A 57,671-nucleotide genomic window follows, 5' to 3' on the forward strand; every position below is an offset into this window, starting at 1 on the left:
ATACCGCCCCGGCCAATGAGTCTCTCCAGTATAAAGTCGCTGTACTTCACTGGTGTTGGGCCGCTGGTTTCGGAAGTACTTTTCCTGAGAGCTGGTTGTGTCTGCAGGCTGTACTGGGAGATTTCCTTCGTTTGCGAATTCCCTGCCAGGACGCGAATGGTGCTGGTACCGCTTTCAGCCTGCCGAATCGTGAGTTGCTCGGTTATGCCATCAAGGATGCGTCGAACCGTTCGCTCGGAGAGCTCTGTTTCTCTCGCGATCGCGTCAATGAGTTCTCCCTGCAGTCGCAATTCCACGACTCGACGAAGCCTTGCTGGCAGGGCTGCCAGCAAGGCTTCGACCTCATCAGCCATTGCGACAGCTTCTTCGGGGGATGGCGATTCACTGACGATCAAATCAACAGATTTGGTGTCGACTAATCCACCACACTCGCGGGCCATCGAACGCCGCTCTGCATTGTGATGCGCTGCCGAACGATAAAGTTTTCGCAACGTGATCGTAGCCAGAAGGGACCAAATCTGCCCGGATTCGCTGATGCAGAACTTTCCTTCTCTTGAGCGAATAAAGAAGCTGCGCCAGGCAGACATCACGACATCTTCCGGATCGATTCGCTGTTGCAGTCGTGCGGACATTCTGGTTCGTGCGAGCCGACAGAGTCGCGTCAGATAGCGCTCAAACAGTTCCGTCGTTGAATCCGCGTCTCCTTCGGTCATCTGACGAAACATCAGCGCTGAATTGTCCAGTGCATCGGTCATCAGATTGCAGGTCTCTTCAGGTGAAGGCGCAGACTCTTTGTTGTCGCCTCCGTCTATTCACGCGTGACGAATTCATCCAGGTTCATCAGGATGTTACACGTCAGGGTCCATGCTGCCAGTTGTTCAGGTGGGATATTCGCCGGTACGGGAGATTCGCCCTGCTGTATGACTTCTCTTGCGGCATTCGGTTCGTTGCTGAATCGAGTGAGATCCTCGTTCAAACCCTGCAACAGCACCGATGATTCGTGTGATGTTGGCGCACGGCCGGTGATGATGCGAAACCCGTAAGTCATTCGGTCTGAGGCTGAATCGCCACCTTCCGTAATGATACGCGTTGCAAGCGCCCGTGCTGCTTCCACGAAGGTCACTTCGTTCAAAAGGGCCAGCGCCTGAAGCGGGGTGTTGGTCCGAGATCGCTTGATGGTGCAAACTTCTCTGTTCGGGGCATCGAAAAGCAACATCGTCGGCGGTGCAGCAGTACGTTTCCAGATGGTGTAAAGCGTGCGGCGGTACAGACCTTCGCCAGTGTCATGTTTGTAGCCGCGCAGATTGCCGTATTTGCTGGTTTCGTCCCAGACACCCTCGGGCATGTAAGGACGCACGCTGGGACCACCGATCCTGTCAACCAGCAATCCGCTGACGAAGAGCGCCTGATCCCGCAATAATTCTCCGGTCAGGCGGAATCGAGATGCGCGGGACAGCCATCGGTTTTCCGGGTCCGATGCGATTTGCTTCTCTGAAACGACTGAAGACTGCCGGTAGGTGTGGCTCATCAGGATCAGTTTCTGAAGCGCCTTCATGTCCCACCCATGCGGCTTCCTGCCAGCGACTGCGGGAAGCATTGTGGGTTGCATGAATTCAACGGCGAGCCAGTCGAGCAGTTCAGGGTGGCTGGGGAATTCGGACTGCGATCCAAAGTTTTCCGTCGTCTTGACGATTCCGGTACCGAAGAACCTCTCCCATTCCCGATTGACCCAGACGCGTGCGGTCAGTGGGTTATCCTCACTGACGATCCATCTGGCGAGTCCCAGTCGATTGGCGGGTTCGCCTTCGGGAAGTGGAGGAAGGAATGACGGAAGCCTGCGTTCTACCTTTTCTGCTGGCTGATCATATTCGCCGCGTAAAAGCACAAAGGCATCTCTGGGTTGACTGCGTTCTTTCATCACCATCGTTGTGGGAAGGCTCTCCCGATAATCCGTCACTTGTTTTTCCGCCGCTTTTACTGCGGCTTCTGCTTTGCCGACAGGGCTGGCTGAACTTGACTGAAAGAACTTCAGCAACGCAGCCGTCTGTTGCGTTGTGCGCTGGGATCGGGACGTGGTAAGAATAGCGCGAATTTCCGGAGCCAGATTGCTGCCGGCGGGAGCCAACAGAGATGGGTCGACCTGACTGACGAAGATTCTGAATCGGCCAACATTGTGATCGGCATAGGGTGACTGGTGCCGCATTTGGATATGCAGAGTGGCATTGGCAGGTACGCTGACCGGCTGAGCCAGAGCGAACATGAGGCGACGATTCAGTCGTTTCGTCGGATCGTTTCCATCAACAGCCCATCCCTTCCTCGCGGGTTGCGGAGAACCCTTTGTCACGGGCCTGGTAATCACGGAAGTCGCTGCCCACGAGGGTTGTTCGTAGTCTGCCGCGGCACGGGACACATTCAGGGGAAGCGGTTTTTTGAGTGTTGGGGCGGAGAGTTCAGCAACAACATCCGTCAGAACAAAATTCCCATTCGATCCTCGGCCAAGGCTCTTGTTAGGCAGTCTCTCGTCAGGAATCACCTCCAGCATGAAACCTGTCAGCGATTGCCCTTCCGCCAATGCATCTGAAAGCGGGATATCGATTTCGTAGGTATCGCGTGGCGGGTTCTTTCCCGTCGCCAGAAACGAACCATCGTCCAGCCCCTGGAATTCTGCGCCGCCGACGGAAACCACCTTGGAAGGAGATTGAAGCTGCCAGATGTCCGGTTGATTCAATTGATCGGCCATTGATTGTTCCCAGACCTCCAGTGCTTTCGGCAACTGGGATTCTGCATCTTTCAGCATCGCTTTGGCTTTGCTGAGATTCTGATGCAGACGAGCGAGCTGTGCTTCTGATTCCGGTGTGGTCAGGGTCAGCAGGGGCGGCGTGTTTTCTCCATTTTTCCCAAGGGGAGCAAGAACGCCGCTTTCGTCATTCGAATTGAAGAATGCAAACAGCTGATAGAATTCTCGCTGAGAAATCGGGTCGTACTTGTGGTCGTGGCAACGGCAGCAGTTTAAAGTCAGGCCCATCCAGGTCAGGCCCGTCGTTTCCACGCGATCAATGACAGTTTCGACGAACCACTCTGCTTCAATTCTGCCCCCTTCGCCGTTCAGGCGATGATTGCGATTGAAACCTGTTGCGATGATTTGCTCCTGCGTGGCGTCCGGCAACATATCGCCGGCAAGCTGCTCAATGGTGAATTGGTCGAATGGCTTGTTGCTGTTGTAGGCATCAATCACCCAGTCCCGCCACGCCCAGATATCACGACTTCCGTCGCTTTGGAAACCATTGCTGTCTGCATACCTCGCGTAGTCCAGCCATGAAATGGCCATACGTTCGCCATAGGCGGGCGAGGTCAGATAGCGATCGACCATGGATTCATAGGCATTCGGTGACTTATCGCTGAGATAAGCCTCTACCTGTTCCGGGGTTGGCGGCAGACCGGTCAGATCCAGCGCGACACGACGAATCAGCTTGATACGATCTGCCTCAGGCGAATGTTTCAGGCCGACTTCCGCGAGCTTTTGCTGAACAAACCGATCGATGGGATTTGCAGAATCGTTTACCTGGAGTTCGTGGTTGGTTGATTCTACGTTTGGGATGTCCGGCCGATCAGGGCGTTGAAATGCCCAGTGTCCCCGATATTCCGCTCCGTTCTGAATCCATCGTTGCAACAGGGCAACCTGTTCGCTGCTGACCTGTTTGCCCGTGTCCGCGGGCGGCATCCGCAAATCCGGATCCGCAGAAAGGATTCTCTGCATCAACGCACTTTTCTCTGGCTTTCCGGGCACGATGGCAGCATCGCCGGATTCAGCAATGGCCGTCGCGCCCTCGAACTGATCCAGTCTCAGTCCAGCCGCCCTCTTGTTTTCGTCGGGGCCATGGCAGGTAAAGCAGTTCTCGGAGAGTATGGGCTTTATATCGCGGTTGAAGCGAATGTCCTTTTCCGCACCTGATGCAATGGCTGAGCAGATCATGGAAAGGGTGCAGAGGATGCATCCGCGTTTTGTGTTTTTCCACTTATTCATTTGTTCGTTGTCCCTGTAAGGTCATCGACAGTTCTTCGATGCTCCAGGAATCATCCTGTTCACCAATTGATTCTTCTCCGGAATCCTGCACGTTCAGGCTGCTGACTGAGATTTCAAGATACAGAACGCCACTGCGAATCGACTTTTGAATCGATTCGTCGTTGAAGTCGATATCAAAGGAGCCGACGGGGCTCTTCAGGACAGAGATTTCCTGGAAGGCACCGGGTTCGCCAGCTGAGAACTGGACTGTGCGCGAACCTGCACGAAGACGGATGTGAAGTTGACCATCCTGAAGGGCAAACGGCCTGCAAACTTTCGGGATTTCGAATTGAAGTCGCACGATTCCGTCGCGTTCACTGCCTTCCAGATTCCAGCGGCGCCGCGCAGAATCGAAGGCGGAACTGAGGTTTCCGTCGTCATTCTGGACCGCGCGATAAGACAGAAAGCCTGGCGGAATCATGAAGGTCTTCCCGATCTCTGGTTGTTCCAGGCGGATGGGCTGCACTACGAGCAACTGTTCTTCCTGACGCATATCATCCCCGCCGATTTTTACCCCGGAAGGTTCGGCGTTTGCCCAATATAAAATTGCCGGCTCTTCGGGGAAGGCCTCTGCCTGCCCTTCGGGGTTGATGATGTTTTCGTAGACGGAAGAATGCTGTCGCTGTTCATCCGTCATCAATGTGGATTCGAAAAACGTACCCGGCGCAAGGAATGCGCGGGACGTGATGGAAAAACGGCCGTCTTCGGAAACAGTTGCGGACTGGATTCCGGAAACGGTTCCGGCGAACAACGCGTCACGGGGATTCGTCAGGCCAGCCAGTTGTATCCGGCCTTCAACACCCTGTTCGGTAAAGGTTGCGACGGCATCCATCGGTTCCGGAATCAGGCGTGTGTTGCGAACCTGCAGAGTTGTCAGGCCGACGGATCGATTGAGTTGTTTCCATTCGTTGGTTCGTTTTCCATTCCAGATCAAACGACGATAACTGCGGTCAATATCGCCGGGGGGTGGCGCCAGGATGGACCCTCGTGACGCTGTCACGGCAAGATTGCCACTATCTGGCATGTAAATCGTAGCCAGGCCATCGCTCACCAGTTTTATCTGACCAGGAACGGCATTGATGATCTGTGTTTGCACTGAAGTCGGCGGAGCACTGCCGGAGATTTGCAGACCTTTTTGCATTGCGGGGATTGCCATCAGGATGGCCAGTAGCGGCGTGACCCAGATGAGTCGTTCACCGCGATGAGACTTGATCACAATCAGGCCGGCCGCCAGAAGGATTGTCGGAAATCCAAGTGTCAGCAGGATCGCAAACCATCGCGAAGGAATGGTGTAGCCAATGCGAGATGCGGCCTGTGCGGCGATGAGTTTTGCATTCAGTTGCGGGGGCTCAATAGGGCCAAAGAACGAATTCTGAATACGGCGCATGGATGGGATAAATTCCACCGGCGATTCGTTCGAGCCTTTGCGTTCGCGTTCGGTGTAAAAGACATCCGGAGAAATGGTTGTGACGACAACGGTCCCTTCTCCGAATGGAAGACGAAACGCGACCGGCCATCCATCCACGGTCCAGACCATTTCACCTCGATCGGCAACAACCCGGATGTAGGATCGGGGTTCATCGAATTCCCGAATCACTTCCCGAACGGGATATCCGTCTTTGCGGTAGTCGGGGTTAATATCCAGCTTGATGGTGTTTGCAGAGGTCTGTCCAACAACAGAAAAGGGAAAGGCATCTCCCAGCAACGCTTCAACGGATTCCGGGCCTGTTTGATCGAGACACAGCCACAGACGACCGCCACGCTGAACCCACAGGCGAATCGCTTCGCAGACTTCAGGTTGTTCGGTGAGTTCGTTACTGGAGACAATCAATTGTGACACCGCATCCAGCGATTCGGCATGGCCTGTCAATTCTCGGGGAACGAGGCTGACGACCGTCTTACTGACGGACGGTTGTCCGTGCTGCATAGCAAACATCAGTTGCTGCGCGCGTACGTTTTGTTCGTCGGGGATGCTGGTGGATGTCAGCCATGCCATCATTCCCCTGCCAGACGCTCGGACAAGTGCGTTGTAACTGGGGACGACCTCATTATCAGCGCTGCGTCGTGTTACAACACCGTCATCATCGCCGCCCGGAAAAATCAGGTAAGGGAAGTCAAGGTTTCCTTCCAGCCCGGAACTTATCCATACCGGAAAAGAAATTTCGGAAGACGTCCCTGCCGGCATCCGGATCTTTCGGCCGAACTGCAGGCCGTTGCCATTCGGCGGAGTCACCAGCAGCAGGAAGTCCTGCTCAACAGTTTCCGTATTGTGGACAGTCGCTTTGACCATTCCCCATCGATCGCTCATGTAGCGGCCGATGCCTCCGGAAGTGATTCTGGCTGGCGATTCGCCGTAACAGAAAGCCGGAAGGCAAGTAAAAACCAGCATCACTGCCGCAGGAAGCATTCGTTTTGATAGCTCAGGCCGAGAGGGCGAGGAAGGCTGGAAAGGAATGTTTGTGAAAGTCATTCTTATGCTTACTTGACGGTGAAACTGGCAGGAAATGCCTGCAGCAGGCAATGCTGGGGAGCAGGTGTCGCTGAATTACCCCTGCATTGGAAGCTGGAGTGTCTTTTTTTGTCCGTTTCGCAGAATTGTTACACGGACAGATTCGCCTGCTTTCTTTTCGGTGCAGCCATAGAGCATGAGGTCCGTTTCGGTGAGCAGGTCGTCGCGTTGATCGACCTGAATGATGACGTCGTCGACACGGAAGCCCGCCTTCTTCGCTGTTGCGTGAGCCCCGTATTGTCCAACGTGCGTCACTTTCAATGCCATCTTGCCATTCGCCAGATTCAGACGACTGCGTTCGGTGCTTTCAACCGTGGCCAGCCTCATGCCCCCTGTTGCCATCCGACGCAGTCCCCACGAACTGACTCGCCAGGAAATATCTCCCATTCGGCGCCAGTGTTGTGGCAGGCTGAGCGTGAGATTCACTGGTTTTCCACCGCGATTCACGGTTGCTGAAACCATACCACCTTCTGGTGGAACCGAATGCAGAACCCATTGAACATCGGCAATGGAAAGTATGGGCTGATTATTCAGCGAAACAATGTCGTCGTTTGCCTGAAATCCAGCGGCCTCTGCCAGTGACGAAGGCTCAACAGATTTGACTTCGGACTTGACTTCGGGATTCAGGATCAGACCAATCGACTTGGGATGTGGATAAGGAAACAGGACTGATTCGGGGATCGGTTCGCCGGTTGCTCGGTAATGATCGCGAATGGCATCACCAATCTGGTGACAGTGAATGCAGCTCTTTACCACATCGCCCTTGTAGTTCAGCGAATCGGTGAATCGATCCTTCAGCGAAGGGAACTTCTCCGGGCTTGCGAACAATGGAGCTGGTCCGGTCTTACCAGTCAGTGAGGATTTGTTTGCGGGGTAATCGGCATGGAGTGCAAGCGCGCCCTTTAATGCTTCTGCCAGGCCCGGCAGAGAGACGTCGCCAAACCATTCAGTGCGATGCGAACGCGTCCCGAAGCGACCATAGATCGTCTTGTCGGCATTCAGCATGAATACAGCGAATGACTGGTCTGTATCGTACTGGAAGACCGACAGGTCGAGCCCGTTTGTGGATACCTGACGAACACAGACAAATTTTTCCAGCAAGGGGCGAATGACGGGGTCCTGATCAACAAGTTCGTCATCCAGTTTCACGCATTCTTCGCACGGCAGGCAACGCAGAACAACCAGGATTGGTTTGCCCGTTTGCTTTGCCTGCTCAAATGCGGCTGGAAGATCGTTGTATATCCAGAAACCTTCTTCAGTGACGCGTGCTTTGTCCTCGCGCACTTTTTCTTCGCGCGACTTCTTTTGAGCTGACACTTCAGATGTCAGGCTCAGGATCAGTACGAAAGCGAGCAGAATTCGATGCATCACAGCATCCTCCAAAGCACAGAATTTTGCAGGACGACGAACAATCTTGTCGGCCAGGGATCTACATGCTGCCGACCTGAAGGTGAATTGGCAAGGCTGGCAGACTGGTTTGGACCGTCCAGCGATGTGGTTTACTGGAATCGCGTCTTCACGGTGGAATGCTCTCGGGAGTGCTCTCATCAGGCAAACCGGGGCGATTCTTCGACGGATTCTGATCCGACAGAGTCCACTGTGAGTTCCGAAGAAGTCGGCTGCAAGGCTCGCGGAAAACGGAGGATTGTTTGTGTCATCACATTGGATCGTTCCCGCTGTTCCCGGGAAAACCCGGGGAATCTCTCGCTGTCGGCTTCTCATGGGCAGACCTCATCCATCCGCCGGCAATCCTCGTTTATCATCTCGCCACTCATGGCCACGACGTGATAATCTTCGAAACTTCCGGCCAACAGGAGTTCGAGCAACTTGCCTGATTGTGCCATCGTGCAATAGTCCGTACGGCGAGTACGGACGTCCGGAGCCAATGCCCTGACGTTGTCAAACTTCTCCTGTCATTTTCTCCATGACTCTACTTCTCCATGACTCTACTCAGAGATGGAATTCTGTAATGCGATCCGACGTTCATTTCCGGTCACTTGCCCAATTTGGGTCATTTGCCGGACGCCGTGTTATGTCTGTTATGATTTTGTTCGCGTGCTTGAGTTCAGGCGGAAGCCTGTTTGCGGAAGACAATTCGTCCGTTAACAGCGCAGTCCTGGAACGAGTGCAGCATGATATTGAATTTCTGGCATCCGATGCGCTGGAAGGTCGAGGCATCGAAACGCCGGGTCTGGAAAAAGCGGCCGAACATATCATCGCTGAATACCAGCGTATGGGGCTGAAACCAGCAATGCCGGATGGTGGTTTCCGCCAAACATTTCCCGTTGCGATTGGCCCTGTGCGCGTCGATCCTTCCACGGCGGTAGTCCTTCATGGACCAGACAACCAAACGGTCTCGCTCCTTCGAGGCAAACAGTTTCAGCCAATTCGTCGGGGCAGGAATGGTAGTTCGACGGGCCGTCTTGTCTTCATTGGTTACGGAATTTCATCCGACGAAGACGGCTACGACGACTACGACGGCATGGATGTTGAAGGCTGTATTCTGGTCATGATTCGCCGTGAGCCCCGTCAGTCGAATGATGATGCCTTTAACGGGCGCTCCAATTCTCGCCATTCCTATATTGATACAAAGATGCAGCTCGCTGTCAGCAGGAAGGCTGCCGGCATCATTTTCGTAAATGATCCACACAGCAGTCCCAGCGCTGATCGTGACGATTTGACACCTCCTGCGGGCTTCGGGAACGAAGGTGACGATCTCCCGTTTGTTCATGTTCAGCAGGCCGTCATTAATCAGTTGCTGCAGAAATCGCCCCTAAAAGTCGGCGAAAGCGAATTGACGAGTCTTGCAGAAATCGAAAAGCACATCGACGCTACAATGAAACCTGTTTCGCAGCCAATGCCAGGCTGGACAGCGGATGTCACAACGCGATTCGAATCTCGCAGCATCAGTACAAGCAATCTGATCGGTGTTGTGGAAGGAGAAGGTCCGCTCGCAAATGAAACCATCATCATTGGCGCGCACTACGATCATATTGGATACGGTGGACCGCAGTCCCGGACCCGCAATCGAAACGGAGAGATCCACAATGGTGCCGATGACAACGCGACCGGAACTTCTGCCGTTCTGGAGCTCGCGCGTCGATTTGCTTCCGGCCCTTCCCCCAGACGTCGAATGATGTTTATCTGTTTTTCAGGGGAAGAACTGGGGCTGCTCGGCAGTAACTACTACGTTACTCATCCCGTTGAGCCGCTGGGCCAGACGGCGCTGATGCTGAATTTCGATATGATCGGTAATCTGCGCAATAACACGGTGGAAGTGAATGGAGTTGGGACGGCGCCTGAATTTGCGGATCTGGTGCGTGAAGCTGACGAACTGACAGATGTCGGGATCAGCGTTGTTCAGAATCCCTTCGCGGGCAGCGATCACCTTCCGTTTTACCAGAGAGACGTTCCTGTGCTGTTTTGCTGCACAGGGCTGACGGGCACCTATCATACGCCGGATGACGATTTCGAACGGCTGAACATTCCGGGTTCAGTGAAAGTGATCGACTACAGCGAGCAATTGTTGCGACTTGCCGACGCATTGCCTGAGCGCCCCGTATTTTTCAAAATGAGTGGCGATCGCAATCGATTTCGGGGAATTCCGTATCTGGGCATCGTGCCGGAACTGGGCGAATACGACGATGGCGGGGTTCTTGTTCGCGGCCTGCCGGAAACTTCACCGGCTCGGAACGCCGGGATCCAGGTGGGGGACATTCTGATGAAGATGGGCGATCGTCGGCTCGACGACTACCCGGCACTGCTGGATCAGCTGACAAATCAGAAACCGGGCGACAAAGTCATTGTCATTGTGAAGCGAGGCGAAGAAGAGGTGGAAGTTTCGGTCGAACTTGGAAAACCTCGCCGGTAACATACGGTTTCGGCGAGTCCACATCACCTGATGTTCGGCTGCGTGCGAAATGCGGGGGTAGGCCTCTCCGGCGCTCCGTTTGTTTGACCTTCCGGGTCCGCTTTCCACGTTCCGGCATTGTTTCAACGGCCTGCTAATCGGTAGTTGGCCGTCGACTGTCACTTCGAAAGCCTCTGTCCATGAATGACAATCAGCAGTCACCCCGTGAAGTGCTGGCTCTGTGCCGACAGCGCGAAATTCGCGCGATCGACCTGCGATTCACCGATTTCTGTGGCGTGCTTCGTCACTTTACAATTCCCGCCGACCAGCTGACCGAAGACAGTTTTGAACACGGGTTCGGATTTGATGGCTCGTCTATGCGAGGGTGGCAGTCGATTCACGAGAGCGACATGCTGATCGTACCGGAATCGCAAACATGCTTTGTTGACCCGTTTATGAAATCGACCGTGGCAATGCTCTGCAATGTCAAGGATCCGGTGACGCATCAGAGTTATCCACGCGATCCGCGAAACATCGCGCGTAAAGCCGAAAACTATATGTTGTCCACGGGTATCGCGGATGAAGCGTGCTTTGCCGCTGAAGCAGAGTTCTTCGTCTTCGACAGTGTGCGTTTCGATCAGCGTGAAAATGAAGGTTACTACCACATCGAATCAAGCGAAGGTCAGTGGAACCGAGGCAATAGTGCGGGGGGATATCGTGTCCGACACAGAGATGGTTATCTGATGCTGCCTCCGACCGATACGCTTCAGAACATGCGGACCGACATGATGTTGGCGCTGGATGAAAGCGGTATCCGGATGGAATCTCAACATCACGAAGTCGCGTCTGGTGGCCAGTGCGAGATTGCTTTGCAAAGCGTTTCACTGCTGAAAGCGGCCGACCAGCTCGTTCGGATGAAGTATCTGATTCGCAACGTGGCTGCATCCTACGGGAAAACGGCAACCTTCATGCCCAAGCCCATCTGGAATGACAACGGGTCAGGTCTGCATATGCAGCTGTCCCTGATGAAAGGCGGAAAGCCACTGTTTTCGGGATCCGGTTACGGTGGTCTAAGTGAGACCGCGATGTTTGCAATGGGCGGCATCCTGCAGCATGCCAATGCCCTGCTTGCGTTCTGTTGCCCAACGACTAACAGCTACAAACGCCTGATTCCCGGGTTCGAAGCGCCGGTTAATGTGTCCTACAGTTACCGCAATCGCTCGGCCGCCATACGAATTCCGGTGAATTCCGGCGATGAAGCGAAACGCCGTTTTGAGTTCCGCTGCCCTGATGCATCCTGCAATCCGTACATGGCCATGTCGGCGATCCTGATGGCCATGATCGATGGTGTCCAGAATCGAATGAGCCCCGGGCGACCTCAGGACAAGGACCTTTACGATCTTGAGCCCGAAGAACGTGACGGTCTCGTGTGCACGCCATCATCTCTGGCCGAATCGATCGACGCGCTGGAAAAAGATCACGACTTCCTGCTGCGTGGCGACGTATTTACTTCTGATGTAATCGAGCGATGGATTCGTCACAAACGCGAGGATGAAATTCAGGCTATTAACCATCGTCCGCATCCGTACGAATTCGCCCTGTATTTCGATTGCTGAGGCGACGGTCCGGAACGGTTTGTATTCGATGACGTTTACCGCTTTGCATGGGATCTCCTGCAATTAAATCCGCACTCACTGACTTCTTTAAAGACCCTTCGCTGCGAACGACTGAATCCGCAAGCGGAGTTGCCGACGCGCGGATCGCTGTAGAACGGCCTGAATTTCGAGACCCTGTTCATTACGGCAGCCTGGCGTTATGCAGTCGATACATGCTGTCGCCACTGGCTGGCTTCACAACTTTACCATTCCGACGCATCGTTCGAAGGATCGGAGGGATCGGTCTGGCTACAACCGATCTGGTGAACGCACGGGCGTTGCTTTCGCGCAATGCACGCACGATGGAGATGATTGAAACCCATCCAGAAGACCGTCCTTTCGCCGTCCAGATCTTCGGCAGCGAACCGGATGTCATGGCAGATGCTGCCCGCATGCTTCAGGATCACGGAGTCGATACCATCGACATCAATATGGGGTGCCCGGTGAATCGAATTGCGGGCGCAGGTAGTGGGGCCGGAATGATGTGCAATGTCGACGGCTCGGTAAGCCTGGTCCAGCAGGTCGTACAGGCCGTGCGCGTGCCCGTTACCGTCAAGATGCGACTTGGCTGGGATGCAGAGAATATAACCGCCCCGATGTTTGCTCATCAGTTTGAGCAGGTCGGAGTTGCTGCTGTTGCTATTCACGGTCGAACTCGCGAACAGGGTTTTAGCGGGAGCGTTTCGCTCGATGGAATCCGACAGGTCGTTGAGGCTGTTGACAGGATTCCGGTCATCGGGAACGGAGATGTTCGCAATGTCGCCGACGCAGCCCGAATGATCCGCGAAACGGGTTGCCATGCTGTTTCCATCGGTCGAGCGGCACTGGCCAATCCGTGGATCTTCAGACAACTGCAGGAATGGGAGCAAACCGGAGCTTACTCGCCGGCGGGTTCGTTCGAGGAACGGCTGAGTCTGATGATGCAGCAGTTTGAGTGTCTGGAAGAACGTAACGGCAGTGCACGGGCAATCGTGTTGTTCAGAAAAATGGCCCACTGGTATCTGAAAGGAATGCGCGTTCAGAAGAAACTTCGTGGGGACTTTCAAAAAGTACGTACCCGCGAAGAAATGGACGCTCACGTGGCGAAGATTCGTGAAGCCGGACCTGTGGACGGCAACCGGACTGGCGTGCTGTCGGATTGCCACATTCCTGTTCCTTCCGGACCCGTCGACAAATGGTAAGGGCCGCCGTATTCTGGACGTGCTGGCTGCTGATCACCGTCTTCTGTGCGCGGTGGGAGCTTGTTCGGTTGATCGACGCCGCAGAATCAGAAGTGGGCGTCTTCCAGTGGTTTGTGAACTGGGATCCGGAGACCACGCTGCCACTGATTGTGCTGCTTCTACTTCCGGTGTTCCGAGTAATGAAACTTCGAAGCACAGGATCTGTGACGCGAAGAAACAACGCTCAGCCGTCGGCTGATTCCGCTAGCGACGCGATGGTCGCCGTATCAACGCCCTGTGTCATGTCACGGACGCAGTGTCTGGCTGGGATGGCCCTGGTGTTTGTTTCGTCACTGACCGCCAGCGGCTGGATTGGGTTTCAGCCGATTGGTGTGCGACAGAGGTTCGAAGAACGACAGGTTCGATTCTGCAATCTACCGCCTGCGTATCATGACGAATTCAGCTATCAACTGCAGGCCGATACCTTTATCGCTGGTCGCCTTGCGTGGCCGCCGATGACTATTCATCCCGAACTGTTTCATCAGTTTCATGTTCTGAATCAGCCCACCACAGCCAGCCGATATTTTCCCTGGACGGGGCTGTGGATCGCACCGTTTCGGATGATGGGCCATTCGATCTTCGGGCACTGGCTGGCCGGTGGAATTGCCAGTGTTTTCTTTTTTCTGTCGCTGGCACAAATCCTTCCGTATCGCTGGGCACTATTGGGAGGACTTCTGATCGCGTGCAGCCCGGGTATCGCTGTGTTCAGTAATCTGTTGCTGGCTCACCATCCCACAATGATGGCCCTGGCCATTTTTCTCTGGAGCTTCCTGCGACTATTCCATACGGGCAGGACGCGATTTGCAGCCGTTGCGGGAGCGGCGCTGACGCTGGCGATGCTTGGCCGACCCATGACCGCTGCCGGGTTTGCTCTGCCTTTTGGCATCTGGTTAGGAGCAAAGTTATTCCAGGGGTCCGGTCGTCGGCGTTTTCGTTCGGTGACGGGAGTCGTTGCTTCCTTTGCCGTACCGCTGGCTCTTGGCTTCCTTTTGCTCGCCGTCTCAAACAACGCTACCACAGGGTCATGGACAACATCGCCGTATCAACTTTATACGGATACCTGGACGCCCCGGCATTGTTACGGCTTCAATAACGCCGTGATGGATGGAAAAGCATCGACGAGTTCCGGAATTCCTTCCCTTCAGGCGTACGATGACTGGGCACAAAATCTGACCCCGACTCGGGCGATTCAGAACGTCGAAACCCGGCTTCTTGGCAGCCTGCAGTGGTCACTTTCGATCGTGCCGCTTGTTCTGTTCATTGTGATCGCTGCACTGATGCAGCTTGTGAATCTGTGGAGCGGTCGATCTGACACGCGAGTGTTGCTTTTGCTGGGTGCCGTCTTGAGCCTGCATCTTGTCCATGTGCCCTATTGGTACGACGGAATTATGGGTTGGCACTACGTCTTCGAAACGGCTCCGCTGTTGTTGATGATTTGTGCGATCGGTGTCGCTGAAAGCGTGGATTATCTCTCCGCGCAGATGTCACCTTTTCGTGCGGGCATCTGGGCGACATCACTGATCATCGTGGGTTGGCTGCCGGGTTGGGTCAATCAGGAGGCGGGATGGGGACGGGCGAAAGTTGTTCAGGCCGTTAACCAACTGGCCTATTCCCGAAAACGCTTGCAGCAGTTTCAATGGCAGGTGGAATCGGCCGAAATCCGCAAGCCTGCGTTGATTCTGGTGGACGAAAACGGGGCAGATCCTCAGCTGAGCTACATCATCAATCCGCCTGACTTTCAGTCGGAAGCTCTTGTATGTCGACTTCCTGAAACGGCAGAGCAACTGGACGACCTGAGAAAAAAGTTTCCTGGTCGACAATGCTACCGATTTGATCCCGAAACCTTTACCCTGGCACGCCTTGACTGAAGCTTCCTCATCGCTTCAGCCCATGCATTCAGCCTCATTCTTTTACCTGAAGCTACAAGCAAACCATGCATTTTCTGGGCCTTGATATCGGTGGTGCGAACATCAAACTGGCAACACACGACGTCGCCGTTCGTTCGGTTCCGTTTGCCATGTGGAAACAGTACGAACAGCTGACGGCAACGTTGATCGATCACTGTGTGGGTGTCTTTGCAAACCCGACCATGATCGGTCTCACGATGACAGCTGAGCTTGCGGATTGCTTTCCAGACAAGACAGCCGGAGTGCAGTTTGTCGTCAATGCAACGGTCGCCGCGTTTCCGGGAAAGCCCGTTCGAGTCTGGATGACCAGTGGTGAATTTGCCGAGCCTGCGGATGCCGTCGAGTTGCCGTTGCTGGTTGCTGCGGCCAACTGGCATGCCCTGGCCACATGGGCGGCGCGGGCTGCTCCTGTCGGGCCCGCCCTTCTTATTGATATCGGTTCAACGACCACGGATATCATCCCGCTGTATCAGGGTGTACCTGTTTCTGAAGGCTCCTGCGATATCCAGCGGCTCGTGCATTCCGAACTACTCTACACCGGCGCGACACGAACACCGGTTTGTGCAGTTGCGAAATCAGTGGAGGTGGAAGGACTTTTGATTCCTCTGGCGGCAGAATTGTTTGCCACCATGAAAGATGTGCGACTGATACGAGGCGAATTGCCGGAAGACCCATCGGACTTTGACACGGCCGACGGACGTCCCGCGACAAGACCATGTGCGGCCAGTCGTCTGGCTCACATGCTTTGCTGCGACACTCAGGAACTCGATGAGCAACAAATTCGGCAAATCGCTGATCAGCTGCACCTGGAACAAATTCAACAGGTAGAAGCCGGAATCAGGAATCGACTCGAATTCCTTAAAACTCAGCAGTTTGGTGCCTCGAGCAATCCCGTTCTGCTGATCAGCGGAAGTGGCCGCGATCTGGTGCGTCAGGCCATACAGCGAATTGACGACACCGAATATTCGTCTGTGATGGATTTGTCAAAAATGTGGAAAACAGACATTACCGATTGCGCATGCGTTTGCGGTCGCTCGCCTGGTATCGGAAAGGTGCCTGGACGATCTGCTTCCGACGCAGGGATTTGTTCAAAAAGCTTTCACTTCCTTGCACCAGAGTTTTAAGTGACGGCCGCATTAGGAAAAGGGGATGAGAAATGATTCGACGACAAGACTGCCCGGTCTGCGGAAAGGGACTTCCGGATGACCCGGCTGTTCTGAAGAAATACTCTCCGTTCTGCAGTGAGCGTTGCAAACAGGTGGATCTGTTCCGCTGGGCCGAGGGACGATATGCCATCGTAGAAAACGTCGATCCCATAGAAGCGGAGCTTCTTGCACAGGACCCGGATGTCATTGTCGACAACGGGCAGGGAAGCTAACGCAACGTCCGCACCTGAAAGAATTCAGGCAGGTTCGGTATAGAACCGGTCAGAAGCCAATTGTGCGGAAGACTATTTCTGTTTGCGGCCACGGCAAGCCCGCTGCCATTGCTGGCCCGCTGTATTTCAGGGCCTGTGACAGGTTTCGAAATGAATTCCACCGACAGCCAGCGGACAACGTTGCGACTCTGGAATGCTCTTCAGATCGTAGGGATGCTGCTGGTCCTGAAGGTGACCATATCGGTGTTGTGGAACTACCGACACTACCTGCCACCTGATTTCGAATCCGAGTTTCTTCAGGGCCGCGAACACTACTTCCGGGGAAGCTATGGCTGGGCCTTCTTCCTGCATATTGCATCCGGGCCGGTTGCATTGTTGGCTGGATTGCTGCTGGTAATGGATTCTTTCCGGCAACTTCACCCCAACTGGCATCGATGGCTGGGGAAGTTTCATGTTCTGAATGTCTGCCTGATTGTCGCTCCAAGCGGCTTGCTGATGGCGGGATATGCTGAGGGTGGCAAGCCGGCCGTTTCAGGTTTTTCGGCTCTCGCATTGCTGACCGGCATCTCTGCTGCAGCCGGTTGGCGGATGGCCGTGTTGAGACAATTTGACCGGCATCGCCAATGGATGTGGCGATGCTACCTGCTGCTGTGTTCCGCTGTGACTCTTCGATTGATTGGGGGACTTTCGCTTTTACTAAAGCTGGATCCTGCGTGGACGTATCCGCTTGCCGCCTGGCTGAGTTGGCTCGGCCCGCTGGCGATTTTCGAGTTCAGGATGCGATGGAAATCCCGCAATGGAACGAGACAGGACACGACTCTCTGGGCAGTTGACCGTACCGGACAGCAGATGCCGGATTAAGATTCAGAACTCACCCACTGTTTCACCGCCATCGATTGTCATCAGAGATTTCAACGTTGCGGTGTCGATGTTGGCGGAAATGAACCGAACCATTCCATCAGCAAAACCGACCTGAAAACCGCCAGCATGCGACAGACTGTTCGAATGGCGGAGGCTCAACACATCTTCGGGCGAGACATCATCGGGTTGCATCCAGGGAATTGCCATTTCCTGCGGCACCTCTACAAAAGCAATTGTGGTGTCATCACGAATCTGATGCAAAGCACATGACTTTGGCGTATGAAAGACCGCACTGACGTCGCAGATTGCCATGTAGCTTGTCTTCGTGTTCGAGGTTCCTGCTGAAGGGCAGCGATAGACTGCGACCGGCGTTTCCAAAGCCTTTCGATTGACGGGATCGTTCCATGGCTTTGACAGGTCGATCGTCTCGTACAGGTTGGCTTGTTCGCAATACGGCAAAATCAATGTTCGCCAGCTGTGAAGTCGCTGACCGGCTTCGTCCACGGTCCACGCTGGCGGAAAAGCCCCATAGGTATCGTGGTAGTTGTGAAGAGCCAACAGAATTTGCTTGAAGTTGTTCTTGCACTGGGTTCGACGCGCGGCTTCCCCTGCCCGCCGGGGTGCCGGGATTAACAAGAGGAACAGCGCGACCACGAAGACGATAAGCAACATCCACATTTTAAAGGAAGTTCGCCAACCGGATTTGGAGGCGTTCGCCGAAACTCCGTCAGAATCCGGTCCGGCAAAGGGGTTGTGGCTCAAGTCGCTGTCCATCAAATTCTCGTCTGAAGCCATTGTTGGGGGGGAACCGGTATTGTCACTTTCCAGCAGCAACCTGTTCCAGAATATATTCGACGCCTTTTTGAATTTGCGGGTCGTTGAAAGTTCGTTCGGGAACTTCGGTCCCCTCTGCACGGATCACATCGCGTTGTTCCCGATCTCGCAGCCAGGCCTGCCACTGTTCTGCATTCAGGCTCAATTCGTACCCGAGATCAGGTTTGACACCCCAGTCGTCGTCCTTCTTTGAATCCGGGAAGCGATGAATGTTGACCCCACTTGGCCGGTGATAGCTCGCCGTTGTCAACTTCAGTGCACTTTCGCCGGATTCCATGCGAATGACGTTCTGGACACTTCCTTTACCCCAGGTTCGTTCGCCGATAACAATCGCGCGGTGGTTGTCCTGCAGGCATGCACTGAGCACCTCACTGGCAGACGCGCTGTATCTGTTGACGAGAATGGCAACCGGGATAGATGGATACTCGGGTTCATCCTTTCGCGCTTTCCAGGAACGGTCCGGGACGTTGCGGCCCCTGACACTGACGATGTCACCCGATTCCAGAAACATGTCCGCAATCTCAATCGCGGCTTCGAGCAATCCACCAGGATTTGAGCGCAGATCCAGGATCAGTCCCTGCGCATTCTCTTCGCCAAGAACTTGCAGTGCGCGTTTCATTTCGTCGGCCGTGTGTCGGCTGAAATGGGTCATTCGGATGAAGCCGATCTTGTTTTCCGAATCCATCAGATAGTCCCATTCGCCGTTTTGGTTGAAATGATCTCCAAGTACGGTTGGAACCTGAATGACTTCACGATTCATGGACATCTGCATGACTTCGTCGACGCCAGCGCGTTGAATACCAAGCGTGACGGGACGTCCGGGGGGGCCCTGCAATACTTTCACGGCATCCGTGACATTGAAGCCTTCTGTCGACTCGCCATTGACTTCAACAATAACATCACCTGAACGCACGCCGGCACGGTAGGCGGGGGTTCCCGGCAATGGGCTGATAACGGTCAAACGTCCACCCACTCCATTGACCTGAATCCCGACGCCACCAAATTCCTGTTCCATCGACTGATCGAATCTCTGAACGTCCCGTTTGGGAATGTAGCTCGAATACTGATCCAGATGTTCGAGCATGCCGCGGATTGCGGCTTCCATCAACTCTCGACGATCGACGTCACGTACATAGTTGGTATCGATCTGTTCGTATGTTTCGACGAACAGCTTCATCATTTCGTAGTCAAGCTGGGCGTTTGGTTTTTCGGATTCGTCAGCGTGGACATGGAATGCGGTGAGCATGAGCCCGGTGGTGAGCAGCGAGAGGGACATGAAAATACATGGTCGATTCATAACCATTCTCCTGCAGAACAGGTTGCTTGGCCGCCGTGCTCCGGAGCAGCGGGAAGCAGCCTGACGCTGCATGCTGGTGGGTGGGATGTTTCTTTCCGATCAACCCGCAATTGTCGGATGATGCATGGCGGGTGATCAGTGGAGTGAGTACTCTGCGAGAGTCGCAGAAGCAGGAGGATATAGAAGATGCGCCTGACAGGTCGAGTGATGTCCACAAAGTTGTGAGGGATAAAATCAGTGAACAACCCGATTGCCTGGATGAACGGTCAGTTGCTCCCGTTTGAGCAAACTTCCCTGCCGGTCTGGGATCTGGGCGTGGTTGCAGGCGCTTCCATCACCGAGATGGCCCGGACGTTCGCCCATCGGCCATTTCGTCTGGAACAACACCTTCAGCGTCTTATCCGGTCGTGCTCCGCCCTTGGTCTCCATCTTCCGTATGAAAACCAGCAATTACAGGACCTGGCTTCCCGGGTCCTGGAACACAACACTCGACTGATTCATCGGCAAAGTGATTTGGGCATCGTTGTATTCGTGACCGCCGGGACGAACGCGACCTATCTGGCCTCGGCCGGGGACTCGGTTTCAAGGCAGGGGACGGTTGCCATTCACACATTTGAACTGCCTTTTTCAATGTGGCAAAGTGCGATTCAGGAGGGTCTTCGATTACGCATCCCTTCCCGACGGCAACTACCGTCAGATTCCTTTCCCGTTGAACATAAGGTGCGGAATCGGCTTCACTGGATCCTGGCTGACCGTGACGCAGATGCAGCCGAGCCCGGTGCCAAGGCTCTGCTACTCAACCGCGATGGTTACATTACCGAGACGAGCACGGCATGTTTTTACGGAGTCATCAATGGAGTAATTGTCACCTCCGATCGTGATGTGCTGCACAGTATGAGTTGTCAGGTTGTCCAGGAGCTTGCTCGGGATCTGGACATCCCATTCGCCCGACGCCCGTTGCAACTCGACGATATTCCGAAGTTCAGCGAGGCTTTTGTATCTTCCACACCGTGCTGCCTGTTGCCCGTACATCAGATCAACGGCCGACAAGTCGGTGAGTCACCTGCGTCTGCGAGCAAAGTTTTCCGTGCGCTGATGAAGTCCTGGTCCGAAATGGCGGGCGTGGAAATAGAGCATCAGATTCTGAATGCAGGCCCGAGCCAGTGAACCCTGCTCCTCACTCTTTGCGCCCGATAAACCGGGGCCCTATAAATCCCGGGCCGAATAAATCCGGGCCCGAATAATTCCAGGTCGGCGGATGCAATCGTGGAATCAGTCGCGGTAGCATGATGCGGAGAATTGGCTGATGGGAGCGCAATAAAAAAACGGCTGAGCTCCCAAAGGAACTCAGCCGTCTTCAGTTTAGTGAGGCCAAACTGACAGATGCTGCTGCCACAGTCTGAACTGTCATTTTCACCAGCTGTACTGCGTCAGAAACGCAGACAACGTTGCCCAGTTCCCCTGAATTGCACTGGTGTAGACAGCACAGAAAAAAATCGCACGAAGGATGAAAGTGTTGAGTTCCTGAACAAAAGCCACTGAACAACCATCAGGAATCGGTTGCCCGAAAGTTGTTCGAGTGGCGTTTGTCTGGAACTCGACGCGGTCAGTTCGCCGAGTCAAATCAGCGGGCTTACGCCAGCTGTTTTCGTCGATTGACGAGTGTTCGAATTCGTTCGGCGAGCAATGCTGCGTCGAATGGCTTTCGGAACGTCTCGTTGAACACAGAACGGTCAAAACCGGAAGCGTTGTCGTCGTCGCTCAGCAGACCGATCAGAACTGTTTCCGCATATTCAGGGTTCTTGCGGAGGTTCTGAGCAATCATCAGAGCTTCTTCACGCCCCATAACAAAGTCAACAACCACGCAATCGGGGTGAATTGACTCTGCCTGGATACCGGCTTCAAATCCGCTGGCAGCTATTTCGATCTTAAAGTCATCGTTGGAAATCATCTCGTTCAGGCTTGAACGGGTGACAATATCTGAACCAACGAGGAGGATCTTGCCCATCGCTTCGTCTTCCAGCTCGCCGAGGGGCATTCCGTGTTCCTTAAGGAAGCGAATCAGATGTTCGCGCGGAATGCGTCGGTCCTGTGAGCCAGGAATTCGATAGCCTCGAAGTCGTCCGGAATCGAACCACTTTGAAACTGTACGCGGGGCAACTTTACAGATCTTTGCTACCTGACCAGTAGTGAAGATCGTCTTCATGGGCGGGCTCTCCAATCATTTCTCACTGCGCCATTTGGCTTCCCATCCCGAGAAACCAAATCGTCACCCCCATGATTTCCAGTGTGGACTGCAGTTCCAGGGAACAGCAGGTTCGTGTTTCCACAAAAGAGTTTACGGGTCTGGGTGTGACTGGGGTCAATTGCGGACTGTGTGCGATACAGTCCTTGTGCCTGTACAAGGCACTTTCGGAGTGCAAAACAGTAGTTGCCCCACGAAACGTGAGTGAACACGATTCGTACGGCTGCCTTCCTTCGTGGCCATCCCTGCCCCGAATTCAGACCTGCTGAATGCCCCCCTGGCGATTCAGCCAATTGTGCTTCCTGGCCTCCCCGTAGACTGCACTTTCGTGCTGACTACCACAACAGGATGACAATCGCCTGCACAATTGTTCGACTGTTCATGTGCGATGACTTTAACCTGTTTAACAGACCTGCACGCACTGACGGCTGGTTGGGCAGATCCTGTTGATCCAGCGGGACCGAATATAGCCCCATCCAATCGCCCCAAACTGTTTGTCCGCCAGACTTACAGGGACTTGCAATCAGTACGAGCTATCCTGGTCGCGGCCATCCCACCGACTCCCCGCAAACGTCAAAACCCGATTTACCAGGTTCGTTGCGCAAAGTCTGGCTCAGTTCTCGCCGGGATGTCGGAACGATTTTGAGAATTCCGCCAGCCGGAGCGAAAGTTTTGCCTTTAGGGATTCAACCAGTGAATCACCCTACGCATCCGGACGGAACTCGCATTGCCTGAACTTGCATCGCCTGAACTTGCATCGCCTGAACTCCAGGTCAGGCTGCGCGAGCGGAACTGCCGCCTGCTGTTTTGGGATTGAAGTTACCCCGCTCATCCACATCTTCAAAACGAAGCGACAACCGGCGGGAAACGCCGGACTCTTCCATCGTGACGCCATACAGGACGTCCGTCACGGCCATCGTCGGCTTGCGATGCGTGATCATGATGAACTGTGTCGACTGCTGGAAATCACGCAGCACATTCACGAACCGTCCTATGTTGGCGTCATCCAGAGCTGCATCGACTTCGTCCAGAATGCAGAATGGGCTCGGCCGACTCTTGAAGATCGCCAGCAGCAATCCCACCGCTGTCATCGTTTTCTCGCCACCGCTGAGCAAAGAAATACTTCGGAGTTCCTTGCCGGGAGGCCGGGCGACAACATCAATGGCGCATTCCAGGACATCTTCCGGATCTTCCAGAACCAGATCTGCTTCACCGCCTCCGAACAGCCGTCTGAAAAGCTCCCGAAAGTGGTTCCGGATGCATTCGAACGATTCAATAAACATCCGACGGCTTTCGACGTTGATCTTTCGCACAATCTCACGCAGGGTGTCGCGCGCGGCTTCAAGATCCTTTAGCTGGTAATGAAGACGATTGAATCGCGATTCCAGCTCATTCAGATTATCCAGGCTCTCGGTGCTGACGTGTCCAATCTTCTTCAATTGGCGTCGCAGTCGTTCTACGCGTCGATCGATTTCAGATCGCAGCAGCTGGTACTGCTCGGCATCGTCAATGATTTTCCTGGATTGCTCATCGAACAATTGCTGCGCCGCTGCAGCGCTGCCGGCCGCTGCAGGATTGGGATCGTCGTCCTCGGGATCCGTGTCTGATTCGATCGGATGACTGTTCTGACGGTTGAGCCAGATGGCAACTGCTGACCGTCCGCTCTTGACGGCTTCTGAAACTTCGATCTGAAATTCATCCCGAATTCGTTCCTGAGTGGTCGTCAGCTGGTGCTCAATGCCACGAATCTGCAGTTGGTATTCGTGGTGCCTGGATTCGTGCTGACGGCAGTTGTCACGAATTCTTGATTCTGCTTTGGTTGCTTCATTGCGTCTTTGCCGCAAACGATTTCGAGCATCAGCACGGTCACGCACGGCCACCAGTAAGTGGTCGTCGTTGACGTAAAGTTCGGCAGTTTCTGCGCTGGTATTCAGGCGGGCGATCAGAAGTTCTCTCTGGCGTTCAACCGCAACCTGAAGGCGTCGCTCTGCTTCCTGTTGCTGCAAACGTCGCTGCTCAAGGTCTTCACGAACACGTTCGACAGATTCCTGCAATCCCAGCAGGCGTTCTTCGGTACGTGTGAGTTCCACACTGGCGCTGTTTCGTTCACGTTCCAGCGATTCCAGTTCGGCCTGTCGAGACTGCTGTTCAGCTTCGACTTCTTCAATCTGACTCTGCAACTGCTGAAGTGCACGTTCTCCGGCTGCCTGATGAACATCGGCTTCGTCAATGCGGGTTTGCAGTGCCTGAACCATTTCACCAGTTGCATCCAGTTGTTCGGACAGCTGCGTCAGCAACTGTTTTTTCTCGGCCAGGCTGCGCAGTCGTTCGTGCAGTGTTTGTTCGGCGGTTCGACAACGCATCGTGCGTTCGTTGACCTTGCGTTGTCCGCTTTGGAGGTCTTCGTCGGCCGACTGAATGGATCCTGTCAGATGCTGCAGACGCAGCTCACGTTGCGCAATTTCGTGTTCGATGCGATGCAGCTCATTCCTTAATCGCCGCAATTCGCTCTTGCGAGACAGCACTGCCGATTCACTGCGCACAGTACCCGCGAAGAGGGTGCCATCATTTTCGACAAGCTCTCCCTGCAACGTCACAAAACGACATTGTCCGCCTGTTTCTTTCTGAAGGCGGAGTGCGTCATTCAGTGATTCGACAACCCAGGTATCAGCGAGCAATTCGCTGGCCAGGCTGGGCAGTTGACGTGGTGATCGCGCTAACCCGTCTGCTCGTCCAACCACTCCACGCTGACCAAAAAGCACAGGAGGCGAATCCGACTGACAGAAGACAGAGCGAACAATCGGGCTGTCTGTTCGCGGATCGACCCACGTGACCTGAACGTTGCCCGAAAAAGTCAGGGACGGGAACGACGTGTCGAACGGATCGCTCAGACTCATGTCCAACTGGCTGAGAATGGGGTCCGGCTTTTCAGACCGGCTCCACCAGCTGGTTGAAAAATCATCATCCGCCGGTTCAGGTTCAGCCAGAGACCGTGCCGGGACGGCCAGACCCCTGCCATCCCCCGTAGCCGACGATCCGGAGCTGCCGGAAACAGAATCGGCATCTTCCAGGGAAATCAGTCCCACACGACCGGTGATCCGGCAGCGACCGGAATTCAGATATTCTACAAATGGCTGCAGTCGGCGAACGACCAGCAACTGTGCTCGTCCGGACAGAGCGACTTCCAGCAGTGCCGCATTGTCCATATCCACATCGAGCAGGTCTGCGATACTGCCGCAAACCAGATTCCACGGTTCAGAATCCGCCTCTTCCGCTCGCCGGAGGATTTCGCGAACCCCGATTCCAAATCCCTCCTGCTTATCTTCGAGGTCTTCGAGAACAGTCCGCCGTGCAATCAATCCGCTGCGTTGTTCTCGCAACTCTGCCAGCGACTGGCGGGAGACTGTCTGTTCTGAAATCAGCTGTTCGCGACTGTTCAGGAGCCCGTCTGTTTCATTTTCGGCTGCCTGCAGTTCTGCGTGAGCATCTTTGAGTTCCTGTTGAGTTTCCAGAACCGCGTGAGACGCTTCTTCCAGAGCCTGTCGCTGTGTTTCCAGCTGTTGCCATAAATCGGCCGTGCGCTTTTCAGCTGTCGCATACTCGGTCCGCAGTGCACCGGCTGCAGAAGCGGCTTCTGAATTGGTGCGAACCTGAACCATCAGCTGCTGGCGTGCCTGTTCCAGATGCTGCTTTGATGATGCGACGGCCTGCTGCAGAACGCCCAGTTGTTCGTCCCCGCTGAGAACAACCGTTTTCTTCTTTTCAAACGTCGACCGTTCGTGTTCCAGAACATTGTGAAGATGGACCTGCTCTGCCTCTGCTTCACTCACACGATTGTTCATGAGTGTTTGTTGTCGCAGCAGTCGTTGTACGTCAGAAGCCAGTTCAGCCTCTCGCGCTGCCTGGTGTCGCGCCGTTGTTTCAAGACTTGCAATCCTGGATCGCAGTTCCGCGCGTGTCCGCTCGACGTCGCGGAGTTCGTCGTCCACCTCGGACAATGCTGCATCGGCCGCTGCCAGTTGCTGTTCTGCTTCGGTTTGCTGAACGCGCAATCCTTCCAGCAGCTCTGCTGATTCCTGCATTTGCTTCTGCAGAAGTTCCCGCTGCACAGATTCGCGGCGATAATCATCCGCCGCCAGCCCAACCCAAAGCTGTTCAAGTTCGGTGGAGACTTCTCGGTAACGTGCAGCTCGTGTTGCCTGACTTCGCACGTTGTTGACCTGCGATTCCACTTCGTCGACGATATCTGTCAGTCGGAGAAGATTCTGTTCAACGCGTTCCAGTCGGCGCAAAGCCTCGGTGCGGCGGGATTTGAAGCGACTGATACCAGCTGCTTCCTCGAAAATCAGCCTTCGATTGGCGGCATTGGACTGCAGAATCTGGTCAACACGACCCTGCTCAATGATGCAGTACGAAGCCGCACCGGCCCCAGTTCCGACGAAAAGATCCCGGACATCTTTCAGGCGTGCGGCATTGCGATTGATCAGGTACTCCGAATCGCCGGACTGCCAGAGTCTGCGGCCAACCGAAACTTCGTCTGCTTCCATCGGAAGAAAGCGAGAGCGATTGTCGAATACGAGAGTGGCTTCGGCAAACTGTGCTCCGGTGCGGCTGGTGGAGCCGTTGAAGATGACGTCGGTCATCTCTTTTCCACGCAGGCTCTTCGCGCTCTGATCGCCCAGAATCCATTTGATGGAGTCGACGACATTGCTCTTGCCGCTACCGTTCGGGCCCACAACGCCGGTAATTCCGACGGAGAACTCGAAGATGGTCTTGTCGGCAAAGCTCTTGAAGCCAAAAAGTTCAAGCTGCCTGAGCATTCGGTCTGCTTACTGCTGAATGGACAATACAGACAGGAGCTTCGCCCCTGATCCAAAGTTGAGATAGTGTTCGAATGCAATCCATTTCAGAATCCGATGCGAGCGTCCTTCGACTCCCGCAACCTGATGATTCCGATAATTCACTGCGTCGCGGCCCTGATGTTTGCCCGGTACTTCGATAGCGACTCGAAGATCGGCGTTGTACGTTTTATCCGGAAAATGTTTTTGTAAAGAACTTTTTCAGGCCGCTGCCGAATCCGGAATCCAGTTGATCAAGATCAACTTCCTCAAGTTCTGGTGCATCGAATTCCTCGTCAGAGAAATCCGTTTCGCCGGAATGCGTTTGACTGGTCCTTTCGCTGGTTGCAGATGAAGTCTTTTCGGGGACTAACATGTCGGATGAGTTTGTGGTATCTGAATTCCCACTGTCGGTGTCCGAGGAAACGAAGTTCGAATCTTCGTCTGCGGCATCCGGCTTCATGTTGCCCGACTTGCCGTTCGTGGTGGCAGGTTCGCCTTCATCTGCGGTATCAAACTTCAGCGATTCGAGGTGTTCGTCGCTCTCGAATTCGCGAATTTCGTCTTCGTCAAGTTTGTCGAACAGATTGGGAATCATTGATGCGGTTCCAATTCGACGGGCCTTTCCACTGCCTTCACTTTCGTCAGCCTGAAAGTACATTCGGCCAGCTTGAGGCATTCGGTCAATGTCGAATTCACCCACCAGATTCTGCTGCTGATCAGCTTCAATCATCAGCTGAACAATATCCGGGTAGGTCGCTCCGAATTCACCGCAGGCGATGATAATGTCCCGCAGACGATTCGGGACCTTCTGCCGCTGCGGCTCCTCGTGCTCCAGTGAATACTTTGTGATTTCGATCGAATGGCTGCTGCCGTCAGCGGCAACGCGAATATTGCGGCCGGCGTTGAGAACCACTGGCATTCGTAAAGGCTGATTCGCCCCAAACAGGATCACTTCCGGAGCTCTGCGGCGTGTCACGTGTGACATCGGTTCGCCTTCCGAATCAATCATGTACAGTGTGAACATGTTTTCGAAAGTCTTACGAATCAGCGCTGGATCTGCAGGGTTCAATTCCTGAAGTGCCTTGAATGCTCCGTAGCGCGTTTCAAGGCTGTCCGCACTCATCAGATCCCGCAGTGCCATGACGGATTCGCCTTCATCGATCACTGACAACGCCGCCAGAGCGTAGACTCGCAAAGCGGGTTCGTTTTCGACAGCGTGGCGAAGATCTTCAACTCCGGACGGGTCGCCCAGGTATGCCAGTGCCTGTGAAGCGTGAAATCGAACTTCAACGTTATCTGAGCTCAGGGCTCGTTTCAGGAACGGAATTGTCCCTTCGCCGATTGCTTCGTACTGAAGTGAAGCCTGAAGACATGTCGCCGGGTCCAGAATCTGCTCTTCCAGAAACTCCATTCGCATACGCCGAGCGACATCCGTTTCATTGAACGCAATATTTCGAATGACCTGCTGATACCGCGGGAAATTGTTTCGATAAGTGCGGTGCATCGTCAGATCGATCAGTGTGTCAGTCTTTGCTTCCGCAAGTGAAACACGCTGACCATATCGGTTGTAGTCGTGGAATCGTTCGGACACCGCAGAGGCGATTCGTTTGCTGTTTCGATACCCACGTTTGTCGGTTCGCAGAACAATGGAAAGATTGCGATCAGTTTTCGAGATCGCGCCACCCGGGATCGTGCCGCGTCGCAGTTCAGCGGACACTTCGCCACGACTTTTTCGGACGCCCAGTTCCGTCAGGATCGCACCGCCAGCCACGCCATAGTTGTGGCCTTTGACCGTCTGCCCGTTTAGTTCCTGCTCTTCGTAGAGCGGAGTTTCCAGCAGCCATCCGCCCTGCAGACTTGAGGCGTTACTGCTCGGAGGAACAGCAACTCGCACATCGAATCGCTGACCGTCTCGTACCATTGCGGGAAGGTAGGCGGTGACAACAACAAGGGCGGTGTCTTTCGACGCAAGAACCCGCGATGGATTTCTGACACCGCGACGGGTCATCTCAGCCTGTAACATCGTGCGCAATGCCGAGGGTGCAGGGTCATCTCCGGTGCCGTTCAGGCCGGTGACCAGCCCAACGCCTCGGAGTACGACAAGGTGATTGCCCTGAACGCTGATGTATTCACTCAACAGCGACGTTTCGACACGGTTAATAAAGTCGTTGTCGGTTTCCGGACGAACGGGATCATCATCGGGCAGGTCTTTCTTCTTCAGGTCCGGAAACCCGCTGAAAAGTCCCTTCTGAGGAAGCGACATCAATCCCGAAGCACACCCGGTGACGGTGAGCAGCATGATGATGCTCACGACTCGGTGAAATCGGCGCAAGGGGAGTGGTGAGTTTTTCATGGCGTGATTCCATTCACGCAGCGCAGCCGCGACCAGTGAGGCGAGGCCACCAGCGAAGAAAGTAATCCAGAAACGGCACTTCGGTCAGTCAAGTGACGACGGGATTACATATTCAGAAGGGATGATGTGACAGGTGGGATAGAAACGATGGTCGCTTTGTGCTCAGCCAAAGGCCCCGTGCCGGTGGGATGAACCGGCAAGTGGGCCATCAGTCTGTTCAATAGCGAATCCAGGTCTGTTGAGAGCAGCTTGACAGGTCGCTTCTCAATTCTCAGCCGATTCAGTGAGAGCCCATCGGTGAAAAAGAGTTGCATGGGATGTTTGCAAGCTGAACTCGCCACGGACCATACGATTGAGAGATTCGCCAGGTCAACATGGCTCGCACTTTCTCAATGAGTTCGCGCGTCCCTGCAACTTGCCTGTCTGCTGAATCCGGCAGGAACTGCCATCAGGCGTCCGACTGCGGACAGCCTTCGCTCATCCGATCGCAGACACCAGGCAAAATCTGCGCATGAAAAAACCGGCAGGAATCGCCGGTAAAGTGACCGAGGTCTTCGTCCGTATTCGACAGGCTTGTTCAGCCAGCATACAGGTTTCGCGCGAATGACTCGATCGTATCGCGGATAAACAATCAAATCTGATTGAGCGGAAGGCTGCCCGAGGGTGGGAACTGGCATCGCACGCGAAGTCAATTCCCGGTCCCTCAGATCAAACCTGCTCAGCTTTCCGCGTCCGATGCTCGCCGTGTCTTCGTCTCAGGAGCGTTTAGCAGCCTGTTAAAAAACGGGACTGGCTCGAGCAGGAGACCCTAAAACACGACGGTTTCCAGTCGTCCTGCGTGCCATCCCGGTTTTTCAACGGACAGTTAGGTTAGAAGTAATTCTTCTCTCCGCCGCTTGTGGATGGATCGCAAACAATGATCGCATTGCAGTCGCAGGTGTCCGGGCGATCCCAGTATGCACTGCCATTGGTCTTGCCTTTCACGCCGCCGTAGCTCTTGTACGATGCGATACCACTGGTCGTGTAGCTTTGATCGATATTGCCGATCGAGTCACCCAGGTCACTGAGTTCTGCAACGACAGCACACTGTAATTCGACCATGCCGACCACCATTCCAATCACCAGAATGGTTCCGATCAGAACCAGTTCAGCCGACAGGATCACGCCTTCATTGTCATTCCACAGTTTCTTCAACATTGTCTTCTTGTCCTCAACAAAACATCACCGGAAAGTTTGAGCATTCGCTGTCGCGGTCCGTTCCGCGAACTGCTGAGAACAAAAGCAGGTAGAATGCCAAAGGAAAAAACGGGAGCTCGAGTGTCGACTGTTTCTGGATGGCAACACGCAGGTTTGGCTTGAGAAAACAGGGCATTCTGGCATGCAACGCCCGGGTCAGAGCCGATTCCGGCTGCTGTCTCTGAATTTGGATGTTGCCGCGAGTCAACACTTCACCATTCACCTCTTAAGGTTCTGTGCAGACAGATTGTTCATAATCCGGACGCGGACCGACCTGCGATGTGGTATTTGGGCATCAATCCCGCCACAACTTATGAAAACCTCGGGCAGAAACGTTCCTGAGCAGGAAACCCGCGTAATCGACGCTATAATCTCTTCCCAGAGCCCCTGGATTTCCTATGCACCCATTTCGAGGCGATTCAACAGTCGAACCATCTGGGTGCCGCGCCCCAATTTGGAAGTGAACACAGATGTCGATGTCGACGCTGCTTGAGAGTTTTGCCGTCAGCCTGCCTGCTCGCGGCGTCAGTAAGCAACTCAAGGATGCCGTAAAAACCAAAGATGGCTCCGGGCTGAACGCAACCTTCAAAGAAGAATGTCGGCGGCTGAGCAAACTGATACAGGCCGCCGCACCGGGAGAACAGGCGTGCTGTCTTTGGTCAGTCGACAGCGTTCCATTGTCCGGACGTGAACGAGAACTAGCCGCCGGTCTGGAGGAAACAGGTTCGAGGCTCAGTGGCAAAGCCAAACGCCGATCTCAGGTCAGTGAGGTCATTGCCAACTGGCTTGTGGAAGCCTCTTGTCCGCTCGGAGCGTGGGAATTACTGACCATCTGCGAGTTACTGATCCGTCATGGTCACCAGTTGAAGAGCGATCTTCGCCTGCAGTGCCTCGCGCTGCTGCTTGAACAACATGACCATCAGGCAGGTTCGGGCAACAGTGTTTCAATTCCGGATGATGCAGTCGTCTCTTCCGGCCCATTTGCTCATCTGGAACCTTTGATCGCTGCGGAATCGCAGCTCCTGCTGAACCTGCTTGTAAGGCCCTTTATCAACGATACTATCGAACGTCAGGAAGCGGCTTCCCTGTTGATGCACACGATGACTGAATGCACTGATCAGGATGGCATTCCACAGGGATCGATTCTGAACGTATTGCCACATCTGCTCGCGCACTGGACGCGGACCCTGCTGTGGGGAGAAGTCTTTGGAGAAAAACTGAACGGGAAAAAAGTTGCATCTCGTTTTCATTCGGTCGTCGAAAAATCAGCAATGCTTTTGATTCCGTCGCCGAGTTTACCAGGCCTCGCAAAGAGCAGAATTACGGATGTTCGAGCAGAACTGGCTGTCTGTCGGACGAATGCTGCCCACGACACGGACCAAACTGCCGTCAGCCGTTCGGTCAGCCCCGATATGTCGGCGGTACTTGCTGTCAGCACTCGAATCGGCGGATTTAAGTCGCATGGCAAGGTGCGATCGCTTCTGAAGAACCTGAATTCGGTCAAGTCGATCCAGCGTGCTCGACGTCAGGTTGTTCGTCACCTGAAAACGGGTCGTTTCGAAGAGAATATTCGCGGCGGACTTCCGGCCTGGCAGTCAGATACGGCGAATGTCGCCATCATGCGGTCGTCGGCGGATGTGCTGGCAGACGTCTGCAGCGTCGACTACAGCAGTTCGACGATGCAATTCGTGCTGGCCACCCTTGGCGTCCCGATGATGGAAGGTGCATGGGACTCTTCACTCAGGGTTGATGACAGGGAGTTGCCGATTGCGACGGGATGGGAATGCAGTTGCTGGTATTCGGATGATGAAGCTGCTTTCATCGAAATGGAATGCAAACCTGTTGAAAGCTGCACTGTCGTTCGCCATCTCATGATTACCCATGGGCAGCGTCTGGCTGCCATTACAGAAAATGTGCGAACAACCACTCCTGACGTAAAAGTACAGTTCTCATCGAAATTTACGCTGGCGAACGGCTGGACCACTCATCGCGACCTGATCACACGAGAGTTGAAGCTGACTTCAAGTGATGTGCTGGTACGGGCGTTCCCGCTTTGGCAGCCCGATGATCGGATTGATCATGCCTTCGGTACTTTCGAAGTCCGCGAGAACCAGCTGCATTGTTCAACTCAGGGCATCGGTGGTTGCAGCATGCCTGTGGTCTTCGACTGGAATCCCCGCCGTGCGACTCAGCCAGCGGACTGGAATCGGCTGACCGTCGCCGAATCACGTCGGATCGTGGGAGAACACGAAGCCAATGGTTACCGACTTCGAGTTGGCTCGCATCAAATGCTGACATACTTCAGTCTGACCGACCCGAAGTTGCATCGGACGGTCATGGGCGTGCATACGCCGGATGAGTCGGTCTATGGTCAAATCGACAAGGATGGCAAGCTGTTGCCTTACGTTCAGGTCGAATTCGTTCCCGAAGATTGATTTCTGTGTTGTGAGTTTTCTGCTCACGGGCGAAAACCATGCCGCAGGCGCTGCGTCAAAAGCGACAGCGAGATGCTGTCGAAATCTGCGACATGTCACGCAGTGCCTGCCTGTGGGATCAGTCTGGTCTTGGCTTCGCTTAGCAGCCTGTTGGAAACGGGACTGGCTCGACCAGGAGACCTGAGAACACGATGGTTTCCAGTCGTCCTGGGTGCCTGTCCCGTTTTTTCAACGGACAGTGAGGTTAGCTACGTACACCAGCGTATTTCATCGGTACCCACGCTCCGTTCTCTGCACTGCTCGCAACGCACTGCTGGATGAAGAACATACCTTCAGCACCATCGTAGACGTTCGGATAGACGGTATCCTTCGTTTCGAAAGATTCGCCCGTCGCGCGAGCAATCATGGAGTCGTATGCGAATCGGTAGACGTTCGCGAATGCTTCGAAGAAGGCTTCCGGGTGCCCTGATGGAAGTCGACAAGCAGCCTTACCCATATCATTCATGAATGGGGCGTTCGGATCGCGTGTGTAAAGTTGATGAGGCGAACCGTTACGACGCACCATCATGACATTAGGTTCTTCCTGCCGCCACGAAATGGCTCCCTTGGTGCCGTCCACTTCGATGAACAGATCATTCTCACGACCGTGTGAGATTTGACTGGCCGTGACGGTTCCCAGAGCACCATTTTCGAATCGGACGACTGCGTGACCGTAGTCATCCAGTTGACGCCCAGGCGCAAAGATCTTCAGGTTGCATGAAATTTCGGAAGGAATCAACCCGGTCATGTAGCGACCAAGGTTATAGGCATGGGTTCCGATATCGCCGAATGCACCGGCAGCTCCGGACTTGCTGGGATCGGTTCTCCATGCAGCCTGCTTCTGGTCTTCCTGTTCAAGGCGTTTACGCAGCCACCCCTGAATGTAGTTTGAACGGATCGCCTGAATCTCACCCAGCTCGCCACTCAGGATCATCTCGCGAGCCTGACGAACCAGCGGGTAGCCGGTGTAGTTATGGGAGACGGCAAAGACAACACCGCTTTTCTCCACTGCGGTGACAAGCTCTTCCGCCTGTGCGAAATCAAATGTCATGGGTTTGTCGCAGATAACATTGAATCCCGCTTCCACTGCAGCTTTTGCGATCGCAAAGTGTGTGTGATTGGGAGTTGCCACGCTGACAAAATCGATTCGCTGATCTTCCGGAAGCGCAAGTTCCTTATCGATCATTTCCTGATAGGAACCGTACGCTCTGGATTCCGCAATGTCATACGCCGGAGCGCTTGCTTTTGATTTTTCGGCGCTGGATGACAAAGCACCTGCGACCAGCGCTGCTCGATTATCCAGAACAGCGGCGGTGGCGTGAACGCGACCGATGAATGAGCCCTGACCACCGCCAACGAGAGCCATTCGAAGTTTACGATTCAGTTTGCCGTTGGTTGTTTCCATTTTTGCTTTCCTGCAAAACGATCTTTAATGTGCCTGATTTCTTTGATGAGCCTGATTTCAATGAGACGTCAGCCGCTGGAGCAGAAATCCGGCGGAACCGCAAATTACGTTTGGATTCACCAGAGACTGGTCACCGCATGAATTGCGTCGGCAACCTGAATGCCCTGTTGCGTCAGCATCCTGATTGAAATTGTTGCGTCAGCAACCTGTTTCAGCGGGCAGAATAGTGGCGACCTACCGGCGAAACAACTGAAAGCGCCATGCAGAATCGTTCGCTTGCCGATGTGACGTCAATGCTTGTTGAAGATTCCGCAGAGATCGCACTTTGAGCGACTTAATCGGGGCGGTCCGAATCGATTACGATCACTTCGCGCAGCTTGCCGATGGCAAAGTCCCGCAATGGGACCAGTTCCGGGTAATGTGGATTCACTTTCATCAGGCGATCGCACCATTGAATCAGTTCAGACCACCGTTGCTGGTGCTGGCAAAGTACCGCTTTGTGCCAGACCGCATCCTGCCAGGATTCTTCGGGTTCACTTGCCAGCTCCAGCCATCGTTCAATCCAGCGGCCGGCTTCATTATCTGCATGCTGATTCAGGGTCATGATGGTAAACGTGCGCGCCTGCGACGCTACCCCGATGGACTCACTCTTTACATGTTCCGCGGCGACAAGCATCTCGGAAAGGTTGTCCTCTACTTCGTGCTTCATGGAAACACTCAGAATCGTCGAAATCGTGAAGATCGCTTTCCACGATAACTGGTCATCCTGTTTCAGGAAGCCCGGATAAAGCAATGACTTGCGGTATGCCTCCCGAGCTTTCAGTAATTGCGGTATTTCAATATCCGCGGCGGCAGGATTGGCATTGCATTTCAGCAGCCGCAGTCCGCCCAGCGCTATCAGCAATGAAGCTTCCGGATGGATCTCGGTGATGGATTCCAGTACTTCAATTCGCAGATCATCTTCAGCAGAAAGCAATGCGGGTACGTCCTGCATTAATAACGTGAGCGGCGCTCTGGTTTGCGGTGGAAGTCGCCATCGTCGTTGTGCGAATAGGGGTATACATTCATCGGCGACCATGACGAGAATGCGTCTGAGTCTTTCGACGCTGAGTTCGCCGAGGCCACTGTCCAGTTGCGGATTGGCCACGATCGATGCAATCCGGCTGAACGTACTCAGCCACTGCTCACGTTCCTCCGGATGTAAATCACTGTGTTCAGGAATCTGCTGTGCAGCATCGATCTGTCCGGTTAATGCGAGGCACAGCGCGTGCATTAACCGGAAGTCGGTGTCTTCCGGAAAGAGCTGAATTGCAAGACGCAGTTCCTGACTGGCTTCGGTTAGTTGAGCCAGTGCCATCTGGGTCAGAATCATCATTCTGCGAGCACGAAAGTGGAATGGATTTGACAGCAGACAATTCTGGAAGTGCTCAATCGATTGGGCAGACGTTTCGGCCACTACTCCATGGATGTAATGGCGATCTGATTCGTGCAGCTCCTCCATCGGTAACGAATGAAATAAGTGGATGGCGTCTTGTGCATCCGGATTCGTTTCCAGTGCCAATTCGGCCTGCCAGTAGCGGAGTTCTGTCTGGAAACCGGAAGCACCAGGTGCCTGCTTCGCCAGTTGCAGATGCTGTCGTGCTGCCGCAACATCTCCCAGAATCAGACTGGCTTCGATCAGTTGAAGTCGAATTCCGGGATCATCAATTTGTCCATCGACAAGACTTTGCTCAAAGTGACGTACGGCCTCTTTAATACGCCCCCTTTGCATGGCCAGCTGCCCTGCGCTGGCGGCCGATTCGGCGAGCAGACCCTGCGTTTCCCGTTTTGCATCCCGTGCGACATCGCGTTCACCGGACACTCGCCCAAGCTGGGTCAGCACACCTGTCAGGAATCCAGCTGAAATCAGAATCAGCAACGTCATTACAGCGAGGGCTGGTCGGCGGCGCGCCCATTTCAGGACTGCCCCGACAATTCCGGCACGCCGAGCTCGGATGGGCTCATAGTTCAGAAATCGGGATAGTTCCTGCTCCAGTTCTTCGGCCGTCTGGTATCGTTGCCGAGGCTCTTTTTCCAGGCACTTGAGGATGATTGTCTGTAAATCGCGGTCGATAGCTGATGCGCATTCGGCCGGGATTCTGACTTCCTGGTGCAGGACTTTGCTAATAACTTCGGAAGTTGACCCTTCAAAAGGCAGCCTACCACAGACCATTCGGAAGAGTACGGCCCCCAGGCTGTAGAGATCGCTTCGGGGATCCGCCTGCCATCCTCGCCCGTCGGCCTGTTCCGGAGGCATGAATGCAGGTGTTCCGATCAGATCGCCTTCGTGCGTCAGTTGAATGCTGCTGTCGGAATGCATGGCCAGTCCGAAATCCAGTAACAATGGTACGCCATTTTCAATCATGATATTCGCGGGCTTGATATCACGATGGATGATGCCGAGTTGATGTACGGATTTCAGAGCGGATGCAAGTTGACGCACTATTTCCGTTGCTTCCCTCGCAGAAATCGTGGTTCGCTTCAGAGAGTCGGCCAGGGTGTCTCCGTCGACAAAATGCGTGGCAATGAAATCATGCGAATCAATCGTTCCTGTTTCGAAAACAGGGACGATGTTCGGGTGCCGGATCGAGGCAATCGCCTGAGCTTCACGCTGGAGACGCATCCGGATTTCAGGACGAATTTCAGCGGAATGCCTGAGGATTTTCAGCGCGATGCTGCGTTTCAGGCGAGAGTCCGTTGCAAGATAGACTGTGGCAAAACTGCCCGATGCAATGAAACGAGAAATGGTGTACGGGCCGAGCTGAGCCCCGGGCTGTAATTGTGCGGGCGGAATCGGCTGAGTTCTGACCAGCGTCCCATCAGAACTCAGCTTGTTCAGAATATCTCTGGCCGTGCTGTCTGCCGCAAATCGGCTCTCCAGTTCTGTTGTATCCGGCAGGGTTCCGTACCTGTTGCGTACCTGGAATTCGTGGCGGAGCAGTTCATCACGAACGGCTGTGGTGGTTCTCAATTGGGGATACGTTTGAAAGTAATATTCGACAGAGTTCGCAAGTGATCGACGGCATCGGTGTTCAAAGTCGATCATGACCAGTTCAGTCAGAAGGTCGATATCCGGTTCGTGAGTGACGCCGTCAGGGTCGAGGGACCCTGCGAAATCTTCCAGTATCGGGACGGCAGTGGCCCGGTCACAATTGGCCTCGAAGTCGTGGGTATCTGAATCGCAGGTGGCCCAGGCGTCTTCAAAGGCAAGCAGGATTGGTTCATGTTGTTGCCAGTTGTCGAGCTTCATTTGACTGCCTGACTCTTGTCCTTCAATGGGTCGCGGCGTGGCTGGCTCCGGATCAGTCCGCTGGGTTAGTCGTCACGACAGGCTTCGCTGGAAGTGTCGTCCTCGATGCATTCGGATGCCAGCTTTCGTACAACGGCTAATGCCCGATCGACCGTCCGGGACGACACGCCAACTTTTTCGGCAATTTCATCGATGGAATAGTCTTCCATTCGCAGGCGGAGAATTTCGCGATGTTTTTCCGGCAACTGAGCCAGAATCTGGTCAAGCAGCTCCATCATCAGAAGAAGTGACGACGCGGTGGGATCTTCCCCTGCCTTTTGCTGGCTCACGTCTGCAACGAACATTTCTTTTTGCACATCCCGTTCCTGCTGGTGATGGTGCCGAATCGTTCGCTGTACTTTCTTCCAGGTGATTGCCGCCAGCAAACGCCAGACATCCGATTCCTGCTCGAATCGAAAACGACCGGCTTCATGTCGGGAAAAGAAACTCTTGAAGACGGACTGGACGATGTCTTCCGGGTCGACTCGCTGCTGAATGCGCGCCGGCAGCCGTGAACGAGCGAGTCGCAGAAGTCGGTCCGCAAATTCATCCACAGCCGTCGCTTCGTACCCGTCGCGGCGGTGGATGATGTTCTCCAGCCAGACTGATTCTTCGGTTTGTTTCATGGTCCTGATTCTCACGCGCAGCGATGCGGTTGCCGTGCAGTCTACAGCGCGTGTTGACCTGAATCGGTCAGATTTGCCAGGAAAAGTGGGATTGGCTGACGTCCTGCGCGGCTGGACCGGCATTCACAGACGCCAATGGTCACAGCGAGCCGTTGGTCTTGTCGCATCTGATGAAACGTCGTCCGTCCGACTGGCGGGAGGGCGTGATTCGATCAGCGGGCTGTCGCGCTCGTTGATTCTTCACAAACTGAAAGGGCCAAAATACTTATGTCCAATCGATTTTCGATCCTGCTGGTGATTCCCGTCATTGTTGTCATGAGTCAGTCTGGCCCTGAATCGTTCGGCGACATTTTCACGGTTTCAGATGCGGATTTTTCCGGAGGTGTTTACGACTTCCAGTACTTCAGTCACACAAACAAGGCCTACGTGAACGGGGTTGAGATTGCCTTTGGTTCGCTCGTGATGACGAACACCGGGTTCAGCGGACCCGCGAAAGAGGGGGATGCGAACTATTGGTACGCCAATGGATACTTCAATGCGACACAGCTGGCCGGCGATGTGACACTGGGATGGGATTTGTCGGCCGTGACTTCGAAACTGCAACAGGTGGAGCTTCTGACCAACGCGGCGTTGTTTCAGTTCAACCCCTGGACGCCGCACGCCTTCGAAGACAAGTTGTTTGGCGAAATCGCGACACCGAATGCATTCGGAACTGGTGCATACACGCGCTACTTCGAATACGAAGGAAACAACAATACGGCGACAACCACCAACTACACCCTCCTACAGGATGTGACTTCCAGTCTTGCGACATCGTGGCTGAGCGATCCTGAGTTGTTTGAATTGCGACTCGGATATGAACAACACGCGATTGACGCAGCTCACCCCAATATTCCCGGCAAGCATCTGGAGATCTTTCGCAATAACACGTCAGCGGCCAACCCGTCGTTTCAGTTTCGGCTAACGGCTGCCAGCACCGCTGCAGTGCCGGAACCATCGTCGGCAATTGCTTTGACCGTGATTGGCTTGACAGCCCTGGCACGCAGACGTCGAAACCTGCCAGCTTGTGTGGGTTAGCACGTCACGATGTGGTCTCGGTTGTTCGAGCGATTGAACAATTCTGTGGTTTTGTCGTTTGTGTTTCCTTCATCTGGTCTTGTTTGAATCCTGCAGAATCTGAGGGCTGGTCATGTTGTTTCATTCTCTGCGACAGTTGGTTTCTCGTTCGCTGGGCAATTCACGGTCAAGGTGTTCGAGTTCACGAAGTTCAAATTCATGGCGGCGGACTTCGATCCAATCAGGTCTGGAATCGCTGGAACCGCGGGCGCTGCTCAGCAGTGTGAGCGTTTCCGGCAACTCGCTCAGTTTTGTCGCTGACGCTGGTGAGATGAATACCGTGACGATCTCCGAGTCCGGAGGCGTCATTACCATTATCGACACCACCTCTGTGATTACGCCGGGTGCGGGAGTGACTTCGGTGAACTCCAACGAAGTGACGATTCCGGTCACAGGGCTGGTTGTGATCGGCGTGAATCTTGGTGATCTGGACGATGTGCTGGACATGTCGGCAGTTAGTCAGGTCGGCAGTCTGAGGCGTACCTCTCTGTCTGGTGGAGACGGAAATGACACGATCATCGGCAGCGATCTGAATGACAGCTTCACCGAAAGTCCCGGAAGCGATTCAATTGACGGGCGAGGGGCGATCGACGTCGATCAGTGGCTGGTCAATTCTGATTTCGATATGACGATGACTGACGCCGGGCTCATGATCGGAACCGATTTCGACACCTTCGCCAACATTGAATTTGTAAGTCTCGGGGGACTTTCCGGTGACAACATAATTGATGCGTCGGCAGTGACCGCGGCCAGCGGCATCACGAATGGCATGTATATGAACGGCCGTGATGGAAATGATACTTTGATTGGTGCCGCAGGCGTACGGAACAACTTTCAGGATTTTGTTGGAAACAATTCGTTTGTCGGTGGTGCTCTGCTCGACAGCGTGCCTGCGTTTCAGGATGAAGACATGATCCTGACGGACTTTACGTTCACCGTTGGGACAAGCGTCAATACCCATGTCGGTATCGAGAGCTTCGATATGCGTGGAGGTGTCAGTGGTAACGTTATCGATGCATCCGCCATCACAGCGGCTGGCGATGTTACGACTGTGCAAATCATTGGCGGTCCCGGAGATGATCTGCTTCGCGGCAGCTATCTGAACGACATCATTCGAGATACGGGTGGCTCGAATGTTCTGGATGGACTGGGTGGCACAGATATTCTGATTGTATTTGGCGACACGGATCAGGTGTTGACAAACAGCACGCTTTCACTTGACGGGGTGGTCAGTACCCATGCCAACTTTGAAGACGTGCGGCTTCAGGGAGGTGCAGGAGACAATACCCTGGACTCGAGTGCAGTTACAGCGGCGTCTGGCATCAATGTTGTTTTCCTGACAGGCCTGGCGGGGAATGACGTGTTGCTGGGGGGCGAACTCAACGAGGTCTTTGCCGACAATGATGGCAACAATACGATCGACGCGGGTGGCGGCTTTGATCGCTTTACGGCAACCGGGGACGTCGATATGACAGCCATCGATGGCACGTTGTTCGTCGGCCCTTACGTCAATACGATTTCGAATGTGGAAGACCTGCGGATGACGGGTGGCGCGGGAGCCAACGTCATTGATTCGTCCGCTTTGACGGCGGCTAGTGGCGTCACCTTAAACGTAATTTCTTCGCTTGGCGGAAACGACACAATTCGTCCCTCTGGCGACACCGGGATCAATTCAAACCTGAATGGTGGTGATGGAGCTGCCTCGGGGATCGACACGCTGGATCTTTCAAGGTTCCCCGTCACGCCGAACGTCAACATAGCCGGGCCCGGCACGTCCGACGGTTCGCGTGGCAATGTTGGATCAAATATCAGTTTCAATAACATGAATCTGTTCACCTTGCCGCCGGAATACGATTTCATGGCTGCAACTTATGCTGTCGTGGAAGGTGATTCGCCGAATACAACCAACGTCGTTCAGGTCACTCGATCTGTGAATACGACGATCGCGTCATCGGTCGATGTTGTGCTGACCGGCGGCACCGCTGTGGCTGGCGACGACTTCACTGTTGGACCAATCACCGTAAACTTTCTTCCCGGAGAAGTGACGAAGTTTGTCCCAATTGAATTGCTGGGCGACAGTGATATCGAAGCGGACGAAACGGTCTTGCTGTCATTCACGAATGGCATTTCCGGGGCTGCCAATGCCACGGCTGTGCTGACCATTCTGAACGATGACGATGAGATCAATACGGCTCCGGAGATCATCACCGTCACGACCGACGCCACGATGGCCGACAAAGCGTTGCCGGGCGAAACCGTTGCGTTGACCGCAACCTTCACCGATTCGGATGCCGGTGATACCCATAGCGCCACGATCGACTGGGGGGACGGGACAACTTCGGCTGGCGCTGTGAATCAACTCACGGGAGTTGTGACGGGCAATCATCAGTATTCTACGGGCGGATTGTTTAGGGTCACCGTGCAGATCACGGACCTGGCCGACCAATCTGATTCGGGTTCGACAACGTCGATTGTGACCGGAGTTCGTGTCACGGCTGACGGTGTTCTGGAAATCATCGGGACATCCGGCAAGGACATAGTGAATGTTCAGGAGACCGGTCGGCGTCGACGCCGAAACTCGGATTCTGTTCAGGTGGTTGCCAATTTCGATGTCCAACGCGGTCACGGAGGTTCAGATGGCGGCTCTGACGGTGGCCGCGATCGCGGGGCGGAAGTGTTTCGCTTCGATGCCGATTCGGTCACTTCCATTCACATCGTGCTTTGCGAAGGCGATGATCAAGCCACGATCGGCAGCGGCGGCAGCGATGGGGGATCGGATTGCGGCAGTGATGGCGGCTCCGACCGAGACCTCGACATTCCGGCTTTGATCGAAGGTGGAGGCGGTGATGATCGGCTGACGGGTGGTCGAGCAGCTGACATTCTGATCGGCGGGCTGGGCAACGATCGAATCAGTGGAGGCAGCGGCGACGATATCATTCTGGGTGGTGACGGCAAAGATGATCTTCGGGGAGGTAACGGCAATGATCTGATGGTTTCAGACGCCTGGGCCTACGATGCGGTTCTCGACGCACTGGATGCTGTTCATCAGGAATGGACTGACGGTAGCCTGACCTATGAACAAAAACGGGACCATTTGACCGGAACGACAGCGGGGGGGCATAACGGAGCGTATCTCTTCAACAGCATGACGCTGGCGACCGACGGAGAACGTGACACCATCCGCGGTGATCGGGGGCGTGACCTGTTCTTTGCGTTCTCGCACGATCGCGTGAAGGATAAGAAGCACGACGAAGATCTGTTTGCAAACGGGTGAACCGGAGTTCCCGGCCTGCAGCAGGCAGATAATTGGCTGGCGACTCTGCAATCTCAGGCGCGAGTTTGCAGCGGTGTCTGCCCGAACTGAACCTGACTGACTGTCGATTGCGGTCATGCAAGGGGCTGCAAACTGTTTCCGGATTCTCGCCTGCGCCAATAGAAGCCTGCGCAGGTCAGACCAATCAGTAACAGCACAATCGAACCTGGTTCCGGTACGACTGGAGAATCCGGTAACGTTCCTCCAGTTGCCGGAACGCAGACTTCGTTTTCGGGCAATTCTTCATCAACGGTGGGATCGGGGATGCTCGGTTTCGGCTGCTGAATGACAACCAATCCACCAGTTTCGCACTGACCGGGTTCCGCGGGCGGCGTGGGGTCCTGGGGAACAGTGTTCGACCGGATTCCAAAATTCCGAACTTCGGCAGATTGAATTGAACTGGAACCGCTATGTGTTTGCGAATCGCGCTGTGTTTGCGAATCGCCTTCAGTTGGAATGGTGACGTTTGTCTTTGATCCTGCGTCGTTGGAGTCGACTGAAGGAATTGTGGAAGACGTACCGCTACGACTGACAGAACCGCCGCCGGAACCTCCACCGCCCGCGAAGCCACCGGCTCCGGAACCACTGGACTGAGCTGACCAGCCCCCAAGTCTGCTGCCGGAACTACCTGAGGACATTCCGCCCGACAGGCCTCCCGATGTGCCTCCAGCGATGATTCCGGAGCCAGAAGAAGACCCTCCAATGGCCGCGCTACCAAGTGCGGGAACTGAGCTGCTGGTTCCGCCACCAGTTCTTAAACGGTCAGTAGTCACGCGCTGGGTTTGCGAATCGATTGATCCAACAGCTGGATCGTCATTCAGCCGAAGTTCTCCGCCTGACTCTTCCTGCCGGATCGATTCCGATCGGTTTGTTGGCCACTGAGGAACGCTGTCGGTCGCCTGCCCGCTGAACGGGTCACGATACATTGCTCTGCCAAACGGGCTGCGATCGATCGTGACGGCTGGTGTGGACGGCCCGCAGCAATCGCAGGGACATTGACCCACAGCAGCGCGGACTGGCATCAGCGAAGCACTCGCAGCGGTCAAAAGGTGGATGATCAGACGATACCAGTCGCGAGCGGGTTTTTTCTTTGTATTCATATCAGGCGAAACGGCATCGATTGAGAAGGGTTTCATCAGTTCGTGTCTCGGCGAAATTGATTCAGGCATGAGGAGCAGACTGGTTTTCAGGACCATGCCATCCTGAAAGTTAGTGCGCCGGATGCAGGGATGCGTTGGGCGCTATTGATTTTTCGCCTCATGCCTTACCGCTTTGCGACTGGTAGTGGTTGACTCGATTGTTCTCAATCTGAGAGCAGAGAAAGCAGCGCCCTGCCTGCGTGATCGCTACAAACCGCGCACTCAAAGGGTGATTGCTGCGCCAGAGTGAATTCCCTTACAGGCACAGTCCACGTTGCCGTGTGTGACGTAGTTTTTTCGCATCACTTCAGGAGATCTTTGCGGAGTACTCGACATGCAGAATCGCGAGACGAGGCCGACAGTCTGGCAATGCCCGGACTGGCCGCTGCGCGCGACGGTGTCTTTGGTTTTCGCTGCAACAGTGGCGTTTGCTTTCCGGGATTTCCTGGCCGAATGTGTTTCCAGGTGGGCGACCGAACCCCAGTACTCTCACGGTTACCTTATCCCTTTTATGTCAGTGGGTCTTGGCTGGTTTCGCCGGGATCGAGTGCTGGCGGGACTGGCGCGAAGTTCGTTCTGGGGATTGTTTCTGCTGATTCCCGGCGCTGGAATGCATCTGCTTGCCAACTACATGTACTTCGCTCCACTGGACGGGCTGGCACTTCTTTTTGTGCTGGTGGGCGGCGTTCTTCTGATATGGGGACGGCGGCTGTTTGTGGGAATCTGGCCTGCGGTTTTGTTCCCTGGCTTTATGATGCCGCTGCCTTATGAACTCGAACACGCGATGTCTGCCCCACTCCAAATGCTGGGTGCCAGCGAAGCTGCGTTTTACATTCAGACTTGCGGCATTCCTGCCATTGCTCAGGGAAATACCATTCTGATGGGTGATACGCAGCTGGGTGTCGAAGAAGCCTGCAGCGGATTACGCATGCTGATGGTATTCACGGCAATCTCCGTTTCAGTTGTCATTCTCAGCAAGCGACCGCGATGGGAACGAATGGTCATCCTGTTCAGTGCAGTGCCGATTGCTCTGATCTGCAACATCGCTCGGATTGTCGCAACAGCCATCGCCCATCATTACCTCGGACAGCAGACGGCAGATCTCGTCTTTCATGATCTGAGTGGCTGGTTGATGATTCCCATGGGGCTGGGATTGCTGTTGGCAGCCATGAAAACCTTCGACTGGTTGTTTGTTGAAGTCAGGAACCAGTCACCGGCGCTGGGCATCACGGGAGTCTCAGCATGAACGCAGCGACGCTTTCTGCGCAGTCAACTTCGCCAATTGCTTCACCGTCGTCGATCCCTGCAACCGGGGGCAGCGCTGATGGATTCGCTGCAGGGATACCATCAGCCATTGAGACAGCTCCTGTCAGAGAATTCCTGCTGCTGGGGTCTGGAATCGTTATCGTCCTTGCCTGCGCGATTGCAGATTATGTTCTCAAAGCGCAAACCAGCGATCCATTCTATCTGCAGCAGGCTGCCGAACGCATTCAGAACCTTCCGGCAACGATTGGTGACTGGACTTCGACTGACGGCGAAATCAGTGATCGTGAAAAGAGGCTCGCCGATATCGAAGGTTCTCTGCGGCGCGAATATCGACACCGATCGACAGGCTACAGCGTCATGCTTACGATCATCAGCGGTAAAGCCGGTCCGATGACGGTCCATCCGCCAACAGCCTGCTTTCAGGGAATTGGATATTCCATCCGGAGTGTTCCGACAGTTGCCGTGGTTCGGGATGCGACCGGCACCTCATCAGAACTCAATCGCGCTTCCTTCTCCCGCGAAGAAAACGATCTTTCAGAAGTCGTGCGTGTCTTCTGGGGATGGAGCTCCGATGGTAACTGGCAATCGCCTGCGAACCCTCGTTTTGCTTTCCGTGGTCAGACTGGGCTTTACAAGCTTTATGTGGTGGACCGATCGAGTGGCGGATCAAACGACCTGCAACAAGCCGAAGCCTTTCTGCACGATGCCCTGCCGGTTATCCGTGAAACGCTGGGAGCTGATTAAATCATGGCAGATACGTGTACCTACACGGTCCGAAGGACTTTAAATCCCCGAGCAGCCATTATTCTGGTCTGCCTGATGTTCGGGGCCACGATTGCGGTGCGAAAAATCCATGGTCGTCAGTTCGGAAAGACGGTCACGTTCTTACGCGAATCCGCCATGAAAGCTGTTGACGCCCGGGATTACCCGCGCGCGGCGAATCTTCTGAATCAGTATTTGTCAATGCGTCATTCGGACATCGAAGCCCGTGAAACATTGTCGACGATTCTGCAGGACGAAATCGGAACTCTGGCGGCGCTTCAAGGTGCGTTCCGAATCAATGAAGACCTGCTTCGCGACAATGTGCCACAGTCTGACCTTCGCATGCGGCAGGCCCGTCTGGCGATGAAACTGCGAAAATTATCGGACGCGGATGCTCACCTGCATGTCCTGCAGTCGGCTGAGCCAAACTCAGCGGAAGTCTGGACCATGTCCGGTGAAGTGGCCATCGCGCTGCGGCAGTACGATAGGGCGGACCGGTTCCTGCAGACGGCAATCGGCTGTGACAAACCGTTGCCGCGTTCGTTTTCGCTGCTGAACGAAGTCTCGCGCATTCGCAATGCCGACTTCGAAGACGTCCGGGAAGCACGCGAACGTCTGAATTTGATGATTAAGCGTTGCCAGTCCCCTGAAGCGTTTGCTCTGCGCGCGGCATGGTTGCTTGAACACGGCGAGGTGGACGCGGCCGCCGCTGATCTCTGGTCCGGACTTCGCATAGACGCAGCTCATCTTCAATTGAATCAGCTGCTTGTTCATGTCTGCCAGCTGGCCGAGGATCGTCGGGGCGAACACGACAGCGAACTCATCGCCGCCGCCGCCCGACACTTTGAAAGTTGCCTGAAATTAAATCCGGGCCAGCCGCGGTTTGTCATGAATCTCGCCACGGTGCAGTGGATGGATGGTGATCGCAGCAGGACCATTGGCACACTGGAAGACGGCATCCGCAATATGCCGCGCGTTTTTGCGCTCCATCGTCTTCTGGTTGAATACCTGCTAAATGACGGGCAGATTGCGAAAGCCAGAAACGTCATGCGTCAGTTGCCCGTTGGAGCACTTCCTCGTTCCGACATCGCCTATTTGCAGGGGCGGGTTCTTATGTCGGAAGGCCAGTGGAAGGAAGCAGAGTCGCTGCTGGACCAGGCAGTTTCATTCGCTGATAAGTCGTCTTCGACACTCACACGGGCAAGACTGGCTCTCGCCATCGCAAAACGTAACAGCGGACGTGAACTGTCGACGATGGATGTTTACCGAACGGTGCTGACAGACCGACCGGACTCAATTGATGGACGCCTTGGCAAAGCTGCCGCACTGGTCAGTTCAAATCAGACGGAACTGGCGATTGCAGAGTACAAACAGCTGCTTCATGTGCCGGGCGTGGCGCCTTACCTTGCCAGCATGATGATTGAATACAACCTGCAGCGTCCCGCTGGTCTGCGTCAATGGGACGATGTTCAGGCACTGATCAGCGATCAGGCTGCCGTTATCACCGATCCTCTGCAGCGAGCGCTGCTTCAGGCTGATTTTCAAATGGCCACCGGCAATATTACGGCGGCTCTGCGATTACTGGATCAGATGTCCGTTCAGTTTCAGAACAGTCCGGAAATGTCGGCTGCATTGGCACGCATTGATGGCGCTTTGAATTCGACACTGCAGGACCGATTGCGTTCGATTCTCAAAGATTCACCCGCCAATCCCGAAGCGCACGCTGCTTTGATCCGACTCCAGCTGGCTCAGGGCGAAACAGATGCCGTCGAACAATGGATGAAGGATCTTGTGGCGGGCAGGATGGCTCGCGGTATACAGGGAGATCAGGCAAAGTTGATTCTGGTTCGCGCTCTTCAGCTGGCCACACTGTGGGAGACGCGTCGTTCGATGAATCATCCGCATCATCTGGTCCGGAATGCAGAGATCAAAGGATGGCTTAACGAGCGAGCGATTCAGTTGAGTCAGGAATTGACAGAACGCATGCGAGACAACGAACCTCTTCTGGTTCGACAGCTGGCATCAGCCGGACGCGTCAACGAAGCGGTCGACATTATTCGGCGATCCGCTCAGCAATCCCCCGTCCGGTGCGCCCTGAACTGCCTGGAATATGTACGCTTTCAAAGCGATCGCGAACAGGCCGTTGTATTCGCAGGTGATCAGATGATGAACCTGATTACACGGGAACCAGGCAATATGACTCTTCGTACACTGTACGCCGAGATCCTGTTGTATGACGATCAGACTGAAGCCGCGCTTCAGGTACTTCAGCCGGTGGTGGCTCACGACGAAACACAGGTCTTCGCGATGGCTCGCCTTGCGTGGATCTATGCAGGGCAAATGGAACAGACGGTCGCTGCGGTATCGGGGACGGATGGAGTGACGGGGACGGATGGAAAGACGGCAGCTGCCCTGGTTCAGAGAGCCCTCCGTTTCGATCCGCAAAACACCACCCTTCAGACATCTGAAATGCGAGTGCTGCTGGCAAGCGGGGATGATCAGCAGGTTGTCAACATTGGCGAACGGCTCACGCGCAGCGATTCCATTCCCAGCGCGGCATTCGTCTACTATGCGATTGCACTTCGCAGGCTGAACCGCATCGAAGAAGCTCGCATTACTGCTCTGATGGCCCGCGAACAAGCCGACAGCGACCCGCTTCTGCCAGCAGACAAACGTCTTCTGGAATCCGTTCTGCAGTCGCTGGACGCCCGTTCCACGGCCATCGTGAACTGAATTGCCTCGGCGGGCTTGCGAGCCTCAGGTTGTTTCCAGCGTGAGTCGTGGCTGTTTTCTCATCCGTTGCCTACTATGCCTGAGCAACCAGCATGAAACCTGTGTTTCCAGGTGCTGGGTTTCCATCTGTTCGGATTCGCTTCAGGAGAGGCATTTGTGGTTGATATCACCGTAATTCTGACTGTCAAATCGAGCGATGATGTCGAAAAGGTTCGACAGTTACTGGTTCAGCAGGCGATTCTTTCCCGCCAGGAACCCGGCTGTGAACGCTTTGAAGTTTACGAAAGCAGTTCCACTGAACGGACATTTATTCTGATCGAGCGATGGGTGAATCAGGACGCTCTGGATGTTCATCGTACGGCCCATGCATTCACAACAGTGTATGCCCCGCAGGTGCTGCCGTTGGTCGACCGGGTTCCCTATGTTTGTTCGCGCGTTGAGTAGTCCCGGAATCGCCCGACGACTTTCTGACCGAGGTTCACAGAATGTCACGCCCTTTGGGTCTCAGGTTCAGTCTGAACTGAACTGAAAGCCTGTTGAAAAACGGGACTGGCTCGAGCAGGAGACCTTAAAATATGATGGTTTCCAGTCGCCCTGAGTGCTTGCCCCGGTTCTTCAACGGACAGCTAAGACGAACCACTTTCTTTTTCTTTGACCACGGCAGAATTTGTCAGCTTACGAACTCGAGGACGCCGTTTCGCCTGCGCTTTTTGGGGAACCATGTCCCGCATGGCATCCAGTTTTCCAAAGCACAATAAACGGTCATGCGCTTCGAAGGTGCGGCTGATTTTGGGATTCGGGATGACGCTGGTTCCGCGATAAAGTGTCAGGACATTGATATCCAGCTCTCTGAGTCCCGATTCAGCGATGGTCCGCCCGATGTATTCAGAGCCTTCGGGTATATGGAGTTCGGCAACTCCATAACCCCGACTGACGGTCAGCCGCTGACGCACATCCAGCTCGGGAAAGTCGACCTGCGCGGCGATATACTCGATGATTGCCCCCGCGATATCCAGCCTGGTAGCTTGTTCAATTCCTTCAAGGCCAGGCGAAGAGTTCACCTCCATCACCTGTGGCCCATCCTTGCCTTCCAGCATGTCCACTCCGCCAATTCGCAGCCCCATAATCTGTGCTGCGCGGACCGCAGTTTCCTGATATTCTTCGGGCAACTGAACTGCTTCGACTGAACCACCACGATGCACGTTGCTTCGGAATTCGTCGCCCCTGGCAACGCGTCGCATCGCCGCTACGACGCGGTCTCCGACAACGATAGCGCGGATGTCGCGCCCTTTGCTTTCGGCGACAAATCTCTGTATCAAAACGTTTTGTCGGGTACTCTGGAGCGTTTCAACGATGGCTTCTGCCACTTTGGTTGTTTCTGCCAGAATAACGCCGATCCCCTGAGTTCCTTCCAGCAGTTTGATAACAACAGGAGCCCCGCCCACGCGTTCAATCGCGGGCAGGACATCTGCGCGATTACGTGCAAAAGTTGTATCCGGAATTCCGATATGGTGGCGTGCCAGAATCTGAAAACTTCGAAGCTTATCTCTTGAATTACTGATGCCCGCCGATGAATTACCGCAGAAAACGTCCATCTGCTCGAACTGCCTGACAACGGCCGTGCCAAAGTAGGTGATGGATGCGCCGATGCGGGGCAAAGCTGCGTCGAACCGGCCGAGCGGTTTGCCTTTGAAGGTCAGTGATGGCTCTCCGGCTTTCAGATCGATGGAGAATCGCAGGGTGTCGAATACGCGAACGGAATGACCACGCACAACCGCTGCCTCACGCAGGCGGCGAGTGCTGTAGCATCTGTGACTCCGCGACAAAATGGCGAGTTTCATGAAACGATTTCTAAAGACAAGTCAGTATCTGATCAGGCAGAATCAAGCAAGGACGAGTAAACTGTGTATCGCTGTCAGCGTACTGGCGATTGAGAGCCGGATCTTTCGAAACTTCGAACAGGGGCATCAGGTGTAGGTGGACGTGAGAAAAGGAATCGACCGAATGGCTGCCTGTATTGGGAAGAATCTGCCTGCATTCATCATCAGAACCGAACAAACTCATGCTGACATGTTCACGGATGAACTCAAACCGGAGATCCCCAACTTCGTACGCTTTTCACCTCATTCTCGTTCCTGCGCGTCGTACCATTCTTCTGGCGGGCCGAGTTTCACGATCCTTCATAAGCCCCGGACAATGGCTATAATCGATTCGGTGGATCCACAGTCGACCAACAAAAGACATTTGTGCCGGAATGGCTGATGAACAGCAGGACGACATGTCAGATTGCGAGACGCGAGTGAGGCTCAGGGAGTTACCAGACAATGACCGACAGGAAGCGGCGCCGGCGAATCATCGGTTGGCGTGAATGGGTCGCACTGCCCGATCTTGGGATTCGTCAGATCAAGGCAAAGGTTGATACTGGAGCAAGATCGTCGGCCATTCATGCCTCGGAACTGGAACGCTTTGAAGTTGATGGGAAGCCATGGATTCGATTTCAGGTCTTTCCGCAGCAAACCCACGACGACGCTGGTACAACTGCCTCGGCCCCGATTCTTGACGAACGTTTAGTACGCAGTTCAAGTGGGCGAGCTTCATTGCGCATTGTGATCGCGACGACTGTGGTCATTAACAGGCGGTCACACAGAATCGAAGTCACTCTGGCTAACCGACGTTTAATGGGGTTCCGAATGCTTCTTGGGAGAGAGGCTATTCGAGGGCGTTACCTTGTGGATTCCAGTCAGTCCTTTCTGACTCACCTGAACCTGACAGATTCAGGCACCGAATCCGAACCGGGAGGATCTGCTAAGAATCTTCCCGATCAACAGTCGCACTGACGGCGTTCTGATTGGTCTGAAAGACATCCTTCACGCGGCGCGGGAAGATGATGAATCTTTGCCAGCCACCGGTTGATCGTCAGGGCTCAGGGGAAGCGTAGCTTCTGCGCACGACTCCCTCCGTGCAGATTCCATTCGATCCGCTTCGTCGGCTGCTTTCCGAAGCGATTCCTGTCGTTGCTTTTTCCGGCGGCTGAACTGGTTCGCAAAATCGATCAGTCCCGGTGCAAATCGTTTGAGTTGGAACAGAGCATGAGCCACAGGAGTAATCAGTACCTGCCGTTTGTTGCGCTCGATCGCTCGGATGGTCACTGATGCGACGCGATCCGGCGTCGTACTCATCCATGCCGGAGGTGTCGGGACGGGCCGATCCGGCTTCGGGCTGGCTGCAGATGAATAAAGCGGTGTGAGAACAGGACCTGGACAAATGGCTGTCACTCCGAGACCGTGTCGTCCGAATTCTGCTCGCAACGATTCCGTGAAACCAATCAATCCGTATTTGCTGGTGTGATAACCAGCAAATCGGCCGCCAGCGACAAGTCCGGAAATGCTGCACATATTGACGAGGTGTGTGTCCGGCCGGGAAAGGAGCATTGGCAAAAGTCGATTTGTGATTCGAAGTGGGGACAGCAGGTTAATATTCATTAGCCAGTCCCATTGCTGCTGCGTCATCAGATCCGTCGGCCCGTAATAGGCGACGCCTGCATTGTTTATCAGTAGATCCAGCTTTGAGTTGTGGGTACAGAATCGATCCAGCATCGAATCGACAGAGTCGGCCTCAGACAAATCACACGGATAGATGCGGACATTCGTTCCGGCTTTTCGTAATTCTTTTTGAACCGATTGCAAACCGTCTTCGTTGACGTCAATCAGCGACAGCTGACAGCCTCGGGCAGAAAGTTGCACGGCAAGTTGTCGCCCGATCCCGGAAGCGGCTCCGGTAAGAAAAACGTGTTTTCCATCAAAATTTCGCATATCCAGTCCTTTGGCGCTCGGGCAGGCGGCCCTCGTGGCAACTTTGCGTAGAGCAGTTTTCAGCCAGCTTTTAACAGATTTCTTCAGAAAAGTGCATACGTTTTTTACGGACCAGCGCGGCCCAAACAGGTTGCTGCTGCGTTGTTCTTCGTCGCACGATGCTCTGGGCTCTTTTCAGCCAGCATTTTCTGCACGAGTGAAAAACGAAATCTGTAACTTTTCCAGCCAGGAACCGCTCTTAATCGACGAACAGCCTCCCCATCGTCAGTTCCGTTTTCAGGCTTTTCGAGTTTGCGGTACTGAGACGACTTCAGACAACGATCCCATGCATTCAAACATCAATCGACATTGTGCAACGAATCGACAATCAGCTTTGTCACGGTACGCCTTCTTCCGTCGATGGCAGATGGTCACCATCTGCCTGCTGGTAATCGGTTCAGCAGGTTTCGCAACTGCGTGGTCCGGCCGGTCGGCACAGGCTCAATCCGGACCTGTTGTCGAACTGAGCAGCACGCGTGAAAGCCTGAGCCTTAAAGAGGAAAGTAACAGCTTACTTGAGGTGGACGCTGACAGCGACAACGCCACACCCTTCGAATTGGCGATGATTCAGTTCAACCTGTTCGACGAAATCAGACAAATCGACAACGAGTCCCTCGCACCGTTTCTTTACGGCACCTCAGCGTTCCCTGAAATGGAGTTCAAACTGCTTGTCCATTCTGTTGTCAACGATCCGTTCGATGACCGAGAGAATCGCATGCTCCACGTCGCAGTGCGATCCGGCAATGAACTTTATGCGTGGCTGCTGATGCAATGCGGTGCCGACCCGTTTCTTTTGAACGATGCCAGAGAGACGGCGTTCGAGGCAGGCTTCAGTGTACCAACCCCGTTTGCTCAGGAAGCTCGCGACCAGGTCTTTGCTGCCCTTCGGGATCGCAACGCGGATGATGCCGTTCGTACAGCGATGCGACCCGATGATCGTCGACCTCGTCTGGACGAATTTCAGCGGACTGCCGAAGCCGAACAGAGCTCGACAACGGATACCTGAACTATTGTCTCCGCGCGATCAGGTCCGGGGGTGATTGAGAACCCCGGTTTCCGATCTGAGTTTAGAGTTTGTGTGAATGAGCTCGAACTCTTCCCTTCACCTTTGCACGCGCAACGCCGATGATTCTCCCCAAGTTGTGGTGATTTCACAGATACGCCACAGCACAAGAATCTCGAAGTTTTTCGGGCTTCGTCACACAGGTTGGGTTTCGACAGACAGGTCGGGTTTCGTTAAACAGATGATAGGGAGTCGTCGGTGTGCAACCTCCGGGACAGTCACGAACAGGACGGCGAGGCAGGCCGTGACGCTCGGCAGTCTGAAGACGAACGTGCAGAGTTGTCGGTTCACGTTCTTAGATGGCCATCATTTTGCGTTGTGGCGTTAATCCGGGCCTACCAGAGACTGTTAAGTCCATTGCTGGGTAAAAGGTGTCGTTTTCAACCGACGTGCAGCCAATATGGCATTCTTGCCGTTGAAAAATATGGCTGCATCCCGGGCCTCTGGAAGACGATCTGCCGCATCAGCCGCTGTCATCCCTGGAATCAGGGAGGCTACGACCCTCCGTGAAGTCTCCTTGCTAACGATGCAGATACCCGATGGATTTCATTCAACGGGAACGATTTGCATTCAGGCAGCCGCTACGGCGACGCGGGCCACTATTTGCCTTTGCGCATCTGCTTGCTGGCCTGGGTCAGAAAATTGCGTTCCTTCGCCGTTAAACTGGCCTCACCCTGTTCACTGATTTTCTTCAGCAGTTCATCGACCTTGTCTGCGACGTCCACTTCCGGTTGGGTCCCCGGGCTGAAGACACGAAGATTTGTTTTCGGCTTTCGACGCTGCTGCAACCGTCCGGCAAATCGATCCCACCAGCTGCTCAGGTGCATGTGCCAGCGGAAGTAAAGATAGCCAAACAGCAGGCCACCCACATGAGCCGAGTGGGCGATTGTGGATCCGCCTGAGCCACCGGTGAGCTGATCAATCATTGGATAGACATCGAATGCCACAAATGCGGCCAGCAGCCAGCGAGCTTCTACGGGGACGATTCCCATCAATAACAGGGTCTGCCTGGGGTTATACATCACAAAGAGCATGAAAACGGCGAGCACAGCGCCGGACGCACCGACAACGTGAACGTTGGTGTTCATGAAAGAGTAGAAGGCGATGGAGCACAGCCCCGCAAAGATCGCAGACGTCAGGTAAAACCAAAGGAACTCGCGATCTCCCAAACGATCCACGACCCACTGACCAAGGGAATACAGGGCCAGCATGTTCAAAGCAATGTGTGTGATCTTTCCTTCGTCGTGACAGAAAGCGTACGTGAGCACACGCCAGATTTGCCCCTGCTGAAATATTGAAGACGGAGAGGCTTCGAGAAAACTCTGAATCAGAGAAGTCCCGCCCGGTCGCCCGGTCATCAGCTGAAGGAAGTAAACCGCGACGGTGACAATGATGACTTTTGTCAACATTGACATCTGCGATCGGCGACGAGGCTGGTGTTCCCAACCGTCGTATCCTTCATCATCTCGAACGTAATCGCGGTTTTCCAATCCCATTCGAATTATCCAGCTTCCGGCTCTTTATGTGTGCAGGGCATGTTTCATGTTCAGGTTGTCGACAGAGATCCTGGTCCATCGTCGTAGCAAATGTCGCCGGTATGCCATTGCTATTGAATTGCGGACCGGTTTGTTTTCAACAGACGTTCAATGAATCGATTGCCAGAGGTTTGTCCACAGTCGAGTTCACACGGTGAAAAACGACGATGTGATTTGATTCCGATCCGCGACGCGCCCGCGGAATTTGCATAATCGCCGGAATCAATAGTAAAATTGCGGGGTATCCCGACTTACGCATTCACGGGATCGCCGTGTGCTGAGTCCACAAATTCCGACTGGACAAATGAAGAGTTCTGGCCTGTTGAGCGAACCCTGTGTGCAGAATCGGCGTCCGCCCGACGGGGCCTGCAGCAACCGGATCAATCCGATTGGTCCTCGGCAGGGCCAGCAGAGAAATCGCACACGAACACGGCGTAGTCCATGAATCCACTTCTGACAGTATAGACATGCAGAGATGGTTGCGTGGCCGGGCGTTCCGAGTCGTCTGACAGAGCGTGCTCGATCAGCTTCCTGTATCCATCCGCAGCACGGATACAGGCCCCGAGATCCAGGCGATGCGCGACGTGCCCGACGATGTTCCACCAGGGGGCAGGAATGTCCTCCCAGACGACCAGTCTTCCGCTCGGTTTGATGACTCGAATGGCTTCCTTTAGTACCGCAACAGCATCGTCATCTGTCAGATGATGAATCACGCCGGAAATGAATGCGGCGTCAAAGTCATCACCTTTGAATGTCAGCTGACGGGCGTCGCCCGTTTCGAACCGATGCTCCGGAAACTTACTCCGCGCAGCGTTTGTGTAGACAGGGGAAATGTCGATTCCAACGTACTGATTCGCTGGAAAGTGCGCCGCGTACAAACCCGTTCCGCAACCAATATCCAGCACTTTCCAGGCGACATCGCGACCTGTTGAACTCAAATGCGATTTAATAATTTGTCGATGCTGAACAAACCCTCCTTCCAGCACCCACCTGAGTGAATCGAATAGTGCAGGACGGCCAGCTAGCCAGCTGACAATGGACTTGATTGCATTCATGACAACAGCACTGCAAAGAAAGCGAATGCTCCGGTAAAAAATGCCAGCGCCAGTCCCAGTAAAGGCAACACTCGCGGTTCACGACGAAGGCCATAAAACAGACAGACAAACAGCGCTATCAGTGTCAGAGCTGTGCTGAGTCCCATGGCGACGACAATAGCCCAGGCCAACGGGTCGGAAGAGGATATTGTTTCGGCCCGACCGGTCTTCACGGTAAACTGCACGAGTGCAATCCACACCCCGTGCCCTGCCAGTTGTAAAAGGCTCAGCACAAATCCTACCAGTCCCGGGCGATTCTCTTTCTGCAGCTTCTGAAGCAGCTCTCGAATACTGGCCGGATCTTTAGATGCCTCCATTTCTGACCGTGTGTCTGTCGAGGGTTTTCCTGTCGACAATGCGCCAATTGACGCAAACCCTTTCAAAGGCCTGGCAGTTTTCTTCGAACGTGTTTTCTTTCTTCGACTCACCTTCAGGCTACTCCGATCCGCCAACTTCTTTCATCTCCAGCTGCTTCATCTTGCGATACAGATTTGATCGATGAAGCCCAAGCAGTCTTGCTGCGTCTGTCATATTATCTTTTACCTGGTGAATACTTCGGCGAATGAAGTCTCGTTGAAATTCACGTGTTGCCGCTTCCAGTCCCAGATCCAGAGACAACTGCGAAGCGTTGTTAGTTTCGGGACTCAAGATGAATGCCACGTCGTCGGCTTCAACTCGATCCCCCTGTGTCAGAAAGGCCAATCGCTCCATCAGATTCCGAAGCTCTCTGATGTTCCCGGGCCAGGCGTGGGACTGGAGTCGGCGGCGAGCCTCGGAGGAAAGTATTAAGTGAGGTCTTCTTGCCTGAGAAGAGAATCGTTTCATGAAGAATTCCGCCAGTGGAAGAATGTCCTCCGGACGCTCTCGCAGTGGTGGCAGGTCCAGCGTTACGACGCTCAGTCGGTAATACAGGTCTTCGCGGAATTTACGAGCCCTGACCGCTTCACTTAAATTTGCATTTGTGGCGGCAACGATACGGACATTCACGGGGATCTGTTGCGAACCGCCGACCCGGGTGATGACTTTCTGCTCCAGAACCCGCAATAATTTTGCCTGCCCATTCAGGCTCATGTCTCCGATCTCGTCCAGGAACAGAGTCCCGCCGTCAGCCACTTCAAACTTACCGGGACGCATTTCGCGTGCGTCGGTGAACGCACCTCGCTCGTGCCCGAATAATTCGCTTTCCAGAAGTGAATCTGTCAATGCAGCGCAATTTACGGGAACGAAGGGGCATGCCGCACGCGATCCTCCGTAATGCAATGACTGAGCAACAACTTCCTTTCCTGTTCCACTCTCACCAAGTACCAGAACCGGCAAATCGGTCGATGCAAGGCGATGAACCGTGTCCCGCAATGCGACAATCGCAGCACTTTCCCCGACGATGGAGACACCGCTTGTGACTTGTTCCGCCAACTGGCTGTGACTGCGGTGGAGCAGGTTTCGTTCCTGCAGATTTCTCAACGCAACAGCGGCCTGCGTCCCGAGTTCCTGCAGGCATTCCACATCGTCGTCATTGAACGGCCCATCTCCGTTGCGATTGATACCCTCGAAGGCACCCATGACTGTGCCGTCGGCATCGCGCAGGGGAACACAAATCAGATTGTTGGTCTTGTACTTATTGGCAACGTCCACTTCCTTGTTAAATCGGGGGTCGTTGTAAGCGTCGTCCACTCGAATCGCTTTGCCGGTCCGAAGCGTTTCACCGACGATACCTTCC

Annotated in this window: 40 protein-coding genes (2 of these 40 running past the window's edge); 19 read left to right on the plus strand and 21 right to left on the minus strand. The window is 54.4% G+C overall.

The features are described from left to right. The 4 genes from R3C20_04375 to R3C20_04390 all read right to left on the minus strand — a co-directional run. Nucleotides 1-755, minus strand: partial view of a protein kinase gene (locus R3C20_04375; protein MEZ6039717.1) — the beginning only. The gene continues 781 nt to the left of window position 1, outside the view; only the first 755 of its 1,536 coding nucleotides appear in the window; the start codon lies at nt 753-755; the stop codon falls past the left edge of the window. Between the two features lie 53 nt (nt 756-808). Then, nucleotides 809-4,024 carry a PSD1 and planctomycete cytochrome C domain-containing protein gene (locus tag R3C20_04380; protein MEZ6039718.1) on the minus strand — a complete coding sequence of 1,072 codons (3,216 nt, stop codon included), beginning with the start codon at nt 4,022-4,024 and terminating at the stop codon, nt 809-811. Beyond that, complete coding sequence (locus R3C20_04385) at nt 4,017-6,470, minus strand: hypothetical protein (GenBank protein MEZ6039719.1); 2,454 nt, start codon at nt 6,468-6,470, stop codon at nt 4,017-4,019. Before R3C20_04385 ends, R3C20_04380 begins: the two co-directional genes overlap by 8 nt. 138 nt (nt 6,471-6,608) lie before the next feature. Next, the gene (locus R3C20_04390) at nt 6,609-7,940 is read right to left on the minus strand and encodes a Trx7/PDZ domain-containing (seleno)protein (GenBank protein MEZ6039720.1); all 1,332 of its coding nucleotides are present in this window, start codon (nt 7,938-7,940) and stop codon (nt 6,609-6,611) included. A gap of 664 nt (nt 7,941-8,604) precedes the next feature. Between R3C20_04390 and R3C20_04395 the strand changes: the two genes are divergently transcribed. From R3C20_04395 to R3C20_04425, 7 genes are all read left to right on the plus strand, one after another. Further along, nucleotides 8,605-10,443, plus strand: coding sequence for a M20/M25/M40 family metallo-hydrolase (locus R3C20_04395; GenBank protein ID MEZ6039721.1), 1,839 nt, complete (start codon nt 8,605-8,607; stop codon nt 10,441-10,443). Between the two features lie 179 nt (nt 10,444-10,622). Next, nucleotides 10,623-12,038 (plus strand): type I glutamate--ammonia ligase, encoded by a 1,416-nt coding sequence (gene glnA, locus R3C20_04400; protein MEZ6039722.1) that lies wholly within the window; start codon nt 10,623-10,625, stop codon nt 12,036-12,038. A gap of 47 nt (nt 12,039-12,085) precedes the next feature. Beyond that, complete coding sequence (gene dusB / locus R3C20_04405) at nt 12,086-13,258, plus strand: tRNA dihydrouridine synthase DusB (GenBank protein MEZ6039723.1); 1,173 nt, start codon at nt 12,086-12,088, stop codon at nt 13,256-13,258. Next, the gene (locus R3C20_04410) at nt 13,252-15,165 is read left to right on the plus strand and encodes a glycosyltransferase family 39 protein (GenBank protein MEZ6039724.1); all 1,914 of its coding nucleotides are present in this window, start codon (nt 13,252-13,254) and stop codon (nt 15,163-15,165) included. Before dusB ends, R3C20_04410 begins: the two co-directional genes overlap by 7 nt. 65 nt (nt 15,166-15,230) lie before the next feature. After that, nucleotides 15,231-16,328, plus strand: a complete 1,098-nt coding sequence (locus R3C20_04415) for a hydantoinase/oxoprolinase family protein (protein ID MEZ6039725.1) — start codon at nt 15,231-15,233, stop codon at nt 16,326-16,328. A gap of 32 nt (nt 16,329-16,360) precedes the next feature. Beyond that, nucleotides 16,361-16,582: a DNA gyrase inhibitor YacG gene (gene yacG / locus R3C20_04420; protein ID MEZ6039726.1), complete on the plus strand. Its 222-nt coding sequence runs from the start codon at nt 16,361-16,363 to the stop codon at nt 16,580-16,582. A 150-nt stretch (nt 16,583-16,732) separates the two neighbouring features. Continuing rightward, nucleotides 16,733-17,443, plus strand: a complete 711-nt coding sequence (locus R3C20_04425; GenBank protein MEZ6039727.1) for a DUF2306 domain-containing protein — start codon at nt 16,733-16,735, stop codon at nt 17,441-17,443. Nucleotides 17,444-17,446: 3 nt separating this feature from the next. Here R3C20_04425 and R3C20_04430 read toward each other — a convergent pair whose 3' ends face one another. Beyond that, on the minus strand, nt 17,447-18,121 hold the full coding sequence (locus tag R3C20_04430; protein ID MEZ6039728.1) for a DUF1559 domain-containing protein: 675 nt from the start codon (nt 18,119-18,121) through the stop codon (nt 17,447-17,449). Nucleotides 18,122-18,260: 139 nt separating this feature from the next. Beyond that, the gene (locus R3C20_04435) at nt 18,261-19,574 is read right to left on the minus strand and encodes a S41 family peptidase (protein MEZ6039729.1); all 1,314 of its coding nucleotides are present in this window, start codon (nt 19,572-19,574) and stop codon (nt 18,261-18,263) included. 237 nt (nt 19,575-19,811) lie between these two features. Between R3C20_04435 and R3C20_04440 the strand changes: the two genes are divergently transcribed. Then, complete coding sequence (locus R3C20_04440) at nt 19,812-20,741, plus strand: aminotransferase class IV (GenBank protein ID MEZ6039730.1); 930 nt, start codon at nt 19,812-19,814, stop codon at nt 20,739-20,741. A 466-nt stretch (nt 20,742-21,207) separates the two neighbouring features. Here R3C20_04440 and R3C20_04445 read toward each other — a convergent pair whose 3' ends face one another. The 5 genes from R3C20_04445 to R3C20_04465 all read right to left on the minus strand — a co-directional run bounded on the left by R3C20_04445 (nt 21,208) and on the right by R3C20_04465 (nt 30,210). After that, the gene (locus R3C20_04445; GenBank protein MEZ6039731.1) at nt 21,208-21,780 is read right to left on the minus strand and encodes a helix-turn-helix domain-containing protein; all 573 of its coding nucleotides are present in this window, start codon (nt 21,778-21,780) and stop codon (nt 21,208-21,210) included. Between the two features lie 812 nt (nt 21,781-22,592). Continuing rightward, a complete protein-coding gene (locus R3C20_04450; GenBank protein MEZ6039732.1) occupies nt 22,593-26,639 on the minus strand; it encodes an AAA family ATPase in 4,047 nt (1,348 codons plus the stop codon). Nucleotides 26,640-26,847: 208 nt separating this feature from the next. Beyond that, nucleotides 26,848-29,013, minus strand: coding sequence for a flagellar basal body P-ring protein FlgI (locus R3C20_04455; GenBank protein MEZ6039733.1), 2,166 nt, complete (start codon nt 29,011-29,013; stop codon nt 26,848-26,850). Nucleotides 29,014-29,117: 104 nt separating this feature from the next. Next, nucleotides 29,118-29,327, minus strand: coding sequence for a hypothetical protein (locus tag R3C20_04460; GenBank protein MEZ6039734.1), 210 nt, complete (start codon nt 29,325-29,327; stop codon nt 29,118-29,120). 556 nt (nt 29,328-29,883) lie between these two features. After that, nucleotides 29,884-30,210, minus strand: a complete 327-nt coding sequence (locus R3C20_04465) for a hypothetical protein (protein MEZ6039735.1) — start codon at nt 30,208-30,210, stop codon at nt 29,884-29,886. A gap of 509 nt (nt 30,211-30,719) precedes the next feature. On the opposite strand from R3C20_04465, the gene R3C20_04470 reads away from it, so the two are divergent. Beyond that, the gene (locus R3C20_04470; protein ID MEZ6039736.1) at nt 30,720-32,684 is read left to right on the plus strand and encodes a hypothetical protein; all 1,965 of its coding nucleotides are present in this window, start codon (nt 30,720-30,722) and stop codon (nt 32,682-32,684) included. 244 nt (nt 32,685-32,928) lie between these two features. Here the strand turns inward: R3C20_04470 and R3C20_04475 are convergent, their stop codons facing one another. The 3 genes from R3C20_04475 to R3C20_04485 form a co-directional block, all read right to left on the minus strand. Continuing rightward, on the minus strand, nt 32,929-34,128 hold the full coding sequence (locus tag R3C20_04475) for a Gfo/Idh/MocA family oxidoreductase (GenBank protein MEZ6039737.1): 1,200 nt from the start codon (nt 34,126-34,128) through the stop codon (nt 32,929-32,931). 334 nt (nt 34,129-34,462) lie between these two features. Then, nucleotides 34,463-37,417: a protein kinase gene (locus tag R3C20_04480; GenBank protein ID MEZ6039738.1), complete on the minus strand. Its 2,955-nt coding sequence runs from the start codon at nt 37,415-37,417 to the stop codon at nt 34,463-34,465. 65 nt (nt 37,418-37,482) lie between these two features. Next, nucleotides 37,483-38,082 carry a sigma-70 family RNA polymerase sigma factor gene (locus R3C20_04485; GenBank protein MEZ6039739.1) on the minus strand — a complete coding sequence of 200 codons (600 nt, stop codon included), beginning with the start codon at nt 38,080-38,082 and terminating at the stop codon, nt 37,483-37,485. Nucleotides 38,083-38,349: 267 nt separating this feature from the next. Between R3C20_04485 and R3C20_04490 the strand changes: the two genes are divergently transcribed. Both R3C20_04490 and R3C20_04495 read left to right on the plus strand, forming a co-directional pair. Then, entirely contained in the window at nt 38,350-39,159 is an 810-nt protein-coding gene (locus tag R3C20_04490) for a PEP-CTERM sorting domain-containing protein (protein MEZ6039740.1), read from the plus strand. A gap of 112 nt (nt 39,160-39,271) precedes the next feature. Next, complete coding sequence (locus R3C20_04495) at nt 39,272-42,472, plus strand: PKD domain-containing protein (protein MEZ6039741.1); 3,201 nt, start codon at nt 39,272-39,274, stop codon at nt 42,470-42,472. A 113-nt stretch (nt 42,473-42,585) separates the two neighbouring features. Here R3C20_04495 and R3C20_04500 read toward each other — a convergent pair whose 3' ends face one another. After that, nucleotides 42,586-43,647, minus strand: coding sequence for a PEP-CTERM sorting domain-containing protein (locus R3C20_04500; protein ID MEZ6039742.1), 1,062 nt, complete (start codon nt 43,645-43,647; stop codon nt 42,586-42,588). Between the two features lie 337 nt (nt 43,648-43,984). Between R3C20_04500 and R3C20_04505 the strand changes: the two genes are divergently transcribed. The 4 genes from R3C20_04505 to R3C20_04520 all read left to right on the plus strand — a co-directional run bounded on the left by R3C20_04505 (nt 43,985) and on the right by R3C20_04520 (nt 48,855). After that, entirely contained in the window at nt 43,985-44,896 is a 912-nt protein-coding gene (locus R3C20_04505; GenBank protein MEZ6039743.1) for an exosortase/archaeosortase family protein, read from the plus strand. Then, nucleotides 44,893-45,660 (plus strand): exosortase-associated EpsI family protein, encoded by a 768-nt coding sequence (locus R3C20_04510; protein ID MEZ6039744.1) that lies wholly within the window; start codon nt 44,893-44,895, stop codon nt 45,658-45,660. Before R3C20_04505 ends, R3C20_04510 begins: the two co-directional genes overlap by 4 nt. A 3-nt stretch (nt 45,661-45,663) precedes the next feature. Then, on the plus strand, nt 45,664-48,411 hold the full coding sequence (locus R3C20_04515) for a hypothetical protein (protein MEZ6039745.1): 2,748 nt from the start codon (nt 45,664-45,666) through the stop codon (nt 48,409-48,411). Nucleotides 48,412-48,567: 156 nt separating this feature from the next. Then, on the plus strand, nt 48,568-48,855 hold the full coding sequence (locus R3C20_04520; protein MEZ6039746.1) for a putative quinol monooxygenase: 288 nt from the start codon (nt 48,568-48,570) through the stop codon (nt 48,853-48,855). Nucleotides 48,856-49,037: 182 nt separating this feature from the next. Here the strand turns inward: R3C20_04520 and R3C20_04525 are convergent, their stop codons facing one another. Continuing rightward, complete coding sequence (locus R3C20_04525) at nt 49,038-50,252, minus strand: RimK family alpha-L-glutamate ligase (GenBank protein MEZ6039747.1); 1,215 nt, start codon at nt 50,250-50,252, stop codon at nt 49,038-49,040. Between R3C20_04525 and R3C20_04530 the strand changes: the two genes are divergently transcribed. After that, nucleotides 50,251-50,388, plus strand: a complete 138-nt coding sequence (locus R3C20_04530; protein ID MEZ6039748.1) for a hypothetical protein — start codon at nt 50,251-50,253, stop codon at nt 50,386-50,388. The two genes, R3C20_04525 and R3C20_04530, sit on opposite strands and share 2 nt — an antisense overlap. A 347-nt stretch (nt 50,389-50,735) precedes the next feature. Continuing rightward, on the plus strand, nt 50,736-51,248 hold the full coding sequence (locus R3C20_04535) for a RimK/LysX family protein (GenBank protein ID MEZ6039749.1): 513 nt from the start codon (nt 50,736-50,738) through the stop codon (nt 51,246-51,248). Nucleotides 51,249-51,278: 30 nt separating this feature from the next. Here R3C20_04535 and R3C20_04540 read toward each other — a convergent pair whose 3' ends face one another. Beyond that, nucleotides 51,279-52,223, minus strand: a complete 945-nt coding sequence (locus R3C20_04540; GenBank protein ID MEZ6039750.1) for an SDR family oxidoreductase — start codon at nt 52,221-52,223, stop codon at nt 51,279-51,281. A 196-nt stretch (nt 52,224-52,419) separates the two neighbouring features. Between R3C20_04540 and R3C20_04545 the strand changes: the two genes are divergently transcribed. Together R3C20_04545 and yidD are read left to right on the plus strand one after the other, a co-directional pair. Next, complete coding sequence (locus R3C20_04545) at nt 52,420-53,268, plus strand: hypothetical protein (protein MEZ6039751.1); 849 nt, start codon at nt 52,420-52,422, stop codon at nt 53,266-53,268. Nucleotides 53,269-53,643: 375 nt separating this feature from the next. Continuing rightward, nucleotides 53,644-53,835: a membrane protein insertion efficiency factor YidD gene (yidD, locus tag R3C20_04550; protein ID MEZ6039752.1), complete on the plus strand. Its 192-nt coding sequence runs from the start codon at nt 53,644-53,646 to the stop codon at nt 53,833-53,835. A gap of 89 nt (nt 53,836-53,924) precedes the next feature. On the opposite strand, the gene R3C20_04555 is transcribed toward yidD, so the two are convergent. The 4 genes from R3C20_04555 to R3C20_04570 form a co-directional block, all read right to left on the minus strand. Beyond that, nucleotides 53,925-54,821 (minus strand): rhomboid family intramembrane serine protease, encoded by an 897-nt coding sequence (locus R3C20_04555; protein MEZ6039753.1) that lies wholly within the window; start codon nt 54,819-54,821, stop codon nt 53,925-53,927. A gap of 419 nt (nt 54,822-55,240) precedes the next feature. Continuing rightward, nucleotides 55,241-55,915: a class I SAM-dependent methyltransferase gene (locus R3C20_04560; protein MEZ6039754.1), complete on the minus strand. Its 675-nt coding sequence runs from the start codon at nt 55,913-55,915 to the stop codon at nt 55,241-55,243. Next, the gene (locus R3C20_04565) at nt 55,912-56,271 is read right to left on the minus strand and encodes a hypothetical protein (GenBank protein ID MEZ6039755.1); all 360 of its coding nucleotides are present in this window, start codon (nt 56,269-56,271) and stop codon (nt 55,912-55,914) included. Before R3C20_04565 ends, R3C20_04560 begins: the two co-directional genes overlap by 4 nt. A 118-nt stretch (nt 56,272-56,389) precedes the next feature. Then, nucleotides 56,390-57,671, minus strand: the 3' portion of a protein-coding gene (locus R3C20_04570) for a sigma-54-dependent Fis family transcriptional regulator (protein MEZ6039756.1). The gene runs 701 nt beyond the window's last position; 1,282 of the gene's 1,983 nt are visible here — the last part of the coding sequence; the start codon falls outside the window, past its right edge; it ends in the stop codon at nt 56,390-56,392.

It is taken from the genome of Planctomycetaceae bacterium (assembly GCA_041398825.1).
Taxonomy (GTDB): Bacteria; Planctomycetota; Planctomycetia; order Planctomycetales; family Planctomycetaceae; genus F1-80-MAGs062.

What these genes read in the sequence shown, in the direction of transcription:
- R3C20_04525 (MEZ6039747.1), bottom strand. Translation starts at nt 50,252, where the DNA reads ATGAAACTCGCCATTTTGTCGCGGAGTCACAGATGCTACAGCACTCGC.
- R3C20_04465 (MEZ6039735.1), bottom strand. Translation starts at nt 30,210, where the DNA reads ATGTTGAAGAAACTGTGGAATGACAATGAAGGCGTGATCCTGTCGGCT.
- R3C20_04455 (MEZ6039733.1), bottom strand. Translation starts at nt 29,013, where the DNA reads ATGAAAAACTCACCACTCCCCTTGCGCCGATTTCACCGAGTCGTGAGC.
- yacG (MEZ6039726.1), top strand. Translation starts at nt 16,361, where the DNA reads ATGATTCGACGACAAGACTGCCCGGTCTGCGGAAAGGGACTTCCGGAT.
- R3C20_04395 (MEZ6039721.1), top strand. Translation starts at nt 8,605, where the DNA reads ATGTCTGTTATGATTTTGTTCGCGTGCTTGAGTTCAGGCGGAAGCCTG.
- R3C20_04530 (MEZ6039748.1), top strand. Translation starts at nt 50,251, where the DNA reads ATGAAACGATTTCTAAAGACAAGTCAGTATCTGATCAGGCAGAATCAA.
- R3C20_04510 (MEZ6039744.1), top strand. Translation starts at nt 44,893, where the DNA reads ATGAACGCAGCGACGCTTTCTGCGCAGTCAACTTCGCCAATTGCTTCA.
- R3C20_04565 (MEZ6039755.1), bottom strand. Translation starts at nt 56,271, where the DNA reads ATGGAGGCATCTAAAGATCCGGCCAGTATTCGAGAGCTGCTTCAGAAG.
- R3C20_04470 (MEZ6039736.1), top strand. Translation starts at nt 30,720, where the DNA reads ATGTCGATGTCGACGCTGCTTGAGAGTTTTGCCGTCAGCCTGCCTGCT.
- R3C20_04540 (MEZ6039750.1), bottom strand. Translation starts at nt 52,223, where the DNA reads ATGCGAAATTTTGATGGAAAACACGTTTTTCTTACCGGAGCCGCTTCC.
- R3C20_04390 (MEZ6039720.1), bottom strand. Translation starts at nt 7,940, where the DNA reads ATGCATCGAATTCTGCTCGCTTTCGTACTGATCCTGAGCCTGACATCT.
- R3C20_04415 (MEZ6039725.1), top strand. Translation starts at nt 15,231, where the DNA reads ATGCATTTTCTGGGCCTTGATATCGGTGGTGCGAACATCAAACTGGCA.
- R3C20_04515 (MEZ6039745.1), top strand. Translation starts at nt 45,664, where the DNA reads ATGGCAGATACGTGTACCTACACGGTCCGAAGGACTTTAAATCCCCGA.
- R3C20_04505 (MEZ6039743.1), top strand. Translation starts at nt 43,985, where the DNA reads ATGCAGAATCGCGAGACGAGGCCGACAGTCTGGCAATGCCCGGACTGG.
- R3C20_04560 (MEZ6039754.1), bottom strand. Translation starts at nt 55,915, where the DNA reads ATGAATGCAATCAAGTCCATTGTCAGCTGGCTAGCTGGCCGTCCTGCA.
- R3C20_04475 (MEZ6039737.1), bottom strand. Translation starts at nt 34,128, where the DNA reads ATGGAAACAACCAACGGCAAACTGAATCGTAAACTTCGAATGGCTCTC.
- R3C20_04385 (MEZ6039719.1), bottom strand. Translation starts at nt 6,470, where the DNA reads ATGCTTCCTGCGGCAGTGATGCTGGTTTTTACTTGCCTTCCGGCTTTC.
- R3C20_04485 (MEZ6039739.1), bottom strand. Translation starts at nt 38,082, where the DNA reads ATGAAACAAACCGAAGAATCAGTCTGGCTGGAGAACATCATCCACCGC.
- R3C20_04410 (MEZ6039724.1), top strand. Translation starts at nt 13,252, where the DNA reads ATGGTAAGGGCCGCCGTATTCTGGACGTGCTGGCTGCTGATCACCGTC.
- R3C20_04490 (MEZ6039740.1), top strand. Translation starts at nt 38,350, where the DNA reads ATGTCCAATCGATTTTCGATCCTGCTGGTGATTCCCGTCATTGTTGTC.
- R3C20_04435 (MEZ6039729.1), bottom strand. Translation starts at nt 19,574, where the DNA reads ATGAATCGACCATGTATTTTCATGTCCCTCTCGCTGCTCACCACCGGG.
- R3C20_04445 (MEZ6039731.1), bottom strand. Translation starts at nt 21,780, where the DNA reads ATGAAGACGATCTTCACTACTGGTCAGGTAGCAAAGATCTGTAAAGTT.
- R3C20_04535 (MEZ6039749.1), top strand. Translation starts at nt 50,736, where the DNA reads ATGACCGACAGGAAGCGGCGCCGGCGAATCATCGGTTGGCGTGAATGG.
- R3C20_04500 (MEZ6039742.1), bottom strand. Translation starts at nt 43,647, where the DNA reads ATGAAACCCTTCTCAATCGATGCCGTTTCGCCTGATATGAATACAAAG.
- R3C20_04460 (MEZ6039734.1), bottom strand. Translation starts at nt 29,327, where the DNA reads ATGCAACTCTTTTTCACCGATGGGCTCTCACTGAATCGGCTGAGAATT.
- glnA (MEZ6039722.1), top strand. Translation starts at nt 10,623, where the DNA reads ATGAATGACAATCAGCAGTCACCCCGTGAAGTGCTGGCTCTGTGCCGA.
- R3C20_04480 (MEZ6039738.1), bottom strand. Translation starts at nt 37,417, where the DNA reads ATGAAGCTCGACAACTGGCAACAACATGAACCAATCCTGCTTGCCTTT.
- R3C20_04380 (MEZ6039718.1), bottom strand. Translation starts at nt 4,024, where the DNA reads ATGAATAAGTGGAAAAACACAAAACGCGGATGCATCCTCTGCACCCTT.
- R3C20_04495 (MEZ6039741.1), top strand. Translation starts at nt 39,272, where the DNA reads ATGTTGTTTCATTCTCTGCGACAGTTGGTTTCTCGTTCGCTGGGCAAT.
- R3C20_04555 (MEZ6039753.1), bottom strand. Translation starts at nt 54,821, where the DNA reads ATGGGATTGGAAAACCGCGATTACGTTCGAGATGATGAAGGATACGAC.
- R3C20_04425 (MEZ6039727.1), top strand. Translation starts at nt 16,733, where the DNA reads ATGAATTCCACCGACAGCCAGCGGACAACGTTGCGACTCTGGAATGCT.
- R3C20_04430 (MEZ6039728.1), bottom strand. Translation starts at nt 18,121, where the DNA reads ATGTGGATGTTGCTTATCGTCTTCGTGGTCGCGCTGTTCCTCTTGTTA.
- R3C20_04450 (MEZ6039732.1), bottom strand. Translation starts at nt 26,639, where the DNA reads ATGCTCAGGCAGCTTGAACTTTTTGGCTTCAAGAGCTTTGCCGACAAG.
- dusB (MEZ6039723.1), top strand. Translation starts at nt 12,086, where the DNA reads ATGGGATCTCCTGCAATTAAATCCGCACTCACTGACTTCTTTAAAGAC.